At 69.9% G+C, this 55,032-nt stretch carries 53 protein-coding genes, 1 tRNA gene and 2 pseudogenes (2 of these 56 cut by a window edge); 25 read left to right on the forward strand and 31 right to left on the reverse strand.

The window, feature by feature from the left end:
* The 8 genes and pseudogenes from H5411_RS00265 to H5411_RS00295 all read left to right on the forward strand — a co-directional run.
* Nucleotides 1-821: the 3' portion of a LysR family transcriptional regulator gene (locus H5411_RS00265; protein WP_220816332.1), read on the forward strand. 70 nt of this gene lie to the left of the window's left edge; only the last 821 of its 891 coding nucleotides appear in the window; its start codon lies off the left edge, out of view; its stop codon occupies nt 819-821.
* 72 nt (nt 822-893) lie between these two features.
* Nucleotides 894-2,198, forward strand: a complete 1,305-nt coding sequence (locus tag H5411_RS00270) for an FAD-binding oxidoreductase (protein WP_183122570.1) — start codon at nt 894-896, stop codon at nt 2,196-2,198.
* Nucleotides 2,199-2,320: 122 nt separating this feature from the next.
* A pseudogene (locus H5411_RS49195) lies at nt 2,321-2,545 on the forward strand (alcohol dehydrogenase catalytic domain-containing protein); the annotation flags it as partial.
* Nucleotides 2,478-2,919 (forward strand): annotated as a pseudogene (locus tag H5411_RS00275) (zinc-binding dehydrogenase). The pseudogenes H5411_RS49195 and H5411_RS00275, both read left to right, overlap by 68 nt.
* Before the next feature lie 70 nt (nt 2,920-2,989).
* On the forward strand, nt 2,990-3,397 hold the full coding sequence (locus H5411_RS00280) for a RidA family protein (RefSeq protein WP_183122571.1): 408 nt from the start codon (nt 2,990-2,992) through the stop codon (nt 3,395-3,397).
* Nucleotides 3,398-3,431: 34 nt separating this feature from the next.
* Nucleotides 3,432-4,286, forward strand: coding sequence for an MBL fold metallo-hydrolase (locus H5411_RS00285; protein ID WP_183122572.1), 855 nt, complete (start codon nt 3,432-3,434; stop codon nt 4,284-4,286).
* 54 nt (nt 4,287-4,340) lie between these two features.
* A complete protein-coding gene (locus tag H5411_RS00290) occupies nt 4,341-4,868 on the forward strand; it encodes a pyridoxamine 5'-phosphate oxidase family protein (RefSeq protein WP_183122573.1) in 528 nt (175 codons plus the stop codon).
* A gap of 492 nt (nt 4,869-5,360) precedes the next feature.
* A complete protein-coding gene (locus H5411_RS00295) occupies nt 5,361-5,963 on the forward strand; it encodes a hypothetical protein (RefSeq protein WP_183122574.1) in 603 nt (200 codons plus the stop codon).
* A gap of 203 nt (nt 5,964-6,166) precedes the next feature.
* On the opposite strand, the gene H5411_RS00300 is transcribed toward H5411_RS00295, so the two are convergent.
* Nucleotides 6,167-6,676 carry a MarR family winged helix-turn-helix transcriptional regulator gene (locus tag H5411_RS00300; protein ID WP_101440418.1) on the reverse strand — a complete coding sequence of 170 codons (510 nt, stop codon included), beginning with the start codon at nt 6,674-6,676 and terminating at the stop codon, nt 6,167-6,169.
* Nucleotides 6,677-6,731: 55 nt separating this feature from the next.
* Here H5411_RS00300 and H5411_RS00305 point away from each other — a divergent pair, with 55 nt between their 5' ends.
* The gene (locus H5411_RS00305; RefSeq protein ID WP_183122575.1) at nt 6,732-8,684 is read left to right on the forward strand and encodes an MFS transporter; all 1,953 of its coding nucleotides are present in this window, start codon (nt 6,732-6,734) and stop codon (nt 8,682-8,684) included.
* 320 nt (nt 8,685-9,004) lie between these two features.
* On the opposite strand, the gene H5411_RS00315 is transcribed toward H5411_RS00305, so the two are convergent.
* From H5411_RS00315 to H5411_RS00370, 12 genes are all read right to left on the reverse strand, one after another.
* Nucleotides 9,005-9,250, reverse strand: a complete 246-nt coding sequence (locus H5411_RS00315; protein WP_246368606.1) for a hypothetical protein — start codon at nt 9,248-9,250, stop codon at nt 9,005-9,007.
* 3 nt (nt 9,251-9,253) lie between these two features.
* Nucleotides 9,254-9,499, reverse strand: a complete 246-nt coding sequence (locus H5411_RS00320) for a hypothetical protein (RefSeq protein ID WP_246368608.1) — start codon at nt 9,497-9,499, stop codon at nt 9,254-9,256.
* 3 nt (nt 9,500-9,502) lie between these two features.
* Entirely contained in the window at nt 9,503-10,327 is an 825-nt protein-coding gene (locus H5411_RS00325) for an HpcH/HpaI aldolase/citrate lyase family protein (RefSeq protein ID WP_101440416.1), read from the reverse strand.
* A complete protein-coding gene (locus tag H5411_RS00330) occupies nt 10,324-11,532 on the reverse strand; it encodes a CaiB/BaiF CoA transferase family protein (protein WP_101440415.1) in 1,209 nt (402 codons plus the stop codon). The genes H5411_RS00325 and H5411_RS00330 overlap by 4 nt, the downstream gene beginning before the upstream one ends.
* Complete coding sequence (locus H5411_RS00335) at nt 11,529-13,478, reverse strand: SUMF1/EgtB/PvdO family nonheme iron enzyme (RefSeq protein WP_183122576.1); 1,950 nt, start codon at nt 13,476-13,478, stop codon at nt 11,529-11,531. The genes H5411_RS00330 and H5411_RS00335 overlap by 4 nt, the downstream gene beginning before the upstream one ends.
* Nucleotides 13,475-14,368, reverse strand: a complete 894-nt coding sequence (locus H5411_RS00340; protein WP_101440413.1) for a ribokinase — start codon at nt 14,366-14,368, stop codon at nt 13,475-13,477. Before H5411_RS00340 ends, H5411_RS00335 begins: the two co-directional genes overlap by 4 nt.
* Entirely contained in the window at nt 14,365-15,684 is a 1,320-nt protein-coding gene (locus tag H5411_RS00345; protein WP_101440412.1) for an ADP-ribosylglycohydrolase family protein, read from the reverse strand. The genes H5411_RS00340 and H5411_RS00345 overlap by 4 nt, the downstream gene beginning before the upstream one ends.
* Nucleotides 15,681-16,841, reverse strand: coding sequence for an ADP-ribosylglycohydrolase family protein (locus H5411_RS00350; protein WP_101440411.1), 1,161 nt, complete (start codon nt 16,839-16,841; stop codon nt 15,681-15,683). The genes H5411_RS00345 and H5411_RS00350 overlap by 4 nt, the downstream gene beginning before the upstream one ends.
* A gap of 91 nt (nt 16,842-16,932) precedes the next feature.
* The gene (locus tag H5411_RS00355; protein WP_101440410.1) at nt 16,933-18,216 is read right to left on the reverse strand and encodes an ABC transporter substrate-binding protein; all 1,284 of its coding nucleotides are present in this window, start codon (nt 18,214-18,216) and stop codon (nt 16,933-16,935) included.
* A 38-nt stretch (nt 18,217-18,254) separates the two neighbouring features.
* Complete coding sequence (locus H5411_RS00360; protein WP_101440409.1) at nt 18,255-19,082, reverse strand: carbohydrate ABC transporter permease; 828 nt, start codon at nt 19,080-19,082, stop codon at nt 18,255-18,257.
* A gap of 3 nt (nt 19,083-19,085) precedes the next feature.
* Nucleotides 19,086-20,039 (reverse strand): carbohydrate ABC transporter permease, encoded by a 954-nt coding sequence (locus H5411_RS00365; protein ID WP_183122577.1) that lies wholly within the window; start codon nt 20,037-20,039, stop codon nt 19,086-19,088.
* Entirely contained in the window at nt 20,036-21,064 is a 1,029-nt protein-coding gene (locus H5411_RS00370; protein ID WP_183122578.1) for a LacI family DNA-binding transcriptional regulator, read from the reverse strand. Before H5411_RS00370 ends, H5411_RS00365 begins: the two co-directional genes overlap by 4 nt.
* Before the next feature lie 379 nt (nt 21,065-21,443).
* On the opposite strand from H5411_RS00370, the gene H5411_RS00375 reads away from it, so the two are divergent.
* Entirely contained in the window at nt 21,444-21,770 is a 327-nt protein-coding gene (locus H5411_RS00375) for a putative quinol monooxygenase (protein WP_183122579.1), read from the forward strand.
* Here the strand turns inward: H5411_RS00375 and H5411_RS00380 are convergent.
* Nucleotides 21,710-21,952: a hypothetical protein gene (locus H5411_RS00380; protein ID WP_246368610.1), complete on the reverse strand. Its 243-nt coding sequence runs from the start codon at nt 21,950-21,952 to the stop codon at nt 21,710-21,712. The two genes, H5411_RS00375 and H5411_RS00380, sit on opposite strands and share 61 nt — an antisense overlap.
* A gap of 41 nt (nt 21,953-21,993) precedes the next feature.
* Between H5411_RS00380 and H5411_RS48780 the strand changes: the two genes are divergently transcribed.
* Nucleotides 21,994-22,356: a helix-turn-helix domain-containing protein gene (locus H5411_RS48780; protein WP_183122581.1), complete on the forward strand. Its 363-nt coding sequence runs from the start codon at nt 21,994-21,996 to the stop codon at nt 22,354-22,356.
* 9 nt (nt 22,357-22,365) lie between these two features.
* On the opposite strand, the gene H5411_RS00390 is transcribed toward H5411_RS48780, so the two are convergent.
* Nucleotides 22,366-23,391: a LacI family DNA-binding transcriptional regulator gene (locus H5411_RS00390; RefSeq protein WP_312877360.1), complete on the reverse strand. Its 1,026-nt coding sequence runs from the start codon at nt 23,389-23,391 to the stop codon at nt 22,366-22,368.
* Between the two features lie 138 nt (nt 23,392-23,529).
* Here H5411_RS00390 and H5411_RS00395 point away from each other — a divergent pair, with 138 nt between their 5' ends.
* The 3 genes from H5411_RS00395 to H5411_RS00405 are packed head-to-tail and all read left to right on the forward strand — an operon-like array spanning nt 23,530 to nt 28,534.
* Nucleotides 23,530-24,864 carry an MFS transporter gene (locus H5411_RS00395; RefSeq protein WP_220816306.1) on the forward strand — a complete coding sequence of 445 codons (1,335 nt, stop codon included), beginning with the start codon at nt 23,530-23,532 and terminating at the stop codon, nt 24,862-24,864.
* Nucleotides 24,865-24,890: 26 nt separating this feature from the next.
* Nucleotides 24,891-26,948, forward strand: a complete 2,058-nt coding sequence (locus tag H5411_RS00400; RefSeq protein ID WP_183122584.1) for a hydantoinase/oxoprolinase family protein — start codon at nt 24,891-24,893, stop codon at nt 26,946-26,948.
* Complete coding sequence (locus tag H5411_RS00405; protein WP_183122585.1) at nt 26,945-28,534, forward strand: hydantoinase B/oxoprolinase family protein; 1,590 nt, start codon at nt 26,945-26,947, stop codon at nt 28,532-28,534. Before H5411_RS00400 ends, H5411_RS00405 begins: the two co-directional genes overlap by 4 nt.
* 12 nt (nt 28,535-28,546) lie before the next feature.
* On the opposite strand, the gene H5411_RS00410 is transcribed toward H5411_RS00405, so the two are convergent.
* Both H5411_RS00410 and H5411_RS00415 read right to left on the reverse strand, forming a co-directional pair.
* Nucleotides 28,547-28,957 carry an NUDIX hydrolase gene (locus tag H5411_RS00410; protein ID WP_183122586.1) on the reverse strand — a complete coding sequence of 137 codons (411 nt, stop codon included), beginning with the start codon at nt 28,955-28,957 and terminating at the stop codon, nt 28,547-28,549.
* A gap of 484 nt (nt 28,958-29,441) precedes the next feature.
* Complete coding sequence (locus H5411_RS00415) at nt 29,442-30,140, reverse strand: endonuclease V (RefSeq protein ID WP_183122587.1); 699 nt, start codon at nt 30,138-30,140, stop codon at nt 29,442-29,444.
* A gap of 155 nt (nt 30,141-30,295) precedes the next feature.
* Between H5411_RS00415 and H5411_RS00420 the strand changes: the two genes are divergently transcribed.
* A complete protein-coding gene (locus tag H5411_RS00420) occupies nt 30,296-31,081 on the forward strand; it encodes a BPL-N domain-containing protein (protein ID WP_183122588.1) in 786 nt (261 codons plus the stop codon).
* Nucleotides 31,082-31,187: 106 nt separating this feature from the next.
* Here the strand turns inward: H5411_RS00420 and H5411_RS00425 are convergent, their stop codons facing one another.
* The 4 genes from H5411_RS00425 to H5411_RS00440 form a co-directional block, all read right to left on the reverse strand.
* On the reverse strand, nt 31,188-31,757 hold the full coding sequence (locus H5411_RS00425; protein ID WP_183122589.1) for a hypothetical protein: 570 nt from the start codon (nt 31,755-31,757) through the stop codon (nt 31,188-31,190).
* Nucleotides 31,758-31,851: 94 nt separating this feature from the next.
* Nucleotides 31,852-33,000 (reverse strand): sulfotransferase family protein, encoded by a 1,149-nt coding sequence (locus H5411_RS00430; RefSeq protein WP_101440395.1) that lies wholly within the window; start codon nt 32,998-33,000, stop codon nt 31,852-31,854.
* Between the two features lie 10 nt (nt 33,001-33,010).
* The gene (locus tag H5411_RS00435) at nt 33,011-33,790 is read right to left on the reverse strand and encodes an SDR family oxidoreductase (protein ID WP_101440394.1); all 780 of its coding nucleotides are present in this window, start codon (nt 33,788-33,790) and stop codon (nt 33,011-33,013) included.
* Nucleotides 33,791-33,794: 4 nt separating this feature from the next.
* Entirely contained in the window at nt 33,795-34,964 is a 1,170-nt protein-coding gene (locus H5411_RS00440) for a DUF1214 domain-containing protein (protein ID WP_101440393.1), read from the reverse strand.
* 87 nt (nt 34,965-35,051) lie between these two features.
* On the opposite strand from H5411_RS00440, the gene H5411_RS00445 reads away from it, so the two are divergent.
* The gene (locus tag H5411_RS00445; RefSeq protein ID WP_101440392.1) at nt 35,052-35,939 is read left to right on the forward strand and encodes a helix-turn-helix domain-containing protein; all 888 of its coding nucleotides are present in this window, start codon (nt 35,052-35,054) and stop codon (nt 35,937-35,939) included.
* Between the two features lie 42 nt (nt 35,940-35,981).
* Here H5411_RS00445 and H5411_RS00450 read toward each other — a convergent pair whose 3' ends face one another.
* Nucleotides 35,982-36,455, reverse strand: a complete 474-nt coding sequence (locus H5411_RS00450) for a nuclear transport factor 2 family protein (RefSeq protein ID WP_101440391.1) — start codon at nt 36,453-36,455, stop codon at nt 35,982-35,984.
* An 81-nt stretch (nt 36,456-36,536) separates the two neighbouring features.
* On the opposite strand from H5411_RS00450, the gene cysD reads away from it, so the two are divergent.
* The gene (gene cysD / locus H5411_RS00455; protein ID WP_101440390.1) at nt 36,537-37,454 is read left to right on the forward strand and encodes a sulfate adenylyltransferase subunit CysD; all 918 of its coding nucleotides are present in this window, start codon (nt 36,537-36,539) and stop codon (nt 37,452-37,454) included.
* A complete protein-coding gene (gene cysC, locus H5411_RS00460; protein ID WP_183122590.1) occupies nt 37,454-39,292 on the forward strand; it encodes an adenylyl-sulfate kinase in 1,839 nt (612 codons plus the stop codon). The genes cysD and cysC overlap by 1 nt, the downstream gene beginning before the upstream one ends.
* 196 nt (nt 39,293-39,488) lie before the next feature.
* On the opposite strand, the gene H5411_RS00465 is transcribed toward cysC, so the two are convergent.
* Genes H5411_RS00465 through H5411_RS00480 form a run of 4 tightly spaced genes read right to left on the reverse strand, consistent with a single transcriptional unit; the run spans nt 39,489 to nt 45,390 of the window.
* Nucleotides 39,489-40,670 (reverse strand): alkyl sulfatase dimerization domain-containing protein, encoded by a 1,182-nt coding sequence (locus tag H5411_RS00465; RefSeq protein ID WP_183122591.1) that lies wholly within the window; start codon nt 40,668-40,670, stop codon nt 39,489-39,491.
* Complete coding sequence (locus tag H5411_RS00470) at nt 40,670-42,001, reverse strand: MFS transporter (protein ID WP_183122592.1); 1,332 nt, start codon at nt 41,999-42,001, stop codon at nt 40,670-40,672. Before H5411_RS00470 ends, H5411_RS00465 begins: the two co-directional genes overlap by 1 nt.
* Before the next feature lie 58 nt (nt 42,002-42,059).
* Nucleotides 42,060-43,379 (reverse strand): alkyl sulfatase dimerization domain-containing protein, encoded by a 1,320-nt coding sequence (locus H5411_RS00475; protein WP_183122593.1) that lies wholly within the window; start codon nt 43,377-43,379, stop codon nt 42,060-42,062.
* Nucleotides 43,372-45,390 carry an acetate--CoA ligase family protein gene (locus H5411_RS00480; RefSeq protein ID WP_183122594.1) on the reverse strand — a complete coding sequence of 673 codons (2,019 nt, stop codon included), beginning with the start codon at nt 45,388-45,390 and terminating at the stop codon, nt 43,372-43,374. The genes H5411_RS00475 and H5411_RS00480 overlap by 8 nt, the downstream gene beginning before the upstream one ends.
* 109 nt (nt 45,391-45,499) lie before the next feature.
* Between H5411_RS00480 and H5411_RS00485 the strand changes: the two genes are divergently transcribed.
* The 4 genes from H5411_RS00485 (at nt 45,500) to H5411_RS00500 (ending at nt 47,909) form a co-directional block, all read left to right on the forward strand.
* Nucleotides 45,500-46,669 (forward strand): PucR family transcriptional regulator, encoded by a 1,170-nt coding sequence (locus H5411_RS00485; RefSeq protein WP_183122595.1) that lies wholly within the window; start codon nt 45,500-45,502, stop codon nt 46,667-46,669.
* Between the two features lie 63 nt (nt 46,670-46,732).
* Nucleotides 46,733-47,590 (forward strand): helix-turn-helix transcriptional regulator, encoded by an 858-nt coding sequence (locus tag H5411_RS48300; RefSeq protein WP_183122596.1) that lies wholly within the window; start codon nt 46,733-46,735, stop codon nt 47,588-47,590.
* Nucleotides 47,587-47,763: a hypothetical protein gene (locus H5411_RS00495; protein WP_183122597.1), complete on the forward strand. Its 177-nt coding sequence runs from the start codon at nt 47,587-47,589 to the stop codon at nt 47,761-47,763. The genes H5411_RS48300 and H5411_RS00495 overlap by 4 nt, the downstream gene beginning before the upstream one ends.
* A complete protein-coding gene (locus H5411_RS00500; RefSeq protein WP_183122598.1) occupies nt 47,760-47,909 on the forward strand; it encodes a hypothetical protein in 150 nt (49 codons plus the stop codon). Before H5411_RS00495 ends, H5411_RS00500 begins: the two co-directional genes overlap by 4 nt.
* 118 nt (nt 47,910-48,027) lie before the next feature.
* Here H5411_RS00500 and H5411_RS00505 read toward each other — a convergent pair whose 3' ends face one another.
* On the reverse strand, nt 48,028-49,665 hold the full coding sequence (locus H5411_RS00505; protein WP_183122599.1) for an ABC-F family ATP-binding cassette domain-containing protein: 1,638 nt from the start codon (nt 49,663-49,665) through the stop codon (nt 48,028-48,030).
* A 121-nt stretch (nt 49,666-49,786) separates the two neighbouring features.
* Between H5411_RS00505 and H5411_RS00510 the strand changes: the two genes are divergently transcribed.
* The 3 genes from H5411_RS00510 (at nt 49,787) to H5411_RS00520 (ending at nt 51,749) form a co-directional block, all read left to right on the forward strand.
* Nucleotides 49,787-50,677: a PaaX family transcriptional regulator gene (locus H5411_RS00510; RefSeq protein WP_183122600.1), complete on the forward strand. Its 891-nt coding sequence runs from the start codon at nt 49,787-49,789 to the stop codon at nt 50,675-50,677.
* The gene (locus tag H5411_RS00515) at nt 50,674-51,444 is read left to right on the forward strand and encodes an enoyl-CoA hydratase/isomerase family protein (RefSeq protein WP_183122601.1); all 771 of its coding nucleotides are present in this window, start codon (nt 50,674-50,676) and stop codon (nt 51,442-51,444) included. The genes H5411_RS00510 and H5411_RS00515 overlap by 4 nt, the downstream gene beginning before the upstream one ends.
* A gap of 231 nt (nt 51,445-51,675) precedes the next feature.
* Nucleotides 51,676-51,749 (forward strand) — tRNA-Pro (locus H5411_RS00520).
* 215 nt (nt 51,750-51,964) lie between these two features.
* Here the strand turns inward: H5411_RS00520 and H5411_RS00525 are convergent.
* From H5411_RS00525 to H5411_RS00540, 4 genes are all read right to left on the reverse strand, one after another.
* A complete protein-coding gene (locus tag H5411_RS00525; protein WP_183122602.1) occupies nt 51,965-52,132 on the reverse strand; it encodes a hypothetical protein in 168 nt (55 codons plus the stop codon).
* Between the two features lie 277 nt (nt 52,133-52,409).
* The gene (locus H5411_RS00530; protein ID WP_183122603.1) at nt 52,410-53,609 is read right to left on the reverse strand and encodes a tyrosine-type recombinase/integrase; all 1,200 of its coding nucleotides are present in this window, start codon (nt 53,607-53,609) and stop codon (nt 52,410-52,412) included.
* Complete coding sequence (locus H5411_RS00535) at nt 53,609-53,827, reverse strand: helix-turn-helix transcriptional regulator (protein ID WP_067587744.1); 219 nt, start codon at nt 53,825-53,827, stop codon at nt 53,609-53,611. Before H5411_RS00535 ends, H5411_RS00530 begins: the two co-directional genes overlap by 1 nt.
* A 14-nt stretch (nt 53,828-53,841) precedes the next feature.
* On the reverse strand, nt 53,842-55,032 hold the 3' portion of the coding sequence (locus H5411_RS00540; protein ID WP_183122604.1) for a replication initiator. 399 nt of this gene lie beyond the right edge of the window; the window shows 1,191 of its 1,590 coding nt (coding positions 400-1,590); the start codon falls outside the window, past its right edge; it ends in the stop codon at nt 53,842-53,844.

A 55,032-nucleotide genomic window follows, 5' to 3' on the forward strand; every position in this document is an offset into this window, starting at 1 on the left:
CGTCTGGCGTGTCGCAGCAGCTGGCGAAACTGGAGCGGGAAGCGGGCCTGGCGCTTTTGGAGCCGCGCGGCCGGACCGTGCGGCTCACGCGCGCCGGGCAGGTGCTGGTCGGGCACGCCGAACGCGTGCTGGCCCAGCTGGCCGAAGCGCGCACCGATCTCGAACGGCTTCGCGAGGACGTCTTCGGGCCGTTGCGGATCGGGTCGATCGCGACGTGCGTGCACGCCCTGCTGCCGCCCGCGCTCGCGATGCTCACCGAACAACACCCGCGGCTGGACGTGACGCTCGGCGAGGGCGAAGCCGAGCAGACGCTCCCGAAGGTGCTCGCCGGGGACCTCGACGTGGCGGTGTTCGAAAGCTGGGCGGACCGGCCGACCCTGGTGCCGCCGGGGATCACGCAGGTCACGCTGTTCTCCGACGTCGCCGATCTGGCGCTGCCCGCCGGGCACCGGCTCGCGCACCGCCGCACGGTCGACCTCTCCGAGGTGGACGACGTGTCGTGGATCAGCTGGACCGGCCGCTCCGGCTGCTACGAATGGCTCGTGCACGTGCTCCGCTCGCAGGAGCTGGAACCGCGGATCAGTTGCACCATCGGGAGTTACGTGACGCAACTGGCGCTCGTCGCGGGCAATGTCGGCGCCGCGCTCGTCCCGCGGCTCGCCCGCGGACCGATCCCGGACGGCGTCCGGATGCTCGCGACGCGGCCGGTGCTGAACCGCACGATCATCGCCGCGTGCCGGTCCGGCGAGGAGGCGCACGGCGGGGTCCGGGCGGCGCTGGAGGCGCTCAGCGAAGCGTCGGCGGCTTATGTGAACCGCTGAATCTTGGTGCGCGGCGGGCTTGTGCGGTCGGTTCGCCCCTAGAGTCGGAACCGACGAGCAGGGGAGCGGCCGATGACTGCCGAGGATGTCTTGCGAGCCCGACTGTCCGCCGGGCAGGTGCACACCTCCGGCCCGCGGTACGAATCGGCGGCGAGGGTGTGGAACGCCGCGGTCGCCGCGCGTCCGGCGGTGGTGGTGGAATGCCGGAGCACCGCGGACGTCCAAGCCTCGGTGCGTGCCTCGCGCGAATTGGGCTTGCCGTTGTCGGTGCGAAGCGGCGGCCATGACTGGGCCGGACGCGCGGTGGCCGACGGCGGGATCATGCTCGATCTGCGGCCGCTGAACCGCGTCGCGGTCGATGCCGGACGGCGCGCCGCGGTGGTCGGCGGCGGTGCCCGGGCCAACGACGTGCTCGCCGCGGCAGAGGCGCACGGGCTGACCGCGGCGGTCGGCACGATCGGCGCGGTCGGGTTCGCCGGACTCGCACTCGGCGGCGGATACGGTCCTTTCCTGGGCAAATACGGGCTCGCCGCGGACAATCTGCTCGGCGCCGAGATCGTGCTCGCGGACGGCGAGGTCGTGCTCGCCAACGCCTCGCGGCTGCCGGACCTGTGGTGGGCGCTGCGGGGCGGCGGCGGGAATTTCGGCGTGGTGACGTCGCTCGGGGTGCGGTTGCACGCGGCGCCGCGGATCACCACCGGCCCGGTCTGGTATCCGGCGTCTGACGCGGCCCGCGTTTTCGCCGCGGTGGCCGAGATCCAGGCCGGTGCGCCGGACGACCTCACCGTGCAGACCGGGATGCTCGCCGGCGCCGACGGTTCGCTGTGCGTAGTGGTCTGGCCGACCTGGTGCGGTCCCGCTGATCCGGACGGCTTCCTCTCCCGGCTCGGGCCTCCGCTCGCCTCGAACATCGAGCCGGTCTCGTCCTACGCCGCGGAGGTCGCGGGCCGGGACGCGATGTTCCCGGACGGCCGATCGGTCGTCATCCGCACGCGGTCGCTTCCGGCGTTCGCTCCGGAGGCCGTCTCTGCCTTGCTGGCGCAGATGGAAGCGATGGCCTCGCCGTTGTCCGGACTGTCGATCCACCACTTCCACGGCTCGGCCGCCCGGGTTCCGGTGGGAGACACGGCGTTTCCGCTGCGGGAGGACCATCTGATGGTCGAGGTGCTCGGGATGGGCGAGGGCGCCGACGACCGGGGCTGGGCCGACGCCGTCTCGGAGGCGTTGGCCCCGTTCGCCTTGCCGGAGGCGTACGCGAACCTGCTCGGCCCGGACGTCCCTTCGGCGAACGTCTTCGGCCGCAACTCGGCCCGGCTGCGGGACGTCAAACACCGCTATGACCCGGACGGGGTTTTCCGCGCCATTCCGCTGGGGTGAGACGGCTTCGCTCGCACGTGGCGGACCGGCTGGGCGGAAAATTCCCCGCTGTGCCGGGATTCGCGTCCGGCCGGGGGCGGCGGGGCACGGCTGCTAGGTTCGCGGACGTGACAACAAAAGCGATGCGGGCGGTGGTCCACGAAGGCGCGCCGGGGATCGCCGGGGTGCGGGTCGCGGAGGTCCCGGCGCCGCGACCGGGTCCGGGCGAGGTGCTGGTCCGGCTGAAGGCGGCCGGGCTGAGCCACCGGGATCTGTTCATGGTGGACAGTCGCGCTCCGGCTGACCCGTCGACCGTGCTGGGCTCGGACGGGACCGGAATCGTCGTGGCGGCGGGAGCGGACGCCGCCGACGGTCAGCGTCACCTCGCGCAGTCCCGAAAAGCTCGCCAGGGCAACGGAATCAGGTGCCGACCGGGCGATTGGCAGCCGCGGCGGCTGGGCCGCCGAACTCGGCGAACCGGTGGACCTGGTCGTGGACAGCATCGGCTCGGCGACGTTCGACGGCTGTCTCTCCGTGCTCCGCTCCGGCGGCCGGATGGTGACTACCGGCCCGCACGTCGATGGGCAGCGCGCGGGAGTTCTCGCAGATGGTCGGATTGGTCGTGGAACACCGCGTGCGGCCGGTGGCGCACCACGGCTACGACCTCGCGGACGGGCCGCGTGCGCTAGCCGAATTGGCGTCGGGAGACCAGTTCGGGAAGCTGGTGGTCGCGATCGGCTGACCCGGCCGGCGAGTTTTTGTCGGTGGCTCGTGGTGGACTGCGGGCACGAACCGAGGGAGGGGAACACCTGATGAGCAAACGCTGGAATCCGGGGACGGTCGCGGCTCCGGTAGGCCGCTACAGCCACCTCGCGCAGATTCCGGCCGGCCACGAACTGGTCGTGGTCGCCGGGCAGATCGGCGCACGGCCGGACGGCACGCTCGCCGGGCCGGACGCGGAGGCGCAAACGCGCGAGGCACTGGCGAACATCGAACGCGTGCTCGCCGCGGCGGGCGCCGGGCCGGAACATCTGGTGAAGGTCTTCAGCATGGTCGCCGGAACCGAACACCTGGCCGGGTTCCGCACGGCGACCGGCGACGTGTTCAGCCGGTGGTTCCCGGAAAGCGACTGGCCGACACAGTCGCTGATCGTCGTGTCGGCGCTCGCGAAACCGGAACTGGCCGTGGAAATCGAAGCGATGGCAGCGGTGCCCCGATGAGCGCCGATCCCTTGCCCGGACGACAGGAAGCCCGATGACGATCACGCTCGGACAGATCCGGATCGACCCGGTCGCCGAACTGGACCACTGGCCGTTTCCCCCGGCCGAGCTGTTCCCGGCGGTCACCCCGGAACAGCTGGGGGACCACCGCGGCGACCTGGACCTGTCGATCACCACGTACATGGTGCGCACGCCGGACCAGACCGTGCTCCTCGACGCCGGGAACGGCAACGCCAAGGAACGCCCGGTTTTGCTGGCGCACCACCAGTTCGACACGCCGTACCTGGACCGCCTGGCCGCGGCGGGCGTCGTGCCGGAGGACGTCGACGTCGTCGTGGCCACCCACCTGCACCCGGACCACTGCGGCGGCTTCACCCAGCTGGTCGATGGTTCGTGGGATCCGACCTTCCCGCGTGCCCGGTACCTGATCGCGAGCGACGAATACGCCTGGCTCCAGGAGGTGCACGCCGCGGCCCCGGAAGGCGGGGTGGCGGCCGACCTGGCCCGGACGTTCGAGGACAGCGTGCTCCCGGTGGTCGAGGCTGGTCTGGTCGAACTGATCGACCTCCCGTACGAGGTCACGGACGGCGTCACCCTGCGCGCCTTGCCCGGCCACACCACCGCCCACCTGATCGCCGAACTCAGCGGCGGCGGCCAGCACGCTGTGGTGAGCGGAGATGTGCTGCACCATCCGTTCCAGTTCTCGGACCTGACGCTGGCCCAAGGCGGCGACGCCGATCCCGCTGTCGCGGCGGAGTCTCGACGGACCTTGTGCGAGCTGGCCGTCGAACGGGACGCCCTCGTCCTGCCCGCGCACTTCGGGCCCGGACGAATCGACCGAGACGGCGACGGTTTCCGCTACCGCCCGGTGCAGTTAGGAGTTGCCTGACCGCTTAATCGCGGGGCCATGTCGATTCGGCGGCTGCTCGTTCGACGCATGGGCATGACTGACTACGAACCGACCTCGACCCGCAACCTCGACCGTTACGGGAACGCCCCGCTCCCATGGAGTCGCGCCCGCGACATCCTCGCCGCCGACACCCCGACCGCAGACTTGACGTTCTTCGTCGCGACCGTCCGCCCGGACGGCCGTCCACACTCGGCGGGCGTCGGGGCGGTCTGGGCGGACGACGCGCTGTACTTCGTCGGCGGACCGGACACACGGCGTTCCCGCAACCTCGCGGCGAACGCGGCGTGCAGCATTTCGGTCCGCCTCCGCGGTCTGGACCTGACCCTGGAGGGCGACGCCCACCGAGTCACGGATGCCGGCACCGTGGCACGGCTAGCCGAGGTCTACCGCTCCGGCGGCTGGCCAGCGACGGCGGACGGCTGCGCTTTGACGGCACCGTTCAGCGCCCCGAGCGCGGGCCCGCCGCCGTGGCACCTGTACCGGCTCACCCTGCGACGCGCGGTGGGAGTCGCTTCGGCGGCACCGCACGGGGCGACTTGCTGGGAGTTCGCCGGGTCTTGAACGCGGTGGTTTCGCCGTTCGGGTGCCGTCCCGGGTGCTGATCGTCGTCAGGACGCACGGCGACCCTGGCCGGAATTCGCTGACGGGGCATCGTTCTGGCGAAGCACTGTTGGTTGCCGGTCAAGGACGACTTCCGCGAGGCGATCACGGCCTTCGCCGCGCCGGTGAACAGCGAGGGCGGCGCGTCGTGACGCGCGGGGAGCGGGCCCGGGCGTGCGCCGCGCAGGACCAGCGGCGGCTGCGGGCGGAGATCGAGCAACTCCGGGCCGAGCTCGAGCAGGAGACCGCCTGCGCCCGCCGGGGCCCGGCGCCACCGGCCGCTTCTGGACCGCCGCGTTCGCACCGCACCAGCTGCTGGCCCGGATCGAGGACAGAGCAGGAATTCCTGGTCCGCGTCGGAGACACCGCCGTGCGGCACCGGGACGTGCGCGGTGCCTGACCTGCTCCGACCGTGCCCGAACCCAAGCGGTCGCACGCCGTTACTATCCGCTCATGGTGTGGGCGCGGACGCTGCTGACGACATTGGTGATACTCGCGGTCGCCTGGTTCGGGGTGGCGCTGACCGTATTCCATCGCGGAGGCGGCACTCAGCTGGTCTGGCTCAGCGCCGCGCTGATCGTCGTTCTCCCCGCGATCCTGGGCCGCAGCGGCATCTTCGTCGTGCTGAACCTTTTCGTCGCCGGTCTTCATCTCGTGATGATCTTCATGACCGGATCGTCCTTGATCGACGGTTACGTACTGGAGACGCGCGGCGTGCCGATGCGGGCGAGCGCGACCGGCTACACCGACCACTGGACGGCGGTGCAATTCACGCCGCCGGACAAATACACGAAGAACGCGCTGGTCGTCGTCACTCCGGACGGGCAACACGGCTTGGTGGCAGTGGAACACGACAAGCCGGGCAGCACCGTCTCTGTCGTCGTGGACCCGAAGAAAGCGGTCGACCTGCACCGGCCGGACGAGGTCGGCTTCGGGGTCGGCGTCACCTTCGGGATCGTCGACGCGCTGATGGTTCTCGGCTGGAATTTCCACGCCGCCCGCTCGGGGGCGAAGAGCCGCCGGCGTTCCGGCGAGCAGGAGCCCGCCGCGGCGTAGACCTGTCGCCGCGAGATTCGCGGTATCGCACGGCCGTCAAAGCATCCAGCCCACAGGACAACGGCTGTTGCCGGGCGATCTCGGCAGGGAGAGCGCCGGGTGTCAATCCGCGGTGACCTACGGGCGCAGGGGACGTAGCCGCCAGGCACGTCCGTGCCGGGAGCCGGCCGATGCGTTCGGCTGTCGCCTGAGCCGCCGGGCGGTCATGCCCGTCCGTCCGGCCCCTCCCAGTCCAGCAGCAACGCGCGCAGATCGTCGTTCATCCGGTCCTGTTCCGCACGCGACAGAACGCCCAGCAACCGAGCCTCCGTCTGCGTCTTCATCCCGAACACCTCGTGCGCCCGGGCCAGCCCCTCGTCGGTCAGGCTGACCAGGATCTGCCGCCGGTCGTCCGGGTCGATGTCGCGCCGGACCCAGCCTTTGCGTTCCAGCCCGGCCACGCGTTTGGTCACCCCGCCCGATGTCAGGCGCATGCTGTCCAGCAGTTGCCCGGCCGAAAGACGGTACGGGGGACCGGCTCGTTTGAGCGCGCCCAGCAGCTCGACTTCCCACAGGCCGACCCCGAAGGCGTCGAATTCGCGGCGCAGTTCCGTTTCCAGCAGCCGGGCGGCGCGCAGCAGGCGGAAGCTGAGCGCCTTGCTGACCCGGTCGTCCGCGCGCACTCCGGTGATCTGCGCCATGACTCCGTCGACGTGGTCCCGCTCCGCTGGCATGGGCGAGTATTCTAACACCAGTAATTATCTTACCGGTCTCGAATCAGGACGGTCCGTGGACGCTTCTCCTTCGCCCGAGCCCGATCCGCAGCGCTGGCGCGCCTTGTGGGTGTGCCTCATCGCGGGGTTCATGACGCTGCTCGACGTGAGCATCGTCAACGTCGCGCTGCCCTCGATGGAGCACGGGATCGGCGCGACGCCCGCGGACGTCTCGTGGGTCGTCTCCGGGTACGCGCTCACGTTCGGCCTTGCGCTGGTGCCGTCCGGGCGGCTCGGCGACGACTACGGCCGCCGCCGGATGTTCCTGCTCGGCCTGGCGTTGTTCGTCGCGACCAGCGTGCTGTGCGGCGCGGCGCCGAACGCGACCTGGCTCGTCGTCGCGCGGCTGGGCCAGGGTGTCGCGGGCGGGTTGCTGAACCCGCAGATCATCGGCCTGATGCAGCAGCTGTTCTCCGGCCGCGAGCGCGGCAAGGCGTTCGGCGCGTTCGGCGCGACGGTCGGGCTGTCCACGGCGATCGGGCCGGTGCTGGGCGGCTTGCTGATCCAGGGCATCGGGGTAGAGCAGGGCTGGCGGTGGGTGTTCTACGTCAATCTGCCGATCGGCATCCTCGCGATCCTGTTCGGGCTGCGGCTGCTGCCGAAGGACGCGCGCAGCGGCCGGAAGCGGACGCCGGACCTGCTCGGCAGCGTGCTGCTCGGCGTGGCGGTCGTGCTGGTGATGCTGCCGCTGATCGAGGAAGAGGAACAGGCGACGTCGCCGCGCTGGTGGCTGATGGGCGTCGCGGCCGGGCTGCTCGTCGTGTTCGTGCTGTGGGAGCGCTGGCTCGGCAACCGCGGCAAGCACCCGCTGGTGAACCTGAAGCTGCTGACCGTGCGCAGCTACTCGATGGGGTCCGCGCTCGGCATGGTCTATTTCGCCGGGTTCACCGGGATTTTCCTGGTCCTGACGCTGTTCTTCCAGCAGGGCCTCGGCTACACCGCGCTGCAGGCGGGCACCGCGATGCTGGCGTTCGCGATCGGCTCGGCGATCTCGCCGACCATCGGCGGGCGGCTCGTGCACCGGTTCGGCAGGCCGATGGTCGTCCTCGGCACGCTGCTCGTCGCGATCGGGCTCGCCACGACCGCGTGGCTCGTCCGCGACTACTCCGGCGCGAACACCGCCTTCGTGCTGGCCGGGCCGTTGTTCGTCGGCGGGTTCGGCAGCGGCCTGGTGATCTCGCCGAACTCGACGCTCACCCTCGAAGAAGTCCCGCCCGCGGAAGGCGGCACGGCAGCTGGGGTGCTGCAGACCGGCCAGCGGATCGGCTCCGCGGTCGGCACCGCGCTCGGCGGCTCGCTGTTCTTCGGCGAACTCGGCCGCTCGCACGGGGACTACCACCGCGCGACCGCGCTCGGGCTGATCGGCTCGACCTCGCTGGTCGGGCTCGCGTTGCTGTTCGGCGTCGTCGATGTGCTGCTGTCCCGTACCCGCAAGACCCGCGGCGTCCCGCAAAGCACTCCGCGACCCGCGGCCGTTTCCGGCTCGGTGAGCGGACTCGCTCCCGCGGAAACTGCCTCGGTGTCGTTGACGTCCCTGGAAACCCACGAAGTGCGCCGCACCACCACCGGCGCGGACAACACTTTCGCGCTGGACGCCCCAGCGGGCTCGTATCTGCTGCTGGTGCAGGCAGGCGGCCGGGAGCCGGTGGCCCGGCACGTGCGGGTGGGCGCCGAACCGGTGCGCGAGGACATCGAACTGACGCGGTCGGTCCGGCTCACCGGCACCGTGCACGCGGTCCGGGGCCCGTTCCCGGGCGCGCAGGTCGCGGTGCTGGACGCGGAGGGGCAGGTCCAGCGGGTGACCGTCACGGACGAGGCGGGCCACTACACCGTCGACGATCTGTTCCCCGGCGAGTACACCGTCGTCGTGACCGGCTACCAGCCGGTCGCGGAACCGGTGCAGCTGACGACCGAGGGCCCGGCCCGCTTCGACCCGTTGCTGCGCTTGGTTTCCGCGGACAAGGCTTAGCCGGAGACGAGCGCCAGCACTCGCGACCTCGAGGCGCTCCGTCGGCGGAGTGGGTTTCGGGGGCCACGTCCTAATCGGCGACGAGTGCCAGTACTGCGAGTGCTTGGTCTCGCATCGCGATGTCCAGGAAGGTTCCGTCGGCGAGGGCGAGCGCGCCGACTCCGGCTTGGGTGGCACCGTCCATTCGGGACAGTACCTCCCGCGCTCGTGCGATTTTCCTCCGTGGTCGGCAGGAAGGCCGCGCGGATCGTCGGCAGTTGCACCGGATGGATCGCTGTCCGGCTGGAGCATCCCGGGGAGTGGGTTTCGGGGGCCACGTCCTAATCGGCGACGAGTGCCAGCACTGCGAGTGCTTGGTCTCGCATCGCGATGTCCAGGAAGGTTCCGTCGGCGAGGGCGAGCGCGCCCACCCCGGTCTGGGTGGCACCGTCCATTCGGGACAGTACCTCCCGCGCTCGTGCGATCTCCTCGGCGGTCGGCAGGAAGGCCGCGCGGATCGTCGGCAGTTGCACCGGATGGATCGCTGTCCGGCTGGAGCATCCCGGGGAGTGGGTTTCGGGGGCCACGTCCTAATCGGAGACGAGTGCCAGTACTGCCAGTGCCTGGTCCCGCATCGCCACGTCTAGGAACGTTCCGTCGGCGAGGGCGAGCGCGCCGACTCCGGCTTGGGTGGCACCGTCCATTCGGGACAGTACCTCCCGCGCTCGCGCGATCTCCTCGGCGGTCGGCAGGAAGGCCGCGCGGATCGTCGGCAGTTGCACCGGATGGATCGCTGTCCGGCTGGAGCATCCCGGGGAGTGGGTTTCGGGGGCCACGTCCTAATCGGAGACGAGTGCCAGTACTGCCAGTGCCTGGTCCCGCATCGCGATGTCCAGGAACGTCCCGTCGGCGAGGGCGAGCGCGCCGACTCCGGCTTGGGTGGCACCGTCCATTCGGGACAGTACCTCCCGTGCCCGTGCGATCTCCTCCGCAGTCGGCAAGAAGGCCGCGCGGATCGTCGGCAGTTGCACCGGATGGATCGCTGTCCGGCCGCGGAAACCGAGTGCCCGCCCGGCGCGGCAGCTCTCCGCCAGCCCTTCCAGGTCGCGGACGTTCGCGTACACCGACATCGCCGGCGGGGGCAGCCGCGCCGCGCGGGCGGCGTTCACTATCCGGCTGCGCGCCCAGGTGAGCCCGGCTTCGTCGGCGAGCCGCAGGTCGGACCGCAGATCCGCCTCGCCCAGTCCGAGCGACGCGGTCTGCGGCGAAGCGAGCGCGATCTCCAGCGCCCGCTCCACGCCGAGCGCCGACTCGATCAGCGGGTGCAATTCCCGCCCCGGCAAGGCATCGGCGTGCGACCGGACGTCGAGCGGGCTCTCGACCTTCGGCAATCGCGCGCCCACCCACGTCGGCAGGGCGGCGACTGCGGCCACGTCCGCCGCGTGCCACGGGGTGTCCGGGTGGTTGATCCGCACCTGCACCGGCCGCGACGCGGGCACGTCGGCCAACAGCCGCATCGCGGTGTCCCGTGCGGCGTCCTTCTGCGCGGGCGCGACGGCGTCCTCGAGATCGACCAGCACGACGTCGGCGTCCGAGGCGAGCGCCTTGGCCACGCGGTCGGGCCGGTCGGCCGGGACGTAGAGCAGGGTCAGCGCGGGCGTCATACCGCTCCCTCCGCGCGAAGTTCGGCGATCCGTGCCGCGGTGAAGCCCAGCGAACCGAGCACTTCGTCGGTGTCCGCGCCGTGCGGGCGTCCGGTGAAGCCGATGACGCCGTCGTTGTCCGACAACCGGAACAGCGGCCCTTGCATCAGCGTCGTGCCCAGCTCCGGGTCCTCGATTTCGTGGATCGTGCCCAGTGCGCGGAACTGCGGGTCCGCGACGATGTCAGCCGCGTCGTAGATCGGCGCGACCGCGGCCTGCGCCTCCTCGAACGCGGCTACGACCTCGTCCCGCGTGTGCTGGGCGATCCAGCCGCCGACGGCCTCGTCCAGTTCGTCCGCGTGCGCGGCCCGGTCCGCACCGGTCGCGAACCACGGCTCGTCGGCCAGTTCCGGACGTCCGACCAGCCGCACCACGCGTTCCGCGATCGACTGTGCCGACGTCGACACCGCGACCCAGTGCCCGTCGCACGTGCGGTAGGTGTTGCGCGGGGCGTTGTTTGTGGAGCGGTTGCCGGTGCGCGGCTGAACCGTGCCGAGCTGGTCCCACCGCGTGATCTGCGGTCCGAGCATGGCGAGAATCGGTTCGATGATCGCGACGTCCACGACCTGACCGCGTCCGCTGGCCGTACGCCCGGCGAGCGCCACCATGATCGCGTACGCGGTGGCCAGCGACGCGACTCCGTCGGCGAGTCCGAACGGCGGCAGCGTCGGCGGTCCGTCCGGTTCTCCGGTGGCCGCGGCGAATCCGCTCATCGCCTCGGCGAGCGTGCCGAAGCCGGGTCGAGGGGAGTACGGCCCGAATTGGCCGAATCCGGTCACCCGGGCGAGAACCAGTCCCGGATTGCGCGCGGACAGGTCCTCGTAACCGAGCCCCCAGCGTTCGAGCGTGCCCGGCCGGAAGTTCTCGATCACCACGTCGGCCGTCGAAGCAAGCGCCAGGAACACCTCGCGCCCGCCGTCGCTGCTCAGGTTCGCGGTGACGGTGCGTTTGTTGCGCCCCAACGTCTTCCACCACAGGTTGACGTCGCCCTTGGCCACCCCGTGCGTGCGCGACGGATCCGGCCGCGACGGGTGCTCCACCTTGATCACGTCGGCACCCATGTCACCGAGGTGCATCGCGGCCATCGGCCCGGCGAACAAGGTCGACGCGTCCACCACCCGCAGCCCGGCCAGCGCTCCGGCGGACGCTTCTCTCGACACGGTCATCGCGTCACATCCCAGGCACAGCGGAACCCGACGGTCGCGCCGCGCGCCAGCCCCAGGCCGGGCAGCAGCAGCTTCACGCTGTAGTCCGATGCGTGCCGACCGCCTTCGACGTACCATTCGGAACCCTCGGCGCGGTAATCACTGCCGCCCTTGAGCATCACGAACCGGGTCCTCCCGTCGGAGTGTTCGCTTTCGGTCCAGTTCCACACCGCGGGCGTGCCGCGCCGCAGACCGCCGGTTTCCCCGGCGAGCTGCCATTCGTCCTCGGTCGGCAACCGGCCGCCGCGCCACGCGCAGTACGCGCGGGCGTCGTCGAGGTCCACAAAGGTCACGGGCTCGTCCTCGGCGACCGGTTGACCGTCGACCCAGTGGGCCAGGAACCGGTGCGGCTGGACCGGCTGATACCCAGTGACAGCAAGGAATTCCGCGAACTCGCCGTTCGTCACCTCGGTGGCGGCGACCACGACCGGCGACGCCAGCGAACCGTCCCGCTGCAGCGTCCGGGCGTCGTGCAGCCGCGGCGGGAGCGGCTTCCACTCGTCCACGTACGGCGCGCCCTGGTACATCCCGGTCTCGCGCGCCCGATACCGGACCGTCAGCACATACGGCCCGGCAGGCACCACTACCGCATCGGCGTCGGGCGCACCGCTTGTCGTCGATGGTTGCCGACGAACCGCGAGCCGGTGCGGGAACCGGGCGTCCGGATCGTGCGGCAGGGTCGCCACCTGAGACAGCCACGGCGGCTCGGCGGCTCCGTCCGCGATCCGCAGCAGCGCCGAAATTCCCCGCGCGGGCACCCGTCCGTCAGCGAAAAGGTCGATCACCCGCCCGTCCACGACCGGCCCGAAGTAGTCGGAGTCGCCGCGGTTCACGACCGTCCACAGTGTCCAGTCGCCGAGGTCCCAGCGCGACGCGTAAACCCCGGCCGCTTCGGCTTCCGGCGTCAACGGGGCCAACGGCGTCCACTCGCCCTCGCGCAGCAGGTCACCGGCCGCACGCTGCACCGTGACCATCCGCCGCACCGTCGCCGCGTCCCGCTGCGACCAGCCGACCCACACGCCGAACACGACTTCCCACACCATCACGCCGACGCCGTTCAGCCAGGCCGACTGCAGCTCCTCCGTGTGATCGCGGTGCCACCGCCGCACGTGGTGCTGCATGTGCCGCCGCTCGTACCAGTGCGACCGCAGCACGCCCGGCACCGGCGAGTCGGCGAAGAACTGCGCCCACGACGCCGAGTGGTCCTCGATCCGCTCGACCGGCAGCTTCGATTCGCCCTCCAGCACCACTCCGGGCCGTGCCCGTTCGAGCTGCTCGACCAGCGCTGGATCGGCCTTCTTCAAGGTGTCCAGGAAGACGCCGTCGGCACCGAAATCGGCCAGCACCGCGGACAGTTCCGCGGCATCTTCCTTCCCCCGGCGCGTCCCGACGTCCCACGGGTTGTAGTCCACGAACACCCGCATGCCCGCCGAATGGAACACCTCGACCAGTTCGCGGAGACCGGGCACGTCGCGGTAGAAATCCCACTGGTTGCGGTCGTCGAGGCCGATCACCGGGTACGCGTGCCACAGCACGACCGCGTCGAGCCCGCCGAACCGCTGGTGCGCGTCGGCAAGGAAGCGCTCCGGCGTGAACCGGCGCTCCTCGAAGGAATACAGCAATTCGTCCCACAGCCAGACCTGCGCGACCGTGTGGCATCCGGCGGCCCACGCGGCTTCCGGCCGGTCGTAGGCGCGGCCGTGATAACTGTGCCGCTGGTGCGCGTCGGCACGCCATTGCTCCAGCCTTGCCCGCCATTCCGGACGGTCGGCGGGGTCCGCCGGGCCGACGAAGATCTTGGCCTCGTCGAGCGCGGCCAGCTGCTCAGGGGAGAGGGGCGCACCGAGCGGGACCTCGGTCGGCTGGTCGATCGGGCGCGGGACGAGCGGGTTGAACACGTACGTCATCGGGCGTTTCCTCCGGTCGCGAACTCAGCGACCTCCGCAACGGTCGGCACGGCGGACTGCGCGCCGGGCCGGGTGACAGCGAGCGCGGCGGCGGCCCCGGCGCGTTCAGCGGCTTCGCGGAGCGGACGACCCTCGGCGAGCGCCGCGGCGAGGACGCCGCAGAACGTGTCTCCGGCACCAGTAGTGTCCACAGAGGACACCTGGAAACCAGGCAGGTGCACGATTTCCTGTTCAGCGACAACACAACCAGCGGCACCGAGCGTGATCACCACAGCGGGTGCGCGCTGCTGCAGTATCCGGGCCAGCTCCTCGGGCGTGCCCGTCGTCCCAGCCAGGTCTGCAGCTTCGTGCTCGTTGACAACGAGCACGTCCAGCTCAAGGTCCGGCAGCGGCCGGGACGGTGCGGCGTTGAGCACCATGCGCGCACCAGACCGTCGGGCCGCTGCAGCAGCGGTGACGGCCTCGAGCGGAATCTCCAGCTGGGCAAGCACGACGTCCGCCGCCGCGATCCGCTCCAGCTGCGCCGAGGCGAGCGAGAGCAGCGAGTTGGCCCCCGGGGCGACCACAATGGAGTTCTCGCCGTCCGGCGACACCATGATGAACGCGGTTCCGGTGGCACTGTCCACTCGCGACACCAGGTCCGTCCGCACCCCGGCCTTCGTCAACGACGCCAACAGAAAGTCAGCCCCGTCGTCCGGACCGAACGCACCGAGGAACGTCGTCTCCACCCCGCCGGCGAGGGCCGCGGCGACCGCCTGATTGGCCCCCTTGCCACCCGGACTCCGCCGCACCTCGCCGCCCAGCACGGTCTCGCCTCCGTGCGGCTGTCGCGAAACGTCGACCACCAGATCGACGTTCGCGGACCCGACGACAGCGACTCGCTCGGTCATCGCGCCACCCCGGCCGTCCGCGCGGCGAGGTCGGTGATCCGCTGCTCGCCGCCGGGCAACGAGGTCGCGATCCGGTTGTCGAGCGGTTTCGTCCACTGCTCGCCGATCCAGTCCACGCCCACCAGCGCGCCGACCACTCCGCCGACCGTCGCGGCGGCGGAGTCCGTGTCCCAGCCAGCCGTGACAGCGAGCGAGATGCTCTGTCCGAAGTCACCGTCGCCGCGGGCCAGCGCGTACGCGATCACTGCGGCGTTGTTCAGCACGTGCACCCAATGCAGGTCGCCGTACCGGGCGTGCAACCGGTCCAGCCCGTCGTCGTAAGCAGCGGCTTCTCGCCCGAACCGCACCGCCTCGGCGAGTCGGCTTTCCGGCGGCAGAACGGTTTCCGCCGCATCGAGGACACTGTGGACGGAGTCGACCACCATCGCCGCCGACGCGAGTGCGGCTGCCCAGATCGCACCGTAAATGCCGTTGCGGGTGTGGCTGAGCCGCGCGTCGACCCACGCGAGCCGTGCGGCACCGCGGACATCGCCGGGGGAGACCCAGCCGAAAACGTCGGTCCGGATCAACGCGCCGATCCACTCGCGGAACGGGTTGAGGTGCTTCGCAGTCTCCGGCACCGGGCGCGCGTCCAGGAGGTTCCGGTACGCGGCACGCTCGGCGGTGAACACCCGCCCGGCCGGAAGCTGCTCCAGCCACAGCTGTGCGACGTCGTCGGTCGTGAATTCGCGGCCGTGCCGTTCCAGCAGCGTGAGCGCGAGGATGGGGTAATTGAGGTCGTCGTCCTCCGGCATCCCGGAGATGTTCTCCTCCAGGGAAGTCGGGGCCGACCGCCGGTTCCACGGCCACCGCGCGGCGACGTCGTCCGGCAGTCCGACGGCGGTGAACCACCGGTCCAGCGGCCAGCGTCCGGTCGCGCGCAGGATCTCCTCGATGCCCTCGCGCGGGATCTTCTCGACCGGCTTCCCGAGCAGGCACCCCGCCGCGCGGCCGGTCCACGCGCCGAGCGTGCGGTCCTCGGCACGCCTGGGCAGGACCGGAGCGGCCGGAAGCAGCGCGAGGATCTCGTCCCAGCCGTCCGGTTCTCCGGGCGACGGCGCGGCGGGGAGCGCGGCCAGCTCGTCCAGCAGCGTCCGGGCCAGCGCCCGCAACGCCGGGGACGCCGGCCGCGGTCCAGCCCCGCTCACGGCGGGAACCGGATCACCGCCGGCGGCGATCCAGCGCTCCCGCACCGAGGTCACGTCCCTGCCCTCGGCAGCGGACTGGACGAACTCGTGCGCGAGCAGGTCTTCGGGCTGAGCCCAGGTGAGCCTCATGCCGCGTCCAGCGCGTCGAGGGCCGCCAGCCGCGCCTGGGCCCGTGCGCGGTCGGCTTTGACGATGTCCGTCGCGGCCGAGGCGAGCAGCCGCCCGGTCTCCCGCAAGTCCATCTTGCTGGCTTCGCCGATCGGATCGATCCATTCGTCCGGCACCGACGCCGCTCCGCCGAGCCCTGCGCAGAGCGCACCCGCCATCGACGCGATCGAATCCGCGTCCCGGCCGTAGTTCACCGAAGCCAGCACCGCCCCGCGATAGTCGCCCCGATGGCCCAGCACGAATCCCAGCGCGGCGGGCAATTCCTCGATCGACTTGGTCCGCGACGGCCGCCGCGCGTCCATCGACATCTGCCGGTACTCCGGTCCGACCGAATCGAACGGCGCGACGACCTCGCGGATCTTCCGCGCCAGCGCACGCTCCTCGTCGTCGTTCTTGGGTGTGGCGTTCCACCCCTGGAAGGCGTCGGCCACAGCCTGCAGCGCGGCCAACGTCCCGTCGTGCGACACCGCGAGCGCGGCCCGCACGATGTCGTCCAGCCCCGCACCCGGGGCGACCGAAGCGGCGACCATCGCGGCCAGCACCCCGGCGGCCTCCCGGCCGTAGCTCGACTGGTGCGGCGCGGTCAGGTCGATCGCCTCGGCGTACGCGGCCTGCGGATCTCCCGGATTCACCACGCCGACCGGCGCGATGTACATCGCCGCGCCGCAGTTCACGATGTTGCCGACGCCCGCCTCGCGCGGGTCCACGTGCCCGTAGTGCAGCTTGGCGACGATCCACTTTTCCGCCAGGAACACCCGCTGCAGCAACAGAGCCGTCGACTCCAGCTCCGGCACCCAGCGCGGTTCGCCGATCATCAGCGGGACGAGGTCCTCGGCCATCGCGTACGCGTCGAGGTGCGCGCGGCGTTTCGCGTACACCTCCACGATCGCGCGGGTCATCAAGGTGTCGTCGGTGATGTGCCCGTCGCCCTTGTGGTACGGCGCGATCGGGCGCGCGTCCCGCCAGTTCGGGTACCACGGACCGACGATGCCGGTCACCCGGCCGCCGTGCCGCTCCTCGATCTGCTCGGGCGTCCACCCTTCGGTCGCGCCGCCGAGCGCGTCCCCCACTGCCGCGCCGGTGATCACTGCCACCGCGCGGTCCTCCAGCCAGGTCACCGGCTTGCGTCCCTTCGTTCCCCGGCGCGGGCGGAGCGCCCGCGCCTGTTGTGCGCCGGGACCGGACCAGCGCCCGGTCCCGGCGCGGCAGTCACTTGCCGACGCTCTTCCAGCCGTCCTTCAGCTGCTGCGCCAGCGTGTTCGCGTCGATCTGGTTCGCCAGGAAGCGCTGGTAGGCGGGCGTCGCGACAGTGTCCTTCCACTGCGCGTACTTGCCGGCGAACAGATACGGCGCCGAGGTCAGGTACTTGCCCGACGCCAGGATGGTGCTCCAGCCCTTCTTGGCGCTGAGCTTCTTGTCGAGCGCCTCGCGAGCGGAGTTGCTCGCCGGGATCAGCGTGTCGGCCTCGTTGAGCGCGGCGAGGTTCTCGGTGCTGGTGAAGAAGTCCAGGAACTTCGCGGCCTGCTCGACGTGCTTGGAGTCCTTGTTGACCGAGAGCGTCTGCGGGTTCGCGGCCTGCGCCGGTCCGGCCGGGCCAGCGATCGGCGGCAGCGCGATCCAGTCGAGGTCCTTCGGCGCGTCCTTCTCGATGTTCGCCGCCTGGTACGAGCCCTGCACGGTCATCGCGACCTGGCCCGCGTAGAACGGGGCCAGCGCCTTGCCGCCGGACTGGGTGAGCGTCACCGGCAGGATCGAGTGGTCGGTCGCGTTCATGTCGTGCACCAGCTGCGGCAGCGCCATTTCGCCCTGGCCGATGCTGATCTGCGCCTGGTCGCCGGTGCCCTCGAAGTACTTGCCGCCGAACCCCGGCGCCATCGCCACGAACGTCGCGGTCGGGCTCGACAGGCCCCAGCCGAGGCCGTACTTGCCGTCCTTCGTGGCGGTCTTGGCCATCTGGCGCAGCTGGTCCCAGGTCATCGTGTCGCCGGTCGGGATCCGCGCGCCGGACTGCTCCAGCAGTTTCTTGTTCGCGAAGACCACATAGGACTGCAGCTCGGTCGGGTAGGCGACGACCTTGCCGCCCACGGTCACCGAGTCGAGCACGCCCTTCGGGATGTCGGCCCGCTTCTGCTCGGACAGGTAAGGGGAGAGGTCGGCGAGGTAGCCGTCGGTCGCGAACGGCCCGATCCCGGCGGCCTCGTAGTGCACGATGTCCGGTGCGGTGCCCGCGTTGAACTGGGTGATCAGCTTGTCGTAGGCGCTGTCCCAGCCGGCTTGGACGACCTTCACCTGAGTCTCGGGATGCGCCTGGTTCCACTGCCCGACGATCTTGTTCGTGGCGGTGATCGCGGCGGGCTGGTCGGACAGGGACTGGAAGGTGAGGGTGACCGGACCGCCGTTCCCGCTGTCCCCGCCGCTGCCGCCGCCGCACGCGGCGGCGAGCAAGCTGGTGAGGGCGAGGCTGGCGGCGGCTGCCGCGCGTCGTGTCTTCATCGACCGACCTTTCGAAGGGGTTTCCGATGGGGTGGGGCTCATCCCTTCACCGCCCCGGCCATGAGGCCGCCGGTGAGTTTCTTCCGCAGGAGGCTGAAGAAGGCGATGCTCGGGATCGCCGCGAGCACGGCGCCCGCGGCCAGCGGGCCGAGGGCGACCTTGCCCTCGCCGCCGATGAACATGGTGAGCGTGATCGGCAGGGTGTAGTTCTCCGGCGTCTGCAGCAGCACCAGCGCGAAGAAGAACTCGTTCCACGACGACACGAAGCTGAACATCGCCGTCGCGACCACGCCCGGGGCCAGCAGCGGGAACACGATGGTGCGCAGCACGGTGAACCGGTTCGCGCCGTCCATCGCCCCGGCCTCCTCCAGCTCGACCGGGATCGCGGCGACGTAGCCCTGCAGCATCCACAGCGCGAACGGGAGGATGTAGGTGGTGTGCACGAGCGTCAGCCCGACGAGGCTGTCGGCGAGGCCGAGCGTCCGCAGCACGAGGAACAGCGGCAGGATCACCAGCACCACCGGGAACACCTGGCTGACGAGGATCCAGGTGACGCCCGCGATGCGCAGCTTGCCCTTGAGCCGGGCCAGCACGTAGGCCGCGGGCACCGAGATCAGGATCGCCAGCACGGTGCTGGCCAGCGCGACCAACAGGCTGTTGAGCGCCGAGTGCAGCAGGCCCTGCCGGGAAAGCGCTTCGCCGTAGTTGTCCCAATGCCAGTCGCTCGGGATCAGGTTGACCGACAGCGAGTTCAGCTCCGCCGACGACTTGACCGACGCGGAAATGAGCCACAGCAGCGGGAAACCGAGGAACAGCAGGTACAGCACGAGAGCCAGGTACTGCGCGGGGCGTACGGACCAGCGCATCGATCACCGCCCCCTTTCCGGGCGGTCGCCGCGGAACTGCGACCGCAGGTAGATCGCGAGCAGCGCGACGACCACGAGGACGAGGACCAGCCCCATCGCGGCGGCGTAGCCGATCTCGCGGTTCTTGAACGCTTCGAGGTAGACGAACAGCACCGGGACCATGGTCTTGCCGCCCGGGCCGCCCGCGGTGAGCACGTAAACGAGCGAGAAGGAATTGAAATTCCAGATAAAGTTCAGCGATGTGATGGAACTGACAATCGGGCGCATGCTCGGCCAGGTCACCGCGGTGAATCGGCGCCACGCCCCGGCTCCGTCCACCGCCGCCGCTTCGTGCAGTTCGGCGGGAATCTGTTGCAGGCCAGCCAGAAGCGTCACGGTGGTCTGCGGCATGCCGACCCATACGCCGACTACGATCACTGCGGGCAACGCGGTGGTGAAATCGCCGAGCCAGTTGATTCCGTCCGGCAGTCCGATGCTGCCGAGGAAGGCGTTGAGCGGACCGCCGTTGGCCGAATAAATCATTTGCCACATAATCGCGACGACCACCGGCGGCATCGCCCACGGAATGAGCGCGAGCACTCGCGTGAGGCCCTGCAGTTTGAGCCCGGAGTTGAGCAGCAACGCCAGGCCCATCGCGGCGGCCAGCTGCAGGACGGTCACGCCGACCGTCCAGATCAGACCGATCCGCAGCGAGTCCCAGAAAAGCGAGTTCCCGCCGAGGCGGACGAAGTTGTCGATCCCGGCGAAGCCGAAGTCCGGATGCCGCACCAGCCGGGTGTCGGTGAACGCCAGCGCGATGCCGATCACCAGCGGAGCCACGGACAGCACCAGGATCGGGATCAGCGACGGCATCACCAGCGCGATCGCCTCGCGCCGGCGAGTGCGGGCCAGCGTGGTCTTCTTCGGGCGCGGCGGGGGAGCGGGGGCGACCCGCCGCGGCTGCGTCGCGGTGGTCATTCCGCGTCCTCTCCGTTCTGGTCCACAGTGGACTCCCGGACGAACAGCTCGGTGCCGACGGAGATCTGCTGCGCGGGGGCGTCCGCGTCCTCGGTCAGCCCGAGCATCAGCCGGGCGGCGGCGCGCCCGCGCTCGGCCGAGCCGAGGGACACGCTGGTCAGCCGGGGGAGGAAAACCTGCCCGAGTTCGGTGTCGTCCATCCCGGTGACGGCGACGTCGCGCGGGACGGACAGGCCCCGCTCCCGGGCGGCGCGGACGGCCCCGATGGCGAGCAGGTCGTTGGCCGCCACGATGGCGTCCGGCCGGTGCGGACGGTCGAGCAGCTTCCGGGCGGCTTCGATCCCCGCCGCGACCGTGAAATCGGCGGCGACCTCGACGTCCGTTCCTTCGGCGGAGAAGTCCTTCGCGGACACCGCCTCGTCGAAACCACGTTGCCGCGAAGAGCCCGGGGTGGTGTCGAGCGGCCCGTTGAGGAAGCCGATCCGGCGGCGGCCGAGCGACACCACGTGCCGCACCGCCGCGCCGATCCCAGCCGCGGAATCGGTGGAGACCGAACTGATCCCGCGGTCGCTCATCGCCCGGCCGATCACCACGACCGGCACCGGGGCCTGGCCGATCTGCTCGATCAGCTCGTCGTCGGTGCGCAGCGGGATGACGATCATGCCGTCGACGAACCCGCCGTGCAGGCTGTGGATCAGCTCGGCGGTCGACGCCGCGGTGTCCCCGGTGGACATCACCACGACCCGATACCCGTGCGGTGCGAGCACTTCGTGGATGCCGCGCATGATCTCGACGTAGACCGGGTTGCCGATGTCCGCCACCGCGAAGGCGATCTGCGACGTCTTCTTCAACCGCAACGACCGCCCGATCGCGTCCGCGCTGTACCCGAGTTCCGCCGCGGCGGCCCGGACGCGCTCGACCATCGCCTTGCTCGCGCCGGTCCCGTGCAGCGCGCGCGAGGTCGAGGCCAGCGATACGCCGGCGCGCTCGGCCACCTGGATCAGCGTGGCTCGGGTTGACGTCATCGTCCCTCCCAGTCGGACACAGCGATACGGAAACCGTAGTTGGAAACGTTTCCAAGCTACGCTCTGGATGGTTTGGAAACGTTTCCAAGCGGTGTCGGAATCATGTCACCCGGATGGCGGACGTGTCAACGGAGCTGCCGCGAGGGCGGGGGATCTGTGACGCCAGCGTGACGTGCGCTGGCTCAGGGGCCGCGGTCCGGATCGGTCAGTCACTCGCGGCGCGGTCCCGGCCAGCACTGCTCACGCGCCGCGGCCGTGCTGGTGGTCGCCGCCGGAGGCTCGGTGCTGTGCGTGCGCCGTTCCCGATTGTCAAGACGGGAGGCTCGACGGCCGCGTAGAGACACTGCGGGCTCAAGGAGGTTGCTGAGATACTGGGGGCATGATCTTGATCGTCCTCAAAGCACAGATCCGCCCCGAGAAGCGCGGCGAATGGCTCGAAGGCATCCAGCGCTACACCGAGCAGGTGCGCAGCGAACCGGGCAATGTCTCGTTCGACTACTACCAGAACGGCAGCGACGAGAACGAATTCGTCATCGTCGAGGTCTTCGCCGACAGCGCCGCCGGGGACGCGCACGTCGCCACCGCGCACGCGCAGGAGTTCTTCCCGTTCATGTCGACGGTCGTAGCGAAGAAACCTCAGATCAACTACCAGAACCTCGACGGCGAGGCCTGGTCGGAAATGGCCGAAGTCACCCCGGTCGAGTAGCGGCGGACCTGGCCGGGGCCGCGGACACCGCCCCGGCCACTCGGTCGTCGCTGGTGCACGATCCGCCCGTCCAGCACCGTGGTGGTCACGTGCACCTCGCCGAAGTTCTCCGGGCGGGTCTGTTCGAGGTCGGCGTCCAGCACCACGACGTCGCCGAGTTTTCCCGGAGTGAGCGAGCCCATCCGGTCCTCCGTGCCGAGCGGGTACGCCGCGTCGAGCGTGTGTGCTCCGGGCCAGTGCCGCGGACGTCGTGCCCGCCGATTCGTCCTATGTGGACGCTGAGCAGGCGTCGTCGTGGGGGCCGCTGCGGGAGGCGTTGCGCCCGGCGGCACTGGCCCCGTTCACGACCGCGGTGCTCGGGGCGTTGCGCGAACACGATCGCCGCACCGGCGGCGAGCTGGTTCCGACGCTCCGGTGCTACCTCGACGCGGACGGCAACCTGGAAACGGCCGCGCGGGAGCTGGGGGTGCATCGGAATACCGTGCGGACCCGGTTGCGGACCGCGGAGCGGGTGTCCCGGCGGCGGCTTGACCGGCCGCGGGACCGGTTGGAGTTGTGGCTGGCGCTGTCGGCGGAAGATCTCTGATCGGCGTGGTCACTTTCGCCGCTGGGTTGATTCCCGCAGCCGCAGTTCCGGAGTCAGGAACACCGGCCCGTCAGGAGTTTCCGCGCCGGACAGCCGCGCCAGCATCAGTTCCACCGCGCGTTCGGCCAGAGCTTCGTGGGTCAGGTCCATCGCGGTGATCGGCGGGATGCTCGTGCGCGCGTGCTCGCTGTCGGTCAGCGCCGCGAGCAGCAGATCGTCCGGGACGCGCAAGCCCTGTGCCGCGGCGGATTCGGCGACGAGCGGGGCGAAATCGCTTGTCGCGACCACGATCGCGTCCGGCCGGTCCGGGCCGGACAGCAAGGGCTGCACCAGTTCGGGCACGTCTCCCGGGGTCAGGCCCTCGCTGAGCAACGCGGTCCGCGGCGGCAGCGCGCGCCTCTCGCACCAGGCGAGATACGTTTCGCGCGGCCGCCGGTTCCAGGCGTTGTCCTCGGTGCCGGACAGCAGCAGCACGTCGCGCGCGCCCTGGTCGTGGAGATGGTCCAGCAGCGCCTCGACCACCGGCGGATAGTCCAGCCGCACCGCCCACGGCAGGTCCGGCTGCTCCGGGTCCTCCTCGACGGTCACCACGGGCAAGCCGCGGCCGACCAGTTCGGCCAGCGCGGTGTCGCCGCCGTAGGGGTGGGCCACGATGCAGCCGTCCATCGGCACGCTCGCCACCGCCGGGTCGTGCAGGTCGGGCACGTGGATGAGCCCGGTTTTGCGCCGCAGCATCTCGGTCGCGATCGACCCGACGAGCCGGTTGAACGTTTCGGCCCGGTCGGGCGTGCCGGCCACCGCGTAGCGCGGCCGCAGGATGAGCCCGACCAGCCCGGACCGGCCGGTGCGCAGCGAGCGCGCGTTCGGGTTCGGGTCGTAGCCCAGCTCCGCGGCGGCCTCGCGGACCCGCGCCGTGGTCGCCGCCGAAATGGGCCTGCGCCCGGAAAGCGCGTGCGAAACCGTGCTGATCGAGACCCCGGCGCGCTCGGCGACCTCCCGGATCGTCACCGGTCGTTTGCCCGCCTCGCCGCCCACCGTGGTTCCCCTTCGTCCTGCCTCCGGACGGCCCAGTATCGCCCACCGGCCGGCGGAGGAGGTCTTGACACCGCGGCGGCGCGCGGGTTTGATGCCGCGAAAGCTCATCAAAACGTTTTGATGATGATAGGAGGCGCCATGGCCGCCCCGCACGAACCCGCCCCGCCCGCCACCGCCGCGCCGACCGTCGGCGACGTCTGCACCGGGATGCGGCTGACCCGACGGCATTGGCTCGCCGGGTCAGTGCTGTTCTTCGCGTTCGTCGTCGAAGCCTGGGAACAGGTCGGGCTGGTCTACGTGTCGAACGGGATCGCCGGGGAATTCGGCGTGGACAACACGAAACTGGGCTGGGCGCTGTCCGCGGTCGCGTTCGGCATGGTGCCTGGCGCGCTGCTGTGGGGCGGGCTGATCGACCGGCTCGGCCGCCGCCGCGTGACGGTCGCGAGCCTGCTGATCTACGCGGTGCTCGCGCTGGCCGCGGGGCTTTCGCCGGCGTTCTGGCCGTTTGTCGTGCTGCGGTTCCTGTCCGGCGTGGCGTTCGGCGGGGTCTACGCGGTCACGTTCCCGTACTTCCTCGAACTTCTGCCTACCGCTCGCCGCGGCCAGGGCGCGGTCGCGCTCAGCATCGGGTTTCCCATCGGCACGCTTTTGTGCATCGGCGTGAGCCAGTCGCTCGGCATGATCAGCTGGCGAGCCGTCGCCGTTGTCGCCGCGCTGGCCGGGCTGTGGGCGTTCGCCGTGCTTCGCTGGGTGCCCGAATCGCCGTACTGGCTCGCGCGGCGCGGCCGGCACGCGGAAGCCGCGGCCGTACTGCGTGGTCTCGGCGCGGAAATCCCCGCCAGCACAACGTTTTCCGTCGAAGACGCCGACCGCAAGGCGGGCGCGGTGCGCAACCTGTTCCGTTCGCCGGTGCGGCGGCGGTTCCTGCCGATGCTGCTCACCTCGTTCACTTTCAGCTGGGGCTACTGGGGATTGCAGACCTGGCTGCCGGTCCTGCTCCAGAACCGGGGCCTGAGCGTCTCCGGCGCCCTGTGGTTCGTCGCGGTGACCCAGGTCGTGTCCGTTCCCGGCTACCTGCTCGCCGCGTGGCTGACCCGCCGCCACGGGCGCAAGCGGATCTTCCTGCTGTTCGCGCTGGCGTCGGCGATCGGCGGCGTCCTCTTCGGACTCGCCACCGGTTCCGCGCAGCTGTACGCGGGCAACCTGATCCTCGCGTTCTTCTCGCTCGGCGCCTGGGGGATCTGGAACACCTGGTCGGCCGAGGTGCTTCCGACCGGGCTGCGCGGCGTCGGCTACTCCTGGTCCACTTCGGCGATCCTGCTGGCGAACACCGTTTCGGTCCCGGTGATCGGCGCGATGATGGACCACGGCGTGGCGTCCTCGCTGACGGTCGCGTCGATCATGGCCTTCCTCGTCGTCGCCTTGCTGGCCGTGCTGCCGTTGCCCGAGACCGAGGGTCGCGCGCTCACCTGATTTCCCTTATCCGACAAGGAGTTCTCATGACCTACCGGGTCGCCATGGACATCGGCGGCACCTTCACCGACGTGGTCGTCCACGACGGCGCGACGCAGCGGCTGCGCGCGGGCAAGGTGCTCACCACCCCCGACGACCTCGCGCGCGGCGTTTTCGGTGCGCTCGAACGATTCGACCTGCCGTTCGCGGAGATCGAGTTCTTCGTGCACGGCACCACGCAAGGACTGAACGCCCTGCTCGAACGGCGCGGCGCGAATGTGCTGATCCTGACCACGAAGGGGATCGGCGACGTCTACCGGATCGCGCGCGGCAACCGGAACCGGCTGTTCGACCTGCACTACCGCAAGCCCGCGCCGCTCGTCGGGCCCGAAGCGGTCGCGGAGGTCGCCGGACGGCTCGACGCCACCGGCGCGGAACTCGAACCGCTCGACGAGGACGCGGTGCGGCTGGTCGCGAAGCGCGTGCGCGAAGAGGGTTTCGAGGCCGTCGCGGTGTGTTTCCTGTTTTCCTATCTGGACTCGGGACACGAACGCCGCGCGGGAGAGATCCTGCGCGACGAACTCGGCGACGACGCGCTGGTCGTGCTCTCCCACGAGGTCGCGCCGGAATGGCGGGAGTACGAGCGCACGTCGACCGCGGTGCTCGAGGCCTACACCGGTCCGTCGGTGCACCGCTACCTCGACCGCATCGAAGCGCGGTTCACCGAGAAGGGCCTGCACGTCCCGGTGCACGTCATGCAGTCGTCCGGCGGCCTGGTCAACGCCGGTTTCGCGCGGCGGCATCCGTTGCAGACGCTGCTGTCCGGCCCGGTCGGCGGCACGATGGGCGGCGTCGCGGCGGCGAAGCTGCTCGGCCGCCCCGACCTGATCTGCGTCGACATGGGCGGGACCTCGTTCGACGTCTCCCTGGTGATGGACTACGCCGCCGACGTTTCGCCGGACGGCGAGGCGGAAGGTTTCCCGCTGCTGATGCCGCTGGTCAACCTGCACACCGTCGGCGCGGGCGGCGGCTCGCTCGCCTACGCCGAGGGCGACGCGCTGCGGGTCGGTCCCGAGTCGGCGGGCGCGGTGCCCGGCCCGGCGTGCTACGGCCGCGGCGGCACCCAGGCGACGGTCACCGACGCGAACTGCGTGCTCGGCCGGGTCGATCCCGAATCGTTCGCCGGCGGCGGCATGCCGCTCGACCTGGACGCCGCGCGCACGGCCGTCTCGACGCTGGCGGAGCGGCTCAGCATGGACCCGGTCGAACTGGCGTCCGGCATCTGCGACGTCGGCAACGCCAAGATGGCGCAGGCGATCCGCACCCTGACCGTCGAGCACGGCCGCGAACCGGGCCAGTTCGCGCTGCTCGCGTTCGGCGGCGCGGGACCGATGCACGCGGCGTTCATCGCGCGGGAAATCGGCATCACCGAGGTGGTCGTGCCGCGGTTCCCGGGCGCGTTCTCGGCGTGGGGCATGCTCGAAGCCGACGTCCGGCGGGACTTCACCATGCAGTTCTTCGCCAACGGAGCCGAGCTCGACACCCGCGCCCTGCGCATGGCACTCGACTCGCTGCGTGATCAGGCGCTGGAAGCGTTGCGGGAACAGGGAATCCCCGAAGACCGCCGGTCGGTGACCCACGGCGTCGACATGCGCTACGAAAGCCAGGACTACACCCTGACCGTGCCGATCCTGGACGACGACCCGGTCGACAGCCCCGAGTTCCTGCCCGCGGTCGAGGCGCGCTTCGCCGAGATCCACCACCAGCGCTACGGCCACGCCACCCCTGGCGCACCGGTGCAGTTCGTCGCGCTCCGCACCACCGGCCACGGCGTCGTCGATCGTGCCGCAGCGTCCGCCGAAACGAGCGCCGATCGACCGGAGCCGGTCGTCCGCGACGTCGTGTTCGCCGGACAGCCCGTGCCCACCACGATCGTGGCGCGCTCCTCGCTCGCCCCCGGCAGCCGGTTGTCCGGACCCGCGATCGTGCACGAGGAAACCGCCACGACGGTCGTCCCGCCGGACGCCGAACTCGCCGTCGACGACCACGGTTTCCTGGTCGTCACCCTCGCGGCCGCCGATCACCTGCAGGAGGAGCACGCGTGAGCATCAGCCCCGTCACCACCGAAATCATCCGCTCGGCGCTGATCCAGGCGGCCGAGGACATGAACATGACGCTGATCCGGTCGTCCTACACGCCGACGATCTACGAGGGCAAGGACTGCGCCGTCGCGCTGCTGGACCGGAACCACCGCGTCCTCGGCCAATCGTCGGGGCTGCCGATTTTCCTGGGGAATCTGGAGATCTGCACGAGCCACACCGAGGACCTGTTCGGCGCGGACGTCTGGCAGCCGGGCGACGTGTGGGTGCTCAACGATTCCTACATCGGCGGCACGCATCTCAACGACTGCACGGTGTACGCGCCGATCTTCGTCGGGGACGAACTGGTCGGCTTCGCGGCTTCGCGTGCACACTGGATCGACATGGGTTCCAAGGACCCCGGCGGTTCGATGGATTCCACGAACATCTACCAAGAGGGCCTCCGGATGGGGCCGACGCGGATCGTCGCGGGCGGGGTCGAATGCGCCGACATCCTGCGGCTGATCGAGACGAACGTGCGATTCCCGTACGTGACCCTCGGCGACATGCGCGCGCAGACCGCCTGTGCGCGGATGGGCGTGCGGCGGCTCGGAGAACTGTTTGCCCGCTACGGCGCGGAAACTGTCGACGCCGCGCGCGAGCAGATCTTCGCCCAGACCGAACGGCTGGAACGCGAACGGATCGCGGCGATCCCGGACGGCGAGTACGAGGCGACGGGCTATCTGGACAACGACGCGATCGACCCGGACACGCCGCTGAAGGTGCGCGTGCGGGTGGTCGTCGAGGGCGAGTCGATGACGATCGACCTCACCGACTGCGCCGACCAGGCCACCGGTCCGGTCAACTGCGGCCGCTCCCAGGCGATTTCGGCCGCGCGGGTGGGGTACAAGCTGCTGATCTCGCCGCAGGTGAGCCTGAACGGCGGTTCGTTCGCGCCGCTGGACGTGCAGGTTCGCGACGGGTCGATGCTCGGCGCGCGCGAGCCGGCGGCGTGCCAGTACTACTACTCGAGCCTCGGCATGCTCATCGACCTCGTGGTGGCCGCGCTCGCGCCCGCAATGCCGGACCGCGTCGCCGCGGCCAGCTACGGCGATTCGATGATCGTGCAGTTCGCCGGGGACCACCCGCGGACCGGGGAACCGTTCGTGACGCTGGAAGCGACCGTCGGCGGCTGGGGCGCCTGGGAAGGCGGCGACGGGGAGACGGCGCTGATCAACAACGTGAACGGCTCGCTGCGCGACCTTCCGGTCGAGGTGGTCGAAACGCTGTATCCGGTGCGGGTGAACGAATACCGCATCCGTACCGGGTCCGGCGGCGCGGGCCGCTGGCGCGGGGGCGACGGGGTGATCCGGGAATACGTGATGGAGGCGGATCAGGATCTGTCGCTGTGGTGGGAACGGTCGGTGACGCCCGCGTGGGGTCTTTTCGGCGGGTCGTCGGGTGCTCCGCCGCGGGTGGTGCTGAACCCTGGTACGCCGGAGGCTCGGGAAATGTTGAAGGTGAACAGCCTCCGGGTGCGCCGGGGAGACGTGCTGCGCTGCGAGTCCGGCGGGGGAGGAGGGTACGGGGCGCCGGAAGCCGCTGGGGCGTAGTTGCTTCGGTGTCTAATGTGGAGCGTCGGCTAGCAAGCCGGTCTCGCGCAAGTGATCGAAGATGACCTGGTCGACCGGGGACACGCGGCCCCGGTCGGCGTAGGTCAGCCAGACGATCTCCGCGATCTCGCTGCGGGGAGCCAAGGTGCCGCGATAGTCGGCGGTGTAGCAGGTCATCCGGACGGCGACGCCCGCGGCGTGGCCGTGTGCTTGGGCTTGGAAGGTGCCGAAATGCCGCGCGCTCTCGGGTCTGACGGCGACGGAGAGTTCCTCGTCGATCTCGCGGACGAGAGTCTGGAGATCGGTCTCGCCGGGTTCGCGTTTGCCGCCGGGGAGGTAGTAAACGTCCTTGCCGCGGGAGCGGGTGCTGAGAATCCTGCCCGCGTCGAAGCGGAGCCAAGCGATCTTGTCGATGACGGTCACCGGCAATCCTTCCGTTCGGTGGTGAACGTAGCTGCCTCGGCGGTGCCCGTTCAACCGGATATGCTGGCAGGACAATGGAATCGGCTGTGTCTTCCCTCGGTTGCCGGGTCGGTCGCTGCCCGGTGGTTTTCCTCGATGTCGACGGAACGCTGCTGCCGTTCGGTTCCGCACCAGGTCGCGACGAGGCCAACACCGAAATCGCGCCGCGGCTCGGCCTGCCGCGGCTGCCGGTCGTGCGCTGGCCGGAGCCCTCGGCGGCGGAGGAACGCGAAGATCAGTGGTTCGGCGTGCACTGGAAGACCCGGGCCCTGGGCGGACGGGCGTCCTTTCGTCTGGGCGGACGACGAGATCACCGGCGGCGACCGGGAGTGGGTGCTGGCTCGGCATCCCGGCCGTGCGCTGCTGCACCGCGTCGAGCCGGATCGCGGTCTCGCGGAGGCGGATTTCGCGGTCATCCGCGAATGGCTGAGGACGGCGTGAAAACTTAGGCCAGTCCTCGAGATTCGCCTCCATCGCGAAGAACAGCTTCCGCCAACGCCCGTCGGCACAGGGAGTCCGCTCGACGGGTCGTCTCCGGCAGGCGGTAGCGCGAAGCCAGAGCCAACGTCGCCTCGCACGCCTCGGCCAAGCCGATCCGGTGGCCGACCGAAACGAAGACCGGTTTGACTCCCGTCCGCGTGCGCAGCGCGCGGCCGACAATCTCCGTGCTGTCGAGCAGGGGAGACCAATCGCCGCGCGCGGGGCCGGGTTGGTCGTGTGTGAAAGAGAACGGGGTTTTGGCGACCCCGGCCGTCCGGAGGCCGGTGAGGACGCCGAGGTGGCTGGCCAAACCCAGGCGGCGAGGGTGGGCGATGCCGTAACCGTCGCACAGGACCAGGTCTGGGCGGTGGCGGAGAGCGGCCAAGGCGTCGAGGACCGGCGGGAGTTCGCGGAAGGCGAGCAAACCGGGGAGGTACGGGAAGCGGACTGTCCCGGCCGCGGTCGCTTCCTCCACTGTCTCGAGAGTGGTGAAGTCGAGGAGCACGGCAGCCGCGACGACGACGTCTCGTTCGTCGTCATAGGCGACGTCGACGCCCGCGACCAGCGCGTCGTCGGAGAGGGCTGGGCCGGTCGGGTCCACGAGGGCGCGCAGGCGGTCTTGTTCGGCGAGGGCGTCAGCTTCGGTGGCGGGCCAGGCGGGCATGGGGTTCCTCAGGCGGGGGCCCGGTCGGTGGCACGATCGACCCGGGAAAGGTCAACGCCGACCTTATCAAGCCCACACCCTATCTGTTACGAGAAGATAACGGGTAGTGCTAGGGTGCCCGCAGCTGGATCGGCAATCAGGAGGAGAGCGAAACCATGTCCAGTACTGCCGTGCCGCGGCGACGGTTGCTGTGCGGTTTCCTCTCCGCCACCGCGTTGCTGGCCGCGGGGTGCGGCCAGCCGGGAGTCGTGGCGAAGCCTCCGGCGCGCAGTGCGGAAGCGCCGCTCGCGTTGGTTTACAACGGTCCGCAGGGGTGTGCTGATTGCGGCCCCTCGGTGGCTGATCTGCTGCGCCGGGCGCCGCAGCATTACCGGGTCGAGTACGTCGGGCCGGGCACGGGGAAGCCGCTTACCGCGGCGGTGCTGGCGGAAGCGCAGTTGTACGTCCAGCCCGGCGGCGGCCAGGATCTCGACCGGACCTGGCGGGACCTGGACGAGTCCGCGGACGCGGTCCGCGACTGGGTCCGGAACGGCGGCAACTATCTCGGACTGTGCTTCGGCGGCTACCTGGCGGGCCGCGATCCGGGGTTCGGCCTGCTGCCCGGCGACGCGCACGGGTACGCGGGCACTCCCGGCGCCACGGTTCCGGACGAGCGCGACACCGTCATCGAGGTCAACTGGCGCGGCAAGCCTCGGCATATGTACTTCCAGGACGGGCCCGCGTTCCGGCTCGACGAGGGATCCGGCGCGACGGTGTTGGCGACCTACCCCAACGGTGCCGCCGCGGTGGTCGTCGCCCCGTATGGCAAGGGACGGGTCGGGGTCAGCGGGCCGCATCCGGAAGCCGACGCCTCCTGGTACGACGAGGAGGGGCTCACCAATCCGGACGGCGTCCAGCCGGACCTGGCCTACGATCTGATTCAGGCCACCGTCTCCCGGTAACGAAAGCGGGCGGCTTGTCCGCTGGGCCGCACTTCCGCGGTGCGGCCCGGCAGGCTGCCAACCGTGTCTACAGTGGACTGCGCGCCGAACCGGAGGCGGCCTGGCGTCAGTTCGGCGGCTGCTGAGGCCCCTCGCCCGGGCGGGACTGCGGCTGGGAATAACCGGGCTGCTCCGGTTGCGGGTAGCCGGACTGAGGCGGCTGCGGCTGACCAGCCTGGGACTGGCCCGGATAGCCCGGTTGCGCGTACCCGGTCTGCGGATACGCGGGCTGGCCGTAGCCGGTCTGCGGAGCGAACCCCGGCTGCCCGGCCGCCGGGTACCCGCCCGGCGCGAAACCGGGCTGCGGCGCGCGGTTGCCCTTCACGACCGCGAGCACGACCAGCAGCCACGACAGCACCTCGAGAAGGCTGAGCGGGATGCTCACGGCGAGGATGATCGTCTGCATCTCGTCGCTGCTCAGGTGATCCGACGCCATCCAGGAAGCCACGTTCGACAGCATGAGCTGCCACGCGATGCCCAGCGCCGTGGTGACGAGCATGACCGCGAAGGCGGCCACCATCATCCCGGAGCCGCCCCGCGAGCGCCGGCCGATCGAGAGGATCAGGCCGAACAGCCCGACGATCAGCAGCAATGCCCGCGGGATGATCTCGAGGATCGTGTACGTGAAGGTCGTCATGCCTGCTCTCCGCTCGAGGAAGGTCAGGCAGATCCTAGGGGGTGGCCCGGTCCCGCGTGGCCGGTTCGGCGAGGAGCCCGGTCTCGAAACGGCTTCAGCTCCGGTGCCCGGCGAACCGCTCGTCGACCTCCTCGGCGGTCAGGCCGAAGTCCGCGAGGTCGTAGCGGTGCCGGGGTTTCGCGTCTCCGCTGCGGCTCCGTTCGTGCAGCGTGGCCATCTTCTCACGCGCTTGCGGGGCGAGGTCGAGGCCGAAGTGCTGGTAGACGCCTTCGACGGTGCCGATCGGATCGGCGACGAAGTCCTCGTGCCGGACGTCGCAGAACTGCGCGGGGTCGTGGCGGGCGCGGGCCGCGGCGAACTGTTCCGCGCCGCGGGCCCAGAGGTCGAGTTGACTGCGCCCGACGACCTCACCGCGGAACGTGTCCGACCAGCCTTCCGAAGCCTGTTCGGTCAGGCTGCAGACCGACGCGATGACGGTGCTGGGCGCGCGATGAGTCTGCACGACCAGCGCGTCCGGATAGGCCTCCAGCAGCGCGTCGAGGGCGAACAGGTGGCTCGGGTTCTTGAGGACCCAGCGGCGGCCGGCGTCGGGCAGGCCGATGAGTTGCAGGTTGCGCCGGTGCCGTTGGTAGGCGTCGGTCCAGTCCTGGCCGTCGAGCCAGCGTGAGTAGCCGGGCACGTGCGCGAGGCATTCGTACGAGACGGATTTCAGCGACTGCCGCAGCAGCTGCCAGCATTCCTCGACCTGGTCGGCGGACATGTGGTGCAGGCCCATGAATTCGGGATGCTCGACGTGATGCTGTTCGTATCCAGCCTGGATCGCTTGGAAGACCGGGTTTTCCGGCCACGTCTCGCGCGGCGGGCGCGGTTGCGGCATTTCGGTCAGCCACACTTCGAGGCCCTGGTGTGCCGGGTCTTCGGTCAGCAGCCGGTGCAGCGCCGTGGTGCCGGTGCGCGGCAGGCCGGTGACGAAGATGGGCCGCTCGATGGGTACGTCGGCGTACTGCGGATTCTGCTTCCACGAGGCTTCGCTGAGCAACCGTGCGACCAACGCGCCGCGCAGGAAAGCGCGGTGGACTTTGTTGCCGTACGGGGTCAAATTGGCTTCGTTCGCATAGGAATCGAGCAGGACGCGCAGACCTTCGAGGTATTCGTCGCCGCCGAAATCGTCGAGGCCGGTGATTTTCGTGGCGGACGCGTGGAGGTCTTCGACCGTGCCGACGCTGTCTCGTCCTGGACGCATGCTCTTCCCCTCAGTGGTGGTATTCGCCGGCGTTGACGTCGAGGCATTGCCCGGTGACGCAGCGGGCGAGCGCGGAGGCGAGGAAGACGACGGTGTCGGCGATCTCGTCCGGTTCCGGGAGGCGGCGCAGGTCGATCGTCTCCGCTGTTTCGGCGTATACCTGCTCCGCGGGCACGCCGCGTTCCTTGGCCAGATAGGCGAAGTACCACTTGAGCGAATCCGCCCAGATGTAGCCAGGGGCAACGGAATTGACCCGGATCCCGCGCGGGCCGAGTTCCGACGCGAGGCTCTGCGCGAGCGCGAGCAAACTCGCCTTCGCCATTTTGTACGCGCCGAAGGTGCGCCGGGAATGCCGCAGCACCGCAGAGTTGATCATCACGACCGAACCGGCGCTCTCGGCGAGCGCTGAGGTGCAGAGCCGGGTCAGCCGGAGCGCGGCCAGCACGTTGGTCTCGAACCCGGCGCGCACCGCATCGAGATCGACCTCGGCGAGGTCGGTGATCGGCGGGATTGCGAAAGCGTTGTTCACCAAGGTGTCCAGCCGCCCGAACTCGTTCAGCGCGGTCTCCACGAGCTTGGCCGCCGAAGCGTCGTCGGTGACGTCGGTGGGCACCGGGACGGCGCGGCGGCCGAGCGCTTCGACCTCGGCGGCGACCTCGGCGAGCCGGGACTCGGTGCGGGCCGCGAGGACCACGTCGGCCCCGGCCGCGGCGGAACGGAGGGCGATGGAGCGGCCGAGTCCCGGTCCGATTCCGGACACGAGAACGACTTTGCCGGTCAGGAGGTCCATCGGTTCAGCCCAGCATCCTGGCCGCGACCGCGGCCTGTCGCGCGGCGATCCGCTGCGCCCATTCCTCCGGGGTCACGCGGGCTTCCCGGTGATACGGCAGCCGGTCCGGGAGTTCGCCGAACTTCACGACCTCGACTTCCGGACCGTCCTCTGTGGTCAGTTCCCGGGACAGCCGCTGCCAGCGGATCTGGACGTAGCCGCGGTCGTGCCCGGTGCGTTCGAGCCAGTTCGCGACGCCCGGGTCGCGTTCGCTGATCACGAACCGCATCTTCCCGTCCGGGTCGACCCGGGCCTGGTCGGCGGTGAGGCTGGTCTGGTGGTGCACGTAGTCCAGTGAGACATACCAGGTGCTGCCGAGCTGGATGCCCTGGTACGGCGCGTCCGAACGCGGCACGGTGACGATCATGACCTCGTCGTCGGCGAGTTCGTAATGCCCGGCCGAGGAGTACTGCGTGGGCAGGCCGCCGGGCGTGCTGCGCGGCTCGGTCATCGTGTTCACCGGCAGGTTCAGGTAGAACCACTTCGGGAAGGCGAGGAACGTCCGCAGCCGGCTGAGCAGGATTTTCCCGGTGACGCCGTACCGTTTCTCCATCGCGGTGCGGGTCAGGGCGGGCGGTGCCTCGCCGGTGGTGTCGGCGCAGCGGAGCTGGATCGTGCCGCGCCGTTCAGTCGCCCAGTCGCTGTAGACCTCGCGGACGACGAGCATCGACGAACCGGGTCCGAGCACGAAATAACCAGGCTCGGGATCGGGTTTCGCCGGGCCGAAGCGGATTTCGAAGGAGCCGTCGGCGGCGATCGGGATGTCGCGGTCGTCGAACGCGGTCATGCTGTCGGGCACCTCGACCGGCGTGTAGTCCCCGTTGAGGACCTGGAAGCTGAGGTCGGCGGTGGTCCCGCGGGTTCCGGTGACGACGTATTCGCGGTCCTCGCGGATGTTCGCGTTGAAGTAGAGGGTGTCCGGGTTGTCCAGGCCCATTTTCGTGTACGGGCCGGTGGACAGGGTGAAGTACGGGAAGTCCCGGTCGTAGGCCCACGCGGTCTGGACTGAGGCCCGGATGCTGCCCGCGAGGTAGTCGTAGCCCTCGACCAGGTCCTGTTCCGTCCGGACGTGCGGGGCCTCGGCAATGATCTTTTCGGCTTCGGCGATCGCGCCGGCGAGCGGTTCGGTCAGCACCGGAGACTCCTCACGCTGGTCCAATTCTGTACCGGGGTGGTACGTTCGGTGTCGATCGAGACTAGAACGCGTTCTAAGGACGGGTCAATGGCGGTTGCTCGGCGCTCGCCGCCGACCGAACGGGTCGTGCGGCTGCTGGACTACTTCGCGGCTCGGCCGGGGCAGCGCTTCGGGCTGTCCGCGCTGGCCCGCGAACTGGACTTGAGCAAGCCGACCTGTCTCGGGATCCTCACCGAGCTGACCGCCGGTGGCTACGTGGTCCGCGACCCCCGGACGACGACGTATCGCCTGGGCCCGGCGATGATCGCGGCCGGACGCGCGGCGGGAGAGGGCTTCGGAGCCAGCGAAATCGCCCGCACCCACCTGGAAGAACTCAGCGCGCGGTACGAGGCGACGTGCACCGCGTCGGCGGTGGTCGACGGGCGCATCCTGATGCTGCAGAGCGCCGGACCGGGCAAGGTGCGGCTCGGCGAGACGTATCCGTTCGCGCCGCCGGTCGGGCTGATGTACGTGCTGTGGGACGCCGACTCCGCCTTCGACGCCTGGCTCGCGACGCCGCCCGCGGTGCCGGTCCGGCTGGACGAGGCGTACCTGCGGCGCGTGGTCGCCGAGTGCCGGGAACACGGCTATCTGGTGGAAAGCCTGACGTCAGCGGGACGGCGGCTCTACACGCTGATGGCGGGCGTGGCGGCGGGGGATCTGCCGCCCGAGGTGCGCGGGCTGGTCGGCGAGCTGGTGTCGAGCCTGGGGGAGCGGGTGTACCTCGGCGCGGACCTCGAACCGCGGAAGAAGCACGCGGTCAGCCTGCTCGCCGCCCCGACTTTCGACGCGGCGGGGCGGCAGGAACTGGTGCTGACCCTGTCGGTCGGCGAACCGATCACCGGCGCGGAAATCGCGCGCCGGGGTGCGGCGCTGGCGGCGGTCGCGGACGCGGTGACCGCCGAGGCGGGCGGAGTGCGTCCTGCTCGGGCGTGAAGGAGCATTGCCCGGAACTCCAGCGGTCCCTGACCGCCGTGGTCAGGCTGGCTGGCCCCACATGTTCGCCGTCAGGTTCCACCCCGGCTGGTCCTTCATCGAGACCAGCGTTTCGTACAGCCGCTCGTACCCGGTGCTGCTGATCCGCCACTCGCCGTCCTCGCGCCGGTACGTGTCCTCGTAGTACGCGGCTCCCTCGATCACCACCCGGTGTTCGGCGACGATCACCTTGTCCTGGAACAGCCACCGGCCGGTCGCCGTGTCGCCGTCGATTTCGATGTCCGGGTGGCCGGCGAAGTGCATCGTCGTGATGCCGGGGCCGACGGCGGTGCGCAGGAACTCCATGAGCGCGTCGCGGTTGTCGAAGTTCAGCGGTTCGCCGTAGGACGGCGTGCCGTAGTGCACGCGGGCGTCGGCGGTCAGCGTCTCCGCCATCTCGTCCCAGCGCTTCAGATCGAGGCAGCGGAGGTAGCGGAATTTCACGCGGCGGATTTCTTCGAGTGCGGCGAGGTCCATGCGCTCAGCGTCCTCCGCCGCTTGACCCTGCGCAAGAACCTGTTCTACTTTTTTGTCCTCGAACCCGGAAGGGCGGATCCGATGGCGACCCAGGCAGCCCCGGCCTACGAGCTGAGCCACCTCGGTGCGCTCGAAGCCGAAGCCGTGCACGTCTTCCGCGAGGTCGCGGCGACCTTCGAACGGCCGGTGCTGCTGTTCTCCGGCGGGAAAGACTCGATGGTGATGCTGCACGTCGCGGCGAAAGCGTTCTGGCCCGCGCCGCTGCCGTTCCCGGTCATGCACGTCGACACCGGGCACAATTTCGACGAGGTCATCCGCTTCCGGGACGAAACCGTCGAGCGCTACGGACTGCGGCTGGTGGTCGCGAGCGTCCAGGACGACATCGACGCGGGCCGGAGCGTCGAGGATCCCAAGGCGGGCCGGAACCGGCTCCAGACGGCCACGCTGCTGCGCGGCATCCGCGAGAACGGCTTCGACGCGGTGTTCGGCGGCGCGCGGCGCGACGAGGAGAAAGCCCGCGCCAAGGAACGGGTGTTCAGCTTCCGCGACGAGTTCGGGCAATGGGATCCCCGGCGGCAGCGTCCGGAATTGTGGAATCTCTACAACGGCAGGCATCGCAAAGGCGAGCACATCCGCGTTTTCCCGCTGTCGAACTGGACCGAGCTGGACATCTGGCAGTACGTCGAAGCGGAGGACATCACCCTGCCGTCGCTGTATTACGCGCATCGCCGGCCGGTGGTCCAGCGCGACGGGATGCTGCTCGCGAATACCCGGTTTCTCCCCCTGGCTGAGGGCGAAGTTCCTTACCCTGCAACGGTGCGCTTCCGCACAATCGGCGACGCGACCTGCACCGGCTGCGTCGAGTCGACCGCATCCTCCCCGTCGGACGTGGTGGCCGAGGTCGCCGCGACGCGGGTCACCGAACGCGGCGCGACCCGGGCCGACGACCGGATTTCCGAGGCCGGGATGGAAGACCGCAAAAAGGAAGGCTACTTCTGATGAGCGCCGGGGACCGGGTCACGACCGTGCGGATCGCGACCGCGGGCAGCGTGGACGACGGAAAATCCACCCTGATCGGCCGCTTGCTGTTCGATTCGAAGACAGTCTTCACCGACCAGCTCGAGGCCGTCGAGCGCACGAGCCGGGACCGGGGCGACGCGTATCCGGATCTCGCCCTGCTCACCGACGGCCTGCGCGCGGAACGCGAACAGGGCATCACGATCGACGTCGCGCACCGGTATTTCGCCACGCCCCGCCGGAAGTTCATCATCGCCGACACCCCGGGACACGTGCAGTACACCCGGAACATGGTCACCGGAGCGTCCACTTCGGACGTCGCGCTGATCCTGGTCGACGCGCGCAAGGGCGTGCTCGAACAGTCGCGCCGGCACGCGTTCCTGGCCAGTCTGCTGGGCATCCGGCACCTGGTGGTGTGCGTGAACAAAATGGACCTCGTCGACTGGTCGCAGGAGCGGTTCGAGGAAATCCGCGAAGAATTCCGCCGGTTCGCGATGAAATTGCAGACCCCGGATCTGACGTTCGTGCCGATGTCCGCGCTGCACGGCGACAACGTGGTGCACCGGGGTGCGAGCATGCCTTGGTACGAAGGCACTTCGCTGTTGCACCACCTGGAACAGGTGCACGTCGCGTCCGACCGGAATCTGGTCGACGCGCGTTTTCCGGTGCAATATGTGATTCGCGAGCACAGCCGGGATTTCCGCGGGTACGCCGGGACCGTGGCCGGCGGTGTGTTCAAGCCCGGCGACGAGGTGACCGTGCTGCCGTCCGGGTTCACCACGACGGTGCGCGCGATCTGGGGTCCGGGCGGGGTGGAGGTGAGTGAGGCGTTCGCTTCGCTGGCCGTCACGATCGAGCTTGCCGACGAGCTGGACCTCGGCCGCGGCGACCTGATCTGCCGCCCGGGCAACCGTCCGCACGTGGGCCAGGATGTCGACGCCATGGTGTGCTGGTTCTCCGAGCAGGCCGCGCTCGCCCCGGGTGCGAGCTACCTCGTCCGGCACACCACTCGCGAGACCAAGGCCGAGATTCGCGCGCTCGACTACCGGCTGGACGTCACCACGCTCCACCGTGACGAATCCGCGGAGTCGTTGTCGCTCAATGAAATCGGCCGGGTCCGCCTGCGGACGCGGCAGCCGCTTCTGTTCGATCCCTACCTCCGCAACCGGCCGACCGGCGGTTTCCTCCTGGTCGACGAACACTCCGGCGACACCGTCGGGGCGGGCATGATCACCGGCCCGAGCACGACGGCACCGAACGTGGTCTGGCATCCGGCGGCGGTGTCGCGCGACGAACGCGCGACCCGCGGCCGGACCGTCTGGCTCACCGGGCTGTCCGCGTCGGGCAAGTCGAGCGTGGCCGTGGAGCTGGAGCGTCGGCTGGTCGCCTCAGGCCGCCCCGCCTACCTGCTCGACGGAGACAACCTCCGGCACGGCCTCACCAGCGACCTCGGCTTCGCCCCGGCCGAGCGAGCCGAGAACATCCGCCGCGTCGCTGAGGTCGCCAAGCTGTTCGCGGACGCTGGGGTAGTGGCGGTCGTGTCGTTGATCAGCCCGTACCAGGCCGACCGCGCACTGGCCCGGGCAGTGCACGAAGCCGCGGGTTTGCCGTTCCTGGAGGTTTTCGTCGACACGCCGCTCGAAGTGTGCGAGGACCGCGATCCGAAGGGCATGTACGCCAAGGCGCGCGCGGGCGAAATCACCGGATTCACCGGAGTGGACGCGCCCTACGAACGGCCCGCGTCCCCGGACCTGGTGCTGCGCCCGGAAAACGGCGACCCAGCAGCGATGGCCGCGCTGGTTCTCGCTGCCCTGGAGTGAGGTCGAGGATCGGGCAGGCGTGCCGGACCAGCTGTCGCGCCTGCGCTCCGACCCGAGCCTGAACCTCGCCCGAACGCGCAACCATCATGTCGGCCACGGACCGCGCCACGGCCTGGGCACCCAGACGGCGCGGCTGGAACCGCAGGTCGCGCCGCCAACCGACCGGGGCTCACCAGGAAATTTCCCGGCGAACCCCTCACCAGCCGCTGCGATAGAAACTCCGCGACACGTAACTGCTCGCCTCCCCGGCCCGCTCGGCGCACAGCTCCTCCTTCACCGCCCGCGCCTGCTTGACCAAGGGGTCGTCCCCGGGCGCGAGTGCCAGCAAGTCGATGACATGCAACGCCTCCTGCACCCGTCCCTCCTCGCGCAGCCGTGAGGCGTGGTCGAGCACCGCCTGCTTGTCCGTGATCGCCTCGGCCCGGGCTGCGGCCGCGACGTCCGGGCGGGACGGGTGCAGCGTCGTCGGATTCCCGTCCCACCAGCCGGTTTCCGAGCGGACGATGTCGCGGACAATGTACTCGCGGTGCCCGTAGTGCTCGCGCATCCACGGCACGTCGAACAGCTCGGCCGGATAGCGGAGATCGTGCACGATGTCGTCCGCCCGCTTGCCCTGGTTGAGCCGGTCCACGACCGCACTGCGCAGCCACCGGAGCGCGGCCGCGGTCATGGTGAGCTGCCGGACGGGATTCTCGCGGACTACGGGACCGAACTCCGGCACCAGCACGGCCGGGTTCAGCGCGGCGAGCCGGTCCAAGGTGTCGGCCCAGCGGACGGTGTCGCGCATGGTTCGCATCGGCGTGCCGATGTTGGGGATGCCGTTGATCACCGCGGCACTGCCGTACAGAACCCGCTGGGACGGCAGCCATACGGCGGTCACGTCGTCCGTTTCGGACGGTGCCCACAGCAGCCGGACGTCCGGGGCCAGCGTCATCGCTTCGCGGTAGGTCTGGTCGGGGAAGGTGATCGGCGGCGGAGCCGTCAGGTCGGGCATCGCGCGGCGGAACTGCCGGGTGTTGATGTGGTTCTGCAGCCCGGCCGTCTCCAGATACCGCTGGTAGCGCCGGATGACGTTCTCGTGCGCCACGACGGTCGGGCGGCGTTGGCCGTGCGCGGCGGCGTAGTCGAAGAACCCGGGCACGCCGTAGTTGTAGCCGAGATGTCCGTGGCTGTAGACGATCCACCGCACCGGTTCGCCCAGCTGGTCCAGTACCGGCGCGACGACATCCGGGGACGGCCCGGTGTCGACCACGACGAGGCCCGAAGGCGTTTCCACGGCCAGGCTGTTGCCCTGCAGGCCGATCGTGCGGACGCCGGGCGCGACCTCGGTGATCTCGCCGGTGCCGTAGAGCGGGTTCTTCCGGTCCTGGAACGGCATCAGCCGGTCACCTCGATCCGATCGGTGCGGAGCCCGAGCCGCCGCGCGGTGCGCTCCGGGTTGACGAAGAACACCGCCAGCAAGCCGCCCGCGACGGACAGCAGGCCGCTGATGGTGAAGGCGAGCGTGAAACCGCTGACGGGAGACGACGCGGCCTGGATGAGCCGCCCGGTGAGGTACGGGGCGAGCAGCCCCGCCGTGGTGACCAGGCCGACGGTGATCGACAGCACCGCGCCTCGCTGCCGGGTCGGGCTGATCTCGGCGTTCATCGTGACGCCGAGCGCGAACACCACCCCGCCGAGGCTGAACGCGACGGTCAGCAGCGCGATCTGGAACCAGCCCCCGGTGTGCGGGAACAGCAGCATCGCGAGACCGGAGATCAGCACCGCGACACCGCCCAGCACTCCGCGCGCCACTCGGCTCGACACGCCTCGCCGCATCAGCCGGTCGCTGAGCGCGCCCTGGGCGAGGTTGAACACGACCGACGCGATCCACGGCAGCGCGACCAGCGTCCCGGTGGTCACCGTGCTGTAGTGCAACGCCGACTCGAGGTAATGCGGCACCCACGCAACAAGCACGGACAGCGCCCAGTACGCGGCGAATCCGGCCAGGAACCCGCCGAGCCACGTGCCGTTCAGCAGGATCCGCCGGTAGGGCACGCGTGGTTCGTCCACTTCGGACTTGACCGCGGTCGCGTGCACCGACGCGGTCCCGGCGACCTTCCCCTCCCGCCCGAAGATCGCCCACAGCAGGGACCAGATCAGGCCGACGACGAGCAGCGCGAAGAACGCCCACCGCCAGCCGTAGCCGACGATCAGCGCGGTCAGCAGCGGCGACGCCAAGGCCACGCCGATGCCGGAACCCGCGTTGAGCAACGCGCTGGGCAGCCCGCGTTTCTCGTTGGGGAACCACTTGTACGCCGCGTGCATCGCCAGCGGGTTCGCCGGACCCTCGGCCGCCCCGAGGACGATCCGGCTGACCAGCACCGCGCCGAAGCCGACCGTGCCGAGCATCGGGGCCTGCGTCAGCGCCCAGATCACGCCCAGCACCAGCAGGATCCACCTCGTCGGCACGCGGTTCGACACGAAGCCGACCACGATCGCGGAAATGCTGAACAGGAAGTAGAACCCGCTGCTGATCAGGCCGTACGCCTCGGGCGACAGGCCGAGATCGTGCATCAGCGGTTTCGCGGCGAGGCCGAGCACGGCCTTGTCCGCGAAGTTGATCAGCATGAACACCAGCAGCAGCCCGGTGACGACCCAGCCGCGGGCGCTGGTGCCGCCGGTGCGCCGGCGCGCGGCGGTTTCGGCGGGGAGAGCGGGAGCGTTCATCGTGGAGTCCCCATTTCAACGTCGTTGTCGGACGGGGTGGTGCGGAACGGCCAGCGGGTCAGAAGGCCCACCGGGTGCGGCCCGCGGTGCGGGTGCGCAGCTGCTCGGCGCGGTCGGTGCCGTCGAGCACGGCTTGCGATTCGGCGGCGGCCCACGCGTACACGCCCTTGGCCATCGTCGAAGTCGCGGCTTTTTCCAGTGCGGTGAACACTTCGGCGCGGGCGCTGTGCGCGGTCTCGTCGTCGGGTGCCGCGTCCACGGCGAGCTGGGCGAAGTGCCCGGCCAGCCGGTGTTCGCCGGCGGCGAGCAGTTCCCGCGCCCGCGCGGCCAGCCGGTCGGGGCCGCCGGACAGGTCGGCGAGTTCGCGGGAAAGGTCGGCGCGGCGGGCGGGTTTGAGGTTGGCCGGGTTGCCGTCGTACCAGCCGCCGTAGAGCCGCCAGACGTTGCGGACGACGAATTCCGGCTCGTCGTACGACGGTTTGAGATACGGCTTCGCCAGCAGTTCGGCGGGCGCGGTGACGCCGTGCACGACCTCGTCGAGCGTCGCGCCCGCGTTCATCGCGTCCACGGTCTGGTCGTGCAGGGTTTCGAGGAACTCGGCGGTGTCGGACAGCGCGGTCCGGATCCGGTCGGCGCCGACGATCGGCACGCCGTGGCCGGGCAGCAGCAGTTCCGCGCCCAGTCCGGCCATCCAGCGCAGCGCCTGCGCCCACTCGGCGGCGTAGCGCTGCACCTTCTGCGGATTGCCCGGGTTGGGGGAGGACCAGATGAAGAAGTCGCCGCAGCACAGGATTTTCCGGTCCGGCAGCCACGCGATCGTCGCGTCGTCCGTCTCGCCGCGGCCGTGCTTCAGCCGGACGTCGAGGTCGCCGATCCGCAGCGTCGTGGTGTCGCGGTAGGTGACGTCGGGGTGCCGGTACTGGTCCGGCCAGCGGAAGCCGGGCGACTGGAACTGCCGCTGGTTGATCACCGTGTTGTAGCCGCGGGTGCGCTCGTACCGTTCGAAACGCGGCGGCGTGTTTTCGTGGGCCAGCACGGTGGGGCGACGCCAGCCGCGCTCCTGCGCCTCGAGATCGAACGGGCCGACGCCGAAGACGTGGTCGATGTGCCCGTGCGAGTAGACGGCGGTGTGCAGCGGAGCGTCGGTGCGCGCACGGGTCGCGCCGAACAGGTCTTTCGCGGTGCGGCGTTCGCCGGTGTCGAAGCAGAACAGGCCGTCGTCGGTGGGGAAGAGGAAGACGTTGCCGAACGCCGGCCACATCCAGACGCCCTCGGCCAGCTCGTGCAGACCGTCCTTGCGCAGCGCGCCGGTGTGGTAGACGCGGGTGTCGGCTTCGCCTCGCCAGACTTTGTCGGCATAGTCGAGCAGGTCAGTCACGGGATGCCTCCGGTTCGATTTCGGTGAACAGCGCGTCGACGGCGACCAGGTCGTCGCCCGTGACGCAGAGCGGGTTGAGGTCGGCTTCGGCGAATTCCGGGTGGTCGCCGAGGATGCGGACGAGTCCGTCGATCGCGGCGGCGACGGCGGGGACCGGGGCGGCGAGGACGTCGCCGGCCCAGGCGGCCAGTTCGGCCCGCTGCTCCGGGGTGGCGGGGAGCAGCAGCGCGCGGCGTGGTGCGGCGGGGTCTTCGGCACGGTCGCCGCCAGCGCCGAGGACGATTGCGGTGCCGTACAACGGATCCCGCGTCGCGCCGAGGGCGAGTTCGGCGGTGTGCGGCAGCAGGGGTTGCACCACGAGGGTGCGATCCGGGTCGGTGGAGACCTCGTCCAATCTCGCCTGGAGCGTGTCCAGCACCGCGGGCAGTTCGGCCGCCGTGACGCCGACGCGGACCAGCCCGGCGCGGGCCCGGTGCGGAACGTCAGCGGCGTCGCCCTTGACCACATACGGCCCCGGCCAGCCCTTGCGCTGAACCGCGGCGGCGAGATCGATCCCGGCGACGGTGTCCATATGCGGGATGCCCGCGTCTTCGAGCAGCGGAACAGCCCGCAGCTCAGTCCACACTGGACGGTCGTCGGCCGTGGCGTGGTTCGCGGGCTCCGGCACCCGGTCGGGGACCAGTACCCGGAGCCGACGCACAAGAGCGCCGATGCTGGGCAGTACGGTGTCCGGCCGCCCGACACTCGCCAGCTCGCCGGGCGGCGCGCACGCCCAGACGAACCAGGTCGGCGTCCGCATCGCAGCGGCAGCCGCGGCCAGCCGGTGGTAGGCCTCCCGGAAGCGATCGCCGAACGTCAGATAGAGCACGACGCCGTCCAGCTCCGGGTCTTCGTCGAGCGCGCCCAGGAGATCGCCTACCCGGTCGAGCCAGCGGTCGATGTTGCCGCCGAGGTCGACGGGGTTCTCGTCGGCCGCCTCGACCCCGCCGACTTCCGCGAGCTTCGCGCGGGTCGCGTCGGACAGCGGCGGGATCCGCACGCCCAGCGCGGTCAAGTTGTCGGCGAGGATGCCGCCCGCGCCACCGGACATCGTGAGCACGGCCAACCGCGGAGCCGGCGGCAACGTCGTGCCTTTACGGGCGCAGAGCACCGCGTCCACGAGCTGGTCGTCGTCCGTGACCAGGTGAATGCCTTCCTGGCGACACAGCGAGGCGAGCAGGAAATGGTCCCCGGCGACGGCCGCGGTGTGCGACAACGCGGCCTGTCGTCCGGCGGCGCTGCTGCCCACCGCGAGGGCCACCACGGTCTTGCCCGCTGCTCGCGCCTGACGGCCGAGCGCGCGGAGCCCGTCCGCGTCGCGCACGCCTTCGAGATAGAGCACGAGCACCTCGACGTCGGGCTGGTCGAGCAGATCGCCGCCGATTTCGTGGCTGGACAGACAGGCTTCGTTCCCGACGCTCGCGTAGTAGGAGTAGCCGATCCCGGCCTGTTCGAGCAGGTCAGCGAGCACGAACCCCATCGCGCCGCTCTGCGTGACGATCGCGACCGGACCCGGCGGCACGCGTTCGCGGTCGAGGAAAACCGTCGTCGACAACTGCACGCCGGCCGGATGGCTCACCACGCCGAGGCAGTTCGGTCCGAGCACCGGCAGGTCGCCAGCCGCTTCGCGCAGTTCGTCCTCCAGCGCGGTGTTGCCGCCTTCCGCGAAGCCCGAGGCGAAGACGATGACCGCCCCCGAACCGAGTTCGCGCGCCTCCCGGACCAGGGCGGGAACCGTTTCCGCGGGGGTCGCGAGAACTACGAGGTCGGGGCCGTGCCCGATCTCGGCGAGCGAGCCGACCGTGCGGACGCCGGGCAGGTCGAGCGGGCCGCGGGAGACCGCGTAGACCTCACCGCCGTAGCCGCCGCGCAGCAGCCGGTCCAGCGCGATCCGTCCCCAGGACACCGCGGTGGTCGCGGACACGCCGACCACGGCGACCGACTTCGGGCGGAACAGCGGCTCGCAGCGCATGGGTCGGTGCCTCCTGTGATCGCGGTCATGGACACAACCCCAACTGTCGCCGCTGGCCTGTCCGGCTGGTAGCGCACATCGCCCAGGTTTTCGGCTACTGTGCTGTGACATGTCACAACTGTCGTGGCGCGGCTTCGAGCACCGGCTGCCGAAAGTCGTCGAACGGACGATCCGCCGGTACGTCGAGACCTCCCCGCATTACCGCGGCGAGGTGCCCGCACACCTGCACCCGCACATGGCGCACACGGTCCGCGAGTTCGGCCGGATGTTCGCGCGCGCGGCGCGGGAGGGGAACGAGCCGCGCGAGGACGAGCTGGAGCTGTTCCGGCAGCGGGGCCGGGAGCGGGGCGCGGAGGGACTGCCGGTCAGCGAGTTCATGAACGCGTACCTGCTGGCGGCCGAGGAGGTGTGGGCGGAGGTCCAGGATCTTTCCGACGGGTCTCCGCCCAGCGACACGGCCGCGGTGCTGCTGAAGTGCGTGCACCGGGTGATGAACGCGGCCGTGCGGGCGCACCAGAAGGAATTCCAGATCGCGGACCGCGAACAACGCGAGGCGGCACGGGCTCTCGTGCGGCGGCTGGCCGCGGGGGAGGTGCTCCCGGAACCGGCGGACGTCCGGCTCGCCCCGGCTTACGGCGTGCTGGCGCTGCGCTTCGCCGCGGATCCGGCGGATTCAGTCGGCGACGCGGTCGGCCGTCATCTGGCCGGGCAGCGGAAGGCGCGGTTGCTGTTGCAGCACCTGCATCGCGAACTGTCCGGCGACGTCTTGGCCGCCTTGGACACGGACGGCGGTCTGTTGCTGATTCCGTCCACTTCGGACAGTCCGGCGGCGGCGCTGGCCGAGGCCCGGCAGGCTGTTCAGCGCGCGCATCAGACGACCGGGGTGGAAATCACCGGCGGGTTCGCCCACGCGGCCGAGCTGGCGGAGATCCCTGCGGCGGTGGCGGAAGCGGAGCGACTGCTGCGGCTGAATTCGGTCCCCGACACGGTCGCGGTGCTCGCGGACCACCTCTTCGAATACCAGCTGAACCACGACAGCGCGGCCACCCCTCAACTGCGTGCGCTCGCGGCGCGGCTGAGCGGCGAGCCCGATCTGACGACGACGCTCCGGACGTACTTCGACACTGATTTCAACCGGCGCGAGACCGCACGGAAGCTGCATGTCCATCCGAACACTGTGGACAATCGCCTGTCCCGCATCGCCAACCTGACCGGCGCGGACCCGCGGACGGCCAAAGGGCTTCTGCTGCTCGGCGCGTCGCTGGGCTTGGCGGGCTGAGCGATTATCCTAGGAACGATCCTTCCCAGGATAAACTCCGCGCCGCGCCGTAGACTCAAACCTATGGCCGGAGCATCGACGGAACTACGCGAGCTGGGACAGTTCTTCCAGCACCGACGCGCCGAACTGCAACCGCACCAGGTCGGTCTCGCCGTGCCTGCCGCGGAGCGTCGCCGCGTGCCCGGGCTCCGCCGCGAGGAGATCGCTCAGCTGGTCTCGATCAGCACGGACTACTACACCCGCATCGAACAGGGCCGGCTCGCCCCGTCCGAACCGGTGTTGGCCGCGCTGGAGCGAAACCTGCGCCTGGACGACGAACAACGCGACTACGTCCGCACCCTCCTCGCCCGATCGGACGGGCAGCCGCCCCGGGAACCCGCCCGGCGCCGCCGCTCGATCCGGCCGCAGATCGAGCGTCTGCTGGGCCAGCTCGACAACGTGCCCGCCCTGGTGTTCAGCCGGTACCTGGACATCCTGGCGTGGAACGACCTCGCCGCCGCGCTGCTGGTGGATTTCGGGACGATCCCGGAAAAGGACCGCAACTACATCCGGCTCGTGTTCACGAATCCGGAAATGCGGGCGCGGTATCCGGAATGGGAGCAGGTCGCGCGCACATGCGTGGCGGTGCTGCGGATGAACGCCGCCGGCAACCCGACCGACCCCGCACTGTCCCGTCTGGTCGGAGATTTGTCCTTGTACAGCCCCGATTTCGGCCGCTGGTGGGCCGAACGACGGGTAGCGCACCAGAACTTCGGCACGAAAACCGTCGCGCATCCGGAAGTGGGGGAGATGTCGCTGGACTGGGACAGCTTCCAGCAGGCCGGGAACGAGGACCAGCAGCTGGTGATCTGGTCGGCCGAACCCGGCTCGGAAGCCGCGGCCCGGCTGGAGCGGCTGAAGGAGCTAATCGCCGAGCGGTGATCGTCGCCGTTGCCGAGGTGGCAATTCTTGCCGGGCAGCTCTGGCCAATGAACCTCAGCGCACAGTCCGGCAAGGGGAACTCGATCCTGCCGGGCTTCGACGGCGTATTCGACGGCACGGTGGCGACGACGCCGAAACCGATCGCTTCTTCAACGACGAAGGTGGTTGGGTGATGTTCGTGCATGCCGGGACCGCGCTCAACGCGCACCTCACCGACCCCGACGGCGAGGCGGTGCAAAGCTGCAGCACTCCGCAGCACCCGGTGAGCCGGTCCGGGGGAGCGCGGATCAACGCGGCCATCCGCAAAGTCTGTGCCTGACCCGCGAAAGTGCGTTCCCAGAAACCCAGAGGACGAATACTTCGAGGCTCCTCGATCCGTCTGCGGCGTTCCAACCCCGGCCGGTCCGCAGCCCTCGGCCGTGGCTCGGTCCGGCTGGCTAACGCTCGGAAACCTTGCCGCCGTCCACTTCCAGCCGGCGGGTCACCGCGACCGCGTCGAGCATCCGGCGGTCGTGCGTCACCAGCAGGAGCGTGGCGGGGTAATCGTCCAAAGCGGACTCGAGCTGTTCGATCGCGGGCAGGTCCAGGTGGTTGGTCGGCTCGTCCAGCACCAGCAGGTTCACCCCGCGCGCCTGCAGCAACGCCAGCGCCGCACGGGTCCGCTCGCCGGGCGAAAGCGTCGCCGCCGGGCGCAGCACGTGCGCGGCCTTGAGCCCGAATTTCGCCAGCAGAGTACGGACTTCCGCGTCGGCGAGGGACGGGACCTCGCGGGCGAACGCCTCCGCGAGCGGGACGTCGCCGAGGAACAGCCGGCGGGCCTGGTCGACCTCGCCGACCACCACGCCCGGTCCGAGCGCGGCGTTGCCCTCGTCCAGCGGCAACCGGCCGAGCAGCGCCGCCAGCAGCGTGGATTTGCCCGAGCCGTTCGCGCCGGTGATGGCGACCTTGTCCGCCCAGTCGATCTGCAGATCCACCGGCCCGAGCGTGAAGCCGCCGCGCCGCACGACCGCGTCCCGCAGCGTCGCGACCACCGCGCCCGCGCGCGGAGCGGCCGCGATCTCCATCCGCAGCTCCCACTCCTTGCGCGGCTCCTCGACGACCTCGAGCCGTTCGATCATCCGGTCCGTCTGGCGCGCCTTCGAGGCCTGCTTCTCGGTGGCTTCGCTGCGGAATTTGCGGCCGATCTTGTCGTTGTCGGTCGCCTTGCGCCGGGCGTTCTTGACGCCCTTCTCCATCCACGCGCGCTGCATGCCCGCCCGGGCTTCGAGCGCCGCGCGGGTATTGGCATATTCCTCGTAGTCCTCGCGCGCGTGCCGCCGCGCGACCTCGCGTTCCTCCAAATAGGACTCGTAGCCGCCGCCGTACGTCTTCACCTGCTGCTGAGCCAGATCCAGCTCCACCACGCGGTCGACCGTGCGGGCCAGGAACTCACGGTCGTGGCTGACCAGCACGGTGCCCGCGCGCAGCCCGGTGACGAACCGCTCCAGCCGGGCGAGCCCGTCGAGGTCGAGGTCGTTCGTCGGCTCGTCGAGCAGGAAGATGTCGTAACGGCTGAGCAGCAGCGACGCGAGCCCGGCGCGCGCCGCCTGCCCGCCGGAGAGCGAAACCATCGGCTGGTCGAGGTCGACGGCCAGCCCGAGGTCCGCGGCGACCTCGCCGGCGCGGTCGTCCAGGTCGGCTCCGCCGAGCGCGAGCCAGCGGTCGAGCGCGGTGCCGTAGGCGTCGTCGGCACCGTCCGCGCCCGCGGTAAGCGCTTCCGTCGCCGCGTCGAGTGCGGTTTGCGCGTCCGCGACGCCGGTGCGTCGCGCGAGGAAGGCGCGCACCGACTCTCCCTCTCGCCGCTCCGGTTCCTGCGGCAGGTGCCCGACCGTCGCGGTCGGCGGGTTCAGCCGGACCTCGCCGGATTCCGGGCGGGCCAGCCCGGCCAGCGTGCGCAGCAAGGTGGACTTCCCGGCGCCGTTGACGCCGACCAGGCCGATCACCTCGCCCGGAGGGACGACGAGATCGAGACCGGAGAAGAGGACGCGGTCACCGTGGCCCGCGGCCAGGTCCTTCGCGACGAGTGTGGCGCTCATATCGGAGCCGAGTTTACGGGGAGCCGTCGCGCCGCGTGCCGTGTGTCGGCTCCGTCACTCCGAGTGGGTACTCTGGGCGGGTTGCCGGGTCCAACAAGAGCAGTGAGGTCGGTGAAAAGCGATGGCGGAACCCGCCCCGGTCCCGTTCGGACAGGGGAAGCAGCGGGCTCCCCGGCCGACCGTCAGCAGACGGCGCGAGGTGAGCCACGCGAGCGCGCGGTCGCTGCTGATGACCGTGCTGGGCGAGTACGTGCTGCCCCGCGACCGTCCGGTGTGGACGTCGATCCTGGTCGAATCCCTCGGCATGCTCGACATCGAGGAGAAGTCCGCGCGCCAGGCGCTGGCGCGGTCCGCGGGGGAGGGCTGGCTGGTGTCGGAGCGCGTCGGCCGCCGCGTCCGGTGGTCGCTGACCCCGCCGGGGAGGCGGCTGCTCACCGAGGGCGCCGAGCGCATATACGCCTTCGGCCGCGACGCGCGCGTCTGGGAGAACCGCTGGCTGATGCTGATCGTCTCCGTCCCGGAGGCGAAACGGGACCTGCGCCACCGCCTGCGCACGCGCCTCACCTGGGCCGGTTTCGGCTCTCCGGTGGCGGGCGTCTGGGTGAGCCCCGACCCGAGCCGCGAGCCCGAGGCGCAGAAGATCGTCGCCGAACTGGGTCTCGAGGCGCAGGCGATGTCCTTCACCGCGGAGTACGGCGCGATCGGCGACCAGGAAAGCATGGTCGCGCGGTCGTGGGATTTGTCCGAGCTGACCGACCGGTACGAGGACTTCATCGACCGCTTCACCGGCGTTTCGCCCTCCGGTGCGCAAGCGGTGCTGCGCGCGCAGACCGAACTGGTGCACGAATGGCGCCGGTTCCCGTTCCTCGACCCGCAACTGCCGGCGGAACTGCTGCCGCCGAGCTGGAGCGGAACCAAGGCGGCCGAGCTGTTCCACCGCAAGCACGTGGAATGGCGGCCGACCGCGCAAGCGTATTGGGACGAACTCACCGCGAACGAGGAGCAAGCATGACGAGGCTGGAACGCGACGGCGGGCTCGCCGTGCTCACCATCGACGAGCCGCCGCTCAACCTGTACACGAAGCCGCTCCAGGACGCGCTTCTGGACGCGATCGGCTCGCTGGAGGAGACTCCCGCCCGGGCCCTCCTGATCCGCGCCGAAGGCCGCGTCGTGAGCGGCGGTGTCGATGTCGCGCTCTTCGACGCTCAGTCTTCCGCGGCGGAAGCCAAGGTGCTCTTCGACGAGCTGCTCAGCGTCCCCGATCGCCTTGCCGCTCTGCCGTTCCCGACGGTGTTCGCCGCGCACGGGCTCTGCTTGACGTGGGCGTTCGAGGTCGCGATGGCCTGCGATCTGCTGCTGGCTTCCTCCCGCGCGAAGTTCGGCCTGGTGGAGAAGGTCGTCGGCCTGACCCCCACGATGGGCGGCACCCAACGCCTCGCCGCCCGGGCCGGGGTCGCCCGGGCGAAGGAGTTCGTCTTCACCGGCGAACCCTTCGACGCGGCGACCCTGGAGCGGTGGAACGTCGTCAACCGGGTGCTCCCGGACGAGGGTTTCGACGAGGCTGCGCGGGAGTTCACCCGTCAGCTGGCCGAGGGGCCGACGCAGGCACACGCCGCCACGAAGCGGATCCTGGAACACTTCGAGCACGGCGGAGTGCCGGAGGCCAACGCGCACGTGACGGCTATTGCGGCGGAGCTGTACAACACCGAGGACCTGCGGGGTGCGGTGAAGTCGTTCCTGGCTGAGGGACCGGGGAAGGCTCGGTTCGCCGGCCGCTGATTTCGGGTTCGCTGCCCGGCCCTGGTCCCTGTGCGGGACCAGGGCCGGCTGCTGTGGCGGCCCTGCGGCTCGGTTGATCTTCGCGTCTTCCCGGTCCGGACTCGTTCGCCTTGATTTGGCGGGTTTGTGCAGGTCAGGAAGTAATGGAGACCTCGTTGCAGGGCCGGTGGGGAGACCCGCTAGAGTAGTCGCATCGCACTCCACGAGGGGTTCCTCGGGGAGTGAGGAGTCCGGGCTGTGGCGCAGTTTGGTAGCGCACTTGACTGGGGGTCAAGGGGTCGCAGGTTCAAATCCTGTCAGCCCGACCGGACGAACGAGCCGCTTGGCTTGGGTGAAAGCCCAGGTCGGGCGGCTTTTTTGCTTCCCGAGACTGGAAGGGTTTTGATCAACAGCCACTAGCGCTTGGGGACCATTTGGGGACCAGGGTCACGACTTGGCGATACAGCCGACAGCCGAGCCGTCCAAATAGGACCGTGGGGTGCCAGGCGACTACCCGTCCGGCACCCCACAGCTTCATCCCTTACTTCTTGTGCTTTGTCGGGTCAACCTCGACGTAGCCCTGCCCCTTCTTGGGGGTCGGCGGCATCGGCTTCCCCTTGATGGCGGTAACTTCGGTCTTGCTGCCCGGAACCTTGTACTGACCGGACGAAGGCGCCGGAGTGCCCGGCGGGATGACTTTGCGCGCCATCTCAACCTCCTGTGTTCGCTGCGAGCTCGAACACCTCAGACTGGGAGCGGCCTTGATGCCATCCCAGCCTCCTTGTACGGTCGCAGCGCATCCCCATGCAACTGGACCCCGGCCGAGGCGTTGACCCCGGTCGGGGTCTTTTCCTGTTCGCTACGCAGAAGCGTAGCCCACGCCACCGACAGGAAACGCAACATCTAGTGTTGAACGAAAGGGTGAATCTCTATCAGTAGTGGTTCGGTCGCCGAAAGCGAACACCTGTGCGACAGGCTCACGCCTGTCAAACAGCTCGAAGCCGCCGCCGCTTCGGAGACCGCAGATGCAATGTCAGAAGGTCTCCTGCGTCCGTCACCGACTGGCGATCCGGATGCAAGTACCGCTGTGTCGTCGTTAGCGAGCCGTGGCCCGCGATCTTCCGCAGGTGATGCACCGGGACACCGGCATCCGCCATCCACGTAAGCCCCGTATGCCGCAAGTCGTGACGGCGAAGGTGGTCGTACCCCAGCTTCGACACCACCTCATCCCACGACGTCGCGTCGCGGAGCACGGCCGTCGTAATCCGACCACCGCGCGGCCCCTGGAACAGCCGGGCATCCGGGTCGCGATCAACGAGAGCCATCCGCCGCTCGACCAACTCCCGAATGTCCTCGATCAGCGGCACGTCCCGCGCCCGCTTGCCCTTAGTTCCCTTGTCCACTAACCCACCCGGTGACGGCGTCGTCTGGCGTCGGACGTTCCACATCCACTCTTTGGTGTCGATGTCCCGCACCCGGCAGCCCGAAACCTCCCCAATCCGGGCAGCCGTGCACGCAGCGAACAACACCACGTCGCCCCAGCCGCGATACTCATCGGACGACCGCGCCACCAGCGCATCCGCCAGCGTCGTCAACGCGTGCCAGTCCGGAAGCGCCAACGACCGCGGATCGTCCAACTCGTCCTCAGCCCGCTTGTACCCCTGCTGCCAGCCCGACACCCGCGCCGGGTTCCGGTCGATCAACTCGTCGCGCACGGCCTGCTCCATCACCCGCACAAGCACGGCGATGCTGTTCTTCACGGTCGACCGTCCGCATTCGTCCGCGATCCACCCATGAACCGCCCGGTCAACCGCCCCGTTCGTAATCATGCTGACCGGCAGATGCCCCAACGTCGGCACAACCCGCTTGCGCCAGCCGGCCAGGTACGGGTCCGTCGTCTTCGCTTCCAACCCACGCAAGGCAAGCGGCATGTTGACGTCGCCGTACTCGGCCAGCGACATAGTCGCCGTCAGCGGGTCGATACCTTGCGCCGCAGCACGTTCAATCCGCGAGACCCACGCCCGAGCTTCGTCCTCCTCCGCGAACGCCTCAGACTTACTCGGCCGCTTCTTCGTCACCGGATCAATCCACCGCACACGAGCCTTGTACGGCTTGGCCCGATCAGGCCGGTACTCGATATTCGACGACAGCGAGACGCCGATCGGCAGCCCGGTCTCGGCGGCCATTACGCGGCCACCGTCCCAGGATCGACGCGCTTGCTGCGAAGCCAAGCCTCAACGTCGGCAGCGTTGTAGATCGTCACGCGCTCCGAGAGCTGCACAAACGGCGGCCCTTGCGGTGGCCGAGAAGTACGCCAACGCCGCACGGACGACGGATCGACGCCCAACAACTCGGCCAGCTCCTCAGTGGTGAACCACTGCTCACCCAGAAGCCGTAGCTCCATCTCGTCCTCCTCCCTCACGCTGCCAACCGAGTTGCCGAAGTTTCCGGCGGTCTCGCCGCCAGTAGCGCCCGGTCGTACTCGGCCCTCCACGCAATCCGCTCCGCGATCGCACGCATCACCAGGTGAGGCCGAGGCGGGACCTGCGGATCTCCTGGTTCGACCTTCCGCCAGACCAGATGCGACCGGTCGACGTCTGGCTTCTCGATCCCGACCGCCGCGAGCGACTGCAACACGAACGCCCGCCGGTCGGCCTTGTGGTCCACCAGCGTCTTGCCCGACCACTTCCGCGAGACCAACACACGACGCCCCGGCAGCCCCAGCGTCGAGCGTCGGTGCGCGCGACCCTTGCAGTGGCCGGGAGTCGTCTTGCCTGTCGCGCCCTTGGGTTGGATGCCGTACAGCAGCCAGACCGCGCAGCGCGGCGAACACGGCGTGATGGCCAGTTCGGCGTGAAGCCGGTCGTGATGGTCCCGCTGCGCGGCGGTATCGGCGTCGACCACCTCACCGGTTGACTTGGTGAGGTATTTCGTCAGGTACCCGATGTGCCGCCCGGCTTCCTCGCTGCCGCCGAGAATCCCCTTCGAGTGCACCTGTTCCCCGAACCGGACGACATGCGCAGGTTCCTCGACGTCCTCAACGGCGTCGTCCCACGAGACCAGCGGAGCCCGGCTGTCAGGGTCCACGAACGCGCGCATATCGGGTTCCCACAGCGGTTTCCGGTCTCCGGCGTACAAGATCTGGTCATGGTTGGGCCACCACACCTGGTGGTAGGTAGCTTCGGTGACCAAGCGAATGACATCGTGAGGGATCGAACCACGGAGCGCCGCATGCAGATGAGGCGCGGCGCGTTTCTGCGGTTCAACGGTCGCGAAGTACTGCACGTCGAACCCGACGACGCGGCGAAGGTTCTGCCACCACCGATCCACCAGAGCCGCGAAGTGCACCGCATCCCGAGCGGCCCGCCGGTAGTCATAGGTCGCGGGGTTGACCGGCGATCCGTCCGAACGGACCCGCCCATAGGTGTCGCAGGTGAGAGTTACGAACATCGACGGCCGGAATCGTCCGGCGAACTCCCTGCCCACGGTGGTCTTGGCAACCTTGCGGCGAGGAAGGTTCGGTGCGTCCTGGCGACGTTTGGTCGAGCGTTTCACCGCCCGCTTGACCGGAGCCTCGACGGCCGGGAGCCGCCCAATCATGCCCGATTC

Origin of the sequence: Amycolatopsis echigonensis, assembly GCF_014174495.1 — a bacterium.
GTDB classification, from domain to species: domain Bacteria; phylum Actinomycetota; class Actinomycetes; order Mycobacteriales; family Pseudonocardiaceae; genus Amycolatopsis; species Amycolatopsis echigonensis.

What these genes read in the sequence shown, in the direction of transcription:
- H5411_RS00365 (WP_183122577.1), bottom strand. Translation starts at nt 20,039, where the DNA reads ATGACCACCGCGACGCAGCCGCGGCGGGTCGCCCCCGCTCCCCCGCCG.
- H5411_RS00335 (WP_183122576.1), bottom strand. Translation starts at nt 13,478, where the DNA reads ATGACGTACGTGTTCAACCCGCTCGTCCCGCGCCCGATCGACCAGCCG.
- H5411_RS00355 (WP_101440410.1), bottom strand. Translation starts at nt 18,216, where the DNA reads ATGAAGACACGACGCGCGGCAGCCGCCGCCAGCCTCGCCCTCACCAGC.
- H5411_RS00375 (WP_183122579.1), top strand. Translation starts at nt 21,444, where the DNA reads ATGATCTTGATCGTCCTCAAAGCACAGATCCGCCCCGAGAAGCGCGGC.
- H5411_RS00485 (WP_183122595.1), top strand. Translation starts at nt 45,500, where the DNA reads ATGTCACAACTGTCGTGGCGCGGCTTCGAGCACCGGCTGCCGAAAGTC.
- H5411_RS00270 (WP_183122570.1), top strand. Translation starts at nt 894, where the DNA reads ATGACTGCCGAGGATGTCTTGCGAGCCCGACTGTCCGCCGGGCAGGTG.
- H5411_RS00425 (WP_183122589.1), bottom strand. Translation starts at nt 31,757, where the DNA reads ATGACGACCTTCACGTACACGATCCTCGAGATCATCCCGCGGGCATTG.
- H5411_RS00400 (WP_183122584.1), top strand. Translation starts at nt 24,891, where the DNA reads ATGACCTACCGGGTCGCCATGGACATCGGCGGCACCTTCACCGACGTG.
- H5411_RS00530 (WP_183122603.1), bottom strand. Translation starts at nt 53,609, where the DNA reads ATGGCCGCCGAGACCGGGCTGCCGATCGGCGTCTCGCTGTCGTCGAAT.
- H5411_RS00510 (WP_183122600.1), top strand. Translation starts at nt 49,787, where the DNA reads ATGGCGGAACCCGCCCCGGTCCCGTTCGGACAGGGGAAGCAGCGGGCT.
- cysC (WP_183122590.1), top strand. Translation starts at nt 37,454, where the DNA reads ATGAGCGCCGGGGACCGGGTCACGACCGTGCGGATCGCGACCGCGGGC.
- H5411_RS00360 (WP_101440409.1), bottom strand. Translation starts at nt 19,082, where the DNA reads ATGCGCTGGTCCGTACGCCCCGCGCAGTACCTGGCTCTCGTGCTGTAC.
- H5411_RS00470 (WP_183122592.1), bottom strand. Translation starts at nt 42,001, where the DNA reads ATGAACGCTCCCGCTCTCCCCGCCGAAACCGCCGCGCGCCGGCGCACC.
- H5411_RS00445 (WP_101440392.1), top strand. Translation starts at nt 35,052, where the DNA reads ATGGCGGTTGCTCGGCGCTCGCCGCCGACCGAACGGGTCGTGCGGCTG.
- H5411_RS00435 (WP_101440394.1), bottom strand. Translation starts at nt 33,790, where the DNA reads ATGGACCTCCTGACCGGCAAAGTCGTTCTCGTGTCCGGAATCGGACCG.
- H5411_RS00340 (WP_101440413.1), bottom strand. Translation starts at nt 14,368, where the DNA reads ATGACCGAGCGAGTCGCTGTCGTCGGGTCCGCGAACGTCGATCTGGTG.
- H5411_RS00395 (WP_220816306.1), top strand. Translation starts at nt 23,530, where the DNA reads ATGGCCGCCCCGCACGAACCCGCCCCGCCCGCCACCGCCGCGCCGACC.
- H5411_RS00370 (WP_183122578.1), bottom strand. Translation starts at nt 21,064, where the DNA reads ATGACGTCAACCCGAGCCACGCTGATCCAGGTGGCCGAGCGCGCCGGC.
- H5411_RS00515 (WP_183122601.1), top strand. Translation starts at nt 50,674, where the DNA reads ATGACGAGGCTGGAACGCGACGGCGGGCTCGCCGTGCTCACCATCGAC.
- H5411_RS00380 (WP_246368610.1), bottom strand. Translation starts at nt 21,952, where the DNA reads ATGGGCTCGCTCACTCCGGGAAAACTCGGCGACGTCGTGGTGCTGGAC.
- H5411_RS00300 (WP_101440418.1), bottom strand. Translation starts at nt 6,676, where the DNA reads ATGCCAGCGGAGCGGGACCACGTCGACGGAGTCATGGCGCAGATCACC.
- H5411_RS00535 (WP_067587744.1), bottom strand. Translation starts at nt 53,827, where the DNA reads ATGGAGCTACGGCTTCTGGGTGAGCAGTGGTTCACCACTGAGGAGCTG.
- H5411_RS00450 (WP_101440391.1), bottom strand. Translation starts at nt 36,455, where the DNA reads ATGGACCTCGCCGCACTCGAAGAAATCCGCCGCGTGAAATTCCGCTAC.
- H5411_RS00415 (WP_183122587.1), bottom strand. Translation starts at nt 30,140, where the DNA reads ATGCCCGCCTGGCCCGCCACCGAAGCTGACGCCCTCGCCGAACAAGAC.
- H5411_RS00420 (WP_183122588.1), top strand. Translation starts at nt 30,296, where the DNA reads ATGTCCAGTACTGCCGTGCCGCGGCGACGGTTGCTGTGCGGTTTCCTC.
- H5411_RS00505 (WP_183122599.1), bottom strand. Translation starts at nt 49,665, where the DNA reads ATGAGCGCCACACTCGTCGCGAAGGACCTGGCCGCGGGCCACGGTGAC.
- H5411_RS00325 (WP_101440416.1), bottom strand. Translation starts at nt 10,327, where the DNA reads ATGACGCCCGCGCTGACCCTGCTCTACGTCCCGGCCGACCGGCCCGAC.
- H5411_RS00285 (WP_183122572.1), top strand. Translation starts at nt 3,432, where the DNA reads ATGACGATCACGCTCGGACAGATCCGGATCGACCCGGTCGCCGAACTG.
- H5411_RS00430 (WP_101440395.1), bottom strand. Translation starts at nt 33,000, where the DNA reads ATGCGTCCAGGACGAGACAGCGTCGGCACGGTCGAAGACCTCCACGCG.
- H5411_RS00330 (WP_101440415.1), bottom strand. Translation starts at nt 11,532, where the DNA reads ATGACCGTGTCGAGAGAAGCGTCCGCCGGAGCGCTGGCCGGGCTGCGG.
- H5411_RS00290 (WP_183122573.1), top strand. Translation starts at nt 4,341, where the DNA reads ATGACTGACTACGAACCGACCTCGACCCGCAACCTCGACCGTTACGGG.
- H5411_RS00280 (WP_183122571.1), top strand. Translation starts at nt 2,990, where the DNA reads ATGAGCAAACGCTGGAATCCGGGGACGGTCGCGGCTCCGGTAGGCCGC.
- H5411_RS00525 (WP_183122602.1), bottom strand. Translation starts at nt 52,132, where the DNA reads ATGGCGCGCAAAGTCATCCCGCCGGGCACTCCGGCGCCTTCGTCCGGT.
- H5411_RS48300 (WP_183122596.1), top strand. Translation starts at nt 46,733, where the DNA reads ATGGCCGGAGCATCGACGGAACTACGCGAGCTGGGACAGTTCTTCCAG.
- H5411_RS00465 (WP_183122591.1), bottom strand. Translation starts at nt 40,670, where the DNA reads ATGCCGTTCCAGGACCGGAAGAACCCGCTCTACGGCACCGGCGAGATC.
- H5411_RS00480 (WP_183122594.1), bottom strand. Translation starts at nt 45,390, where the DNA reads ATGCGCTGCGAGCCGCTGTTCCGCCCGAAGTCGGTCGCCGTGGTCGGC.
- H5411_RS00345 (WP_101440412.1), bottom strand. Translation starts at nt 15,684, where the DNA reads ATGAGGCTCACCTGGGCTCAGCCCGAAGACCTGCTCGCGCACGAGTTC.
- cysD (WP_101440390.1), top strand. Translation starts at nt 36,537, where the DNA reads ATGGCGACCCAGGCAGCCCCGGCCTACGAGCTGAGCCACCTCGGTGCG.
- H5411_RS00295 (WP_183122574.1), top strand. Translation starts at nt 5,361, where the DNA reads ATGGTGTGGGCGCGGACGCTGCTGACGACATTGGTGATACTCGCGGTC.